Source organism: Acidovorax sp. GW823-FHT01C06 (genome assembly GCF_058798375.1).
In genome coordinates this window covers 458158-509634 of the sequence record NZ_JBXAKN010000003.1, presented here as the reverse complement: position 1 = coordinate 509634, position 51477 = coordinate 458158, and the positions used below count along the sequence as shown (strand labels likewise).

General features: G+C 65.4%; 49 protein-coding genes, 1 tRNA gene and 3 pseudogenes. 27 read left to right on the top strand and 26 right to left on the bottom strand.

What is annotated here, in order from left to right; all coding sequences use genetic code 11:
• Positions 1–75 precede the first annotated feature (75 nt).
• The 3 genes from AC1RCS_RS10500 (at position 76) to AC1RCS_RS10490 (ending at position 3002) form a co-directional block, all read left to right on the top strand.
• Positions 76–624, top strand: a complete 549-nt coding sequence (locus tag AC1RCS_RS10500; protein ID WP_492244996.1) for a tyrosine-type recombinase/integrase — start codon at positions 76–78, stop codon at positions 622–624.
• 84 nt (positions 625–708) lie between these two features.
• The gene (locus AC1RCS_RS10495) at positions 709–1059 is read left to right on the top strand and encodes an IS3 family transposase (protein WP_492244995.1); all 351 of its coding nucleotides are present in this window, start codon (positions 709–711) and stop codon (positions 1057–1059) included.
• 404 nt (positions 1060–1463) lie between these two features.
• Positions 1464–3002: a methyl-accepting chemotaxis protein gene (locus tag AC1RCS_RS10490; protein ID WP_492244994.1), complete on the top strand. Its 1539-nt coding sequence runs from the start codon at positions 1464–1466 to the stop codon at positions 3000–3002.
• A gap of 17 nt (positions 3003–3019) precedes the next feature.
• Here the strand turns inward: AC1RCS_RS10490 and AC1RCS_RS10485 are convergent.
• The 10 genes and pseudogenes from AC1RCS_RS10485 to AC1RCS_RS10440 form a co-directional block, all read right to left on the bottom strand.
• Positions 3020–3280: pseudogene (locus tag AC1RCS_RS10485) on the bottom strand (integrase core domain-containing protein); the annotation flags it as partial.
• Between the two features lie 98 nt (positions 3281–3378).
• Positions 3379–3716, bottom strand: a pseudogene (locus AC1RCS_RS10480) (DUF932 domain-containing protein); the annotation flags it as partial.
• A gap of 784 nt (positions 3717–4500) precedes the next feature.
• Positions 4501–5796 (bottom strand): cyclic di-GMP phosphodiesterase, encoded by a 1296-nt coding sequence (locus AC1RCS_RS10475; protein ID WP_492244993.1) that lies wholly within the window; start codon positions 5794–5796, stop codon positions 4501–4503.
• A 122-nt stretch (positions 5797–5918) separates the two neighbouring features.
• Positions 5919–6833 (bottom strand): diguanylate cyclase domain-containing protein, encoded by a 915-nt coding sequence (locus AC1RCS_RS10470; RefSeq protein WP_492244992.1) that lies wholly within the window; start codon positions 6831–6833, stop codon positions 5919–5921.
• Between the two features lie 237 nt (positions 6834–7070).
• Positions 7071–8810 carry a methyl-accepting chemotaxis protein gene (locus AC1RCS_RS10465; protein ID WP_492244991.1) on the bottom strand — a complete coding sequence of 580 codons (1740 nt, stop codon included), beginning with the start codon at positions 8808–8810 and terminating at the stop codon, positions 7071–7073.
• 11 nt (positions 8811–8821) lie between these two features.
• Positions 8822–9301: a chemotaxis protein CheW gene (locus AC1RCS_RS10460; protein WP_492255564.1), complete on the bottom strand. Its 480-nt coding sequence runs from the start codon at positions 9299–9301 to the stop codon at positions 8822–8824.
• A gap of 384 nt (positions 9302–9685) precedes the next feature.
• On the bottom strand, positions 9686–12226 hold the full coding sequence (locus AC1RCS_RS10455; RefSeq protein ID WP_492244989.1) for a sensor histidine kinase: 2541 nt from the start codon (positions 12224–12226) through the stop codon (positions 9686–9688).
• 1 nt (position 12227) lies between these two features.
• Complete coding sequence (locus tag AC1RCS_RS10450) at positions 12228–13022, bottom strand: ABC transporter substrate-binding protein (protein ID WP_492244988.1); 795 nt, start codon at positions 13020–13022, stop codon at positions 12228–12230.
• A 35-nt stretch (positions 13023–13057) separates the two neighbouring features.
• A complete protein-coding gene (locus AC1RCS_RS10445; protein WP_492244987.1) occupies positions 13058–13831 on the bottom strand; it encodes an HD-GYP domain-containing protein in 774 nt (257 codons plus the stop codon).
• On the bottom strand, positions 13828–14199 hold the full coding sequence (locus AC1RCS_RS10440; protein ID WP_492244986.1) for a response regulator transcription factor: 372 nt from the start codon (positions 14197–14199) through the stop codon (positions 13828–13830). The genes AC1RCS_RS10445 and AC1RCS_RS10440 overlap by 4 nt, the downstream gene beginning before the upstream one ends.
• A gap of 132 nt (positions 14200–14331) precedes the next feature.
• Between AC1RCS_RS10440 and AC1RCS_RS10435 the strand changes: the two genes are divergently transcribed.
• From AC1RCS_RS10435 to AC1RCS_RS10415, 5 genes are all read left to right on the top strand, one after another.
• Positions 14332–15030 carry a helix-turn-helix domain-containing protein gene (locus AC1RCS_RS10435; RefSeq protein ID WP_492244985.1) on the top strand — a complete coding sequence of 233 codons (699 nt, stop codon included), beginning with the start codon at positions 14332–14334 and terminating at the stop codon, positions 15028–15030.
• 16 nt (positions 15031–15046) lie between these two features.
• On the top strand, positions 15047–15793 hold the full coding sequence (locus tag AC1RCS_RS10430) for a response regulator (RefSeq protein WP_492244984.1): 747 nt from the start codon (positions 15047–15049) through the stop codon (positions 15791–15793).
• Between the two features lie 123 nt (positions 15794–15916).
• A complete protein-coding gene (locus AC1RCS_RS10425) occupies positions 15917–16258 on the top strand; it encodes a helix-turn-helix domain-containing protein (protein WP_492244983.1) in 342 nt (113 codons plus the stop codon).
• 137 nt (positions 16259–16395) lie between these two features.
• Positions 16396–16767: a hypothetical protein gene (locus AC1RCS_RS10420; RefSeq protein ID WP_492244982.1), complete on the top strand. Its 372-nt coding sequence runs from the start codon at positions 16396–16398 to the stop codon at positions 16765–16767.
• A gap of 383 nt (positions 16768–17150) precedes the next feature.
• Positions 17151–17915, top strand: a complete 765-nt coding sequence (locus AC1RCS_RS10415) for an SDR family oxidoreductase (RefSeq protein ID WP_369643894.1) — start codon at positions 17151–17153, stop codon at positions 17913–17915.
• A 116-nt stretch (positions 17916–18031) separates the two neighbouring features.
• On the opposite strand, the gene AC1RCS_RS10410 is transcribed toward AC1RCS_RS10415, so the two are convergent.
• Together AC1RCS_RS10410 and AC1RCS_RS10405 are read right to left on the bottom strand one after the other, a co-directional pair.
• Positions 18032–18721 (bottom strand): hydrolase, encoded by a 690-nt coding sequence (locus tag AC1RCS_RS10410; protein WP_492244981.1) that lies wholly within the window; start codon positions 18719–18721, stop codon positions 18032–18034.
• Positions 18722–18861: 140 nt separating this feature from the next.
• Complete coding sequence (locus AC1RCS_RS10405; RefSeq protein WP_492244980.1) at positions 18862–19728, bottom strand: pirin family protein; 867 nt, start codon at positions 19726–19728, stop codon at positions 18862–18864.
• Between the two features lie 130 nt (positions 19729–19858).
• Between AC1RCS_RS10405 and AC1RCS_RS10400 the strand changes: the two genes are divergently transcribed.
• Positions 19859–20761: a LysR family transcriptional regulator gene (locus tag AC1RCS_RS10400; protein WP_492244979.1), complete on the top strand. Its 903-nt coding sequence runs from the start codon at positions 19859–19861 to the stop codon at positions 20759–20761.
• A 174-nt stretch (positions 20762–20935) separates the two neighbouring features.
• On the opposite strand, the gene AC1RCS_RS10395 is transcribed toward AC1RCS_RS10400, so the two are convergent.
• The 7 genes from AC1RCS_RS10395 to AC1RCS_RS10365 all read right to left on the bottom strand — a co-directional run bounded on the left by AC1RCS_RS10395 (position 20936) and on the right by AC1RCS_RS10365 (position 26749).
• Positions 20936–21850, bottom strand: a complete 915-nt coding sequence (locus AC1RCS_RS10395) for a metal ABC transporter substrate-binding protein (protein ID WP_492244978.1) — start codon at positions 21848–21850, stop codon at positions 20936–20938.
• Between the two features lies 1 nt (position 21851).
• On the bottom strand, positions 21852–22724 hold the full coding sequence (locus AC1RCS_RS10390) for a metal ABC transporter permease (protein ID WP_492244977.1): 873 nt from the start codon (positions 22722–22724) through the stop codon (positions 21852–21854).
• Positions 22721–23467, bottom strand: a complete 747-nt coding sequence (gene aztA, locus AC1RCS_RS10385) for a zinc ABC transporter ATP-binding protein AztA (protein WP_492244976.1) — start codon at positions 23465–23467, stop codon at positions 22721–22723. Before aztA ends, AC1RCS_RS10390 begins: the two co-directional genes overlap by 4 nt.
• A 103-nt stretch (positions 23468–23570) precedes the next feature.
• On the bottom strand, positions 23571–23747 hold the full coding sequence (locus tag AC1RCS_RS10380) for a hypothetical protein (RefSeq protein ID WP_492244975.1): 177 nt from the start codon (positions 23745–23747) through the stop codon (positions 23571–23573).
• Between the two features lie 467 nt (positions 23748–24214).
• Complete coding sequence (locus tag AC1RCS_RS10375; protein ID WP_218297565.1) at positions 24215–24493, bottom strand: hypothetical protein; 279 nt, start codon at positions 24491–24493, stop codon at positions 24215–24217.
• Positions 24494–24583: 90 nt separating this feature from the next.
• Positions 24584–25999, bottom strand: coding sequence for a dihydrolipoyl dehydrogenase (locus AC1RCS_RS10370; protein WP_492244974.1), 1416 nt, complete (start codon positions 25997–25999; stop codon positions 24584–24586).
• A 156-nt stretch (positions 26000–26155) separates the two neighbouring features.
• Positions 26156–26749 (bottom strand): IMPACT family protein, encoded by a 594-nt coding sequence (locus tag AC1RCS_RS10365; protein WP_492244973.1) that lies wholly within the window; start codon positions 26747–26749, stop codon positions 26156–26158.
• 207 nt (positions 26750–26956) lie between these two features.
• Between AC1RCS_RS10365 and AC1RCS_RS10360 the strand changes: the two genes are divergently transcribed.
• From AC1RCS_RS10360 to AC1RCS_RS10345, 4 genes are all read left to right on the top strand, one after another.
• Positions 26957–27154 (top strand): hypothetical protein, encoded by a 198-nt coding sequence (locus AC1RCS_RS10360; RefSeq protein WP_218295132.1) that lies wholly within the window; start codon positions 26957–26959, stop codon positions 27152–27154.
• 186 nt (positions 27155–27340) lie between these two features.
• Positions 27341–27916: a TetR/AcrR family transcriptional regulator gene (locus AC1RCS_RS10355; RefSeq protein WP_218338666.1), complete on the top strand. Its 576-nt coding sequence runs from the start codon at positions 27341–27343 to the stop codon at positions 27914–27916.
• Complete coding sequence (locus AC1RCS_RS10350; protein ID WP_218295130.1) at positions 27913–28263, top strand: SMR family transporter; 351 nt, start codon at positions 27913–27915, stop codon at positions 28261–28263. Before AC1RCS_RS10355 ends, AC1RCS_RS10350 begins: the two co-directional genes overlap by 4 nt.
• 179 nt (positions 28264–28442) lie before the next feature.
• Positions 28443–29051, top strand: a complete 609-nt coding sequence (locus AC1RCS_RS10345) for a pentapeptide repeat-containing protein (protein WP_255590805.1) — start codon at positions 28443–28445, stop codon at positions 29049–29051.
• Positions 29052–29084: 33 nt separating this feature from the next.
• Here AC1RCS_RS10345 and AC1RCS_RS10340 read toward each other — a convergent pair whose 3' ends face one another.
• Positions 29085–30059, bottom strand: coding sequence for a bifunctional helix-turn-helix transcriptional regulator/GNAT family N-acetyltransferase (locus tag AC1RCS_RS10340; RefSeq protein WP_492244972.1), 975 nt, complete (start codon positions 30057–30059; stop codon positions 29085–29087).
• A gap of 191 nt (positions 30060–30250) precedes the next feature.
• On the opposite strand from AC1RCS_RS10340, the gene AC1RCS_RS10335 reads away from it, so the two are divergent.
• From AC1RCS_RS10335 to AC1RCS_RS10325, 3 genes are all read left to right on the top strand, one after another.
• Positions 30251–32665 carry a YgiQ family radical SAM protein gene (locus AC1RCS_RS10335; RefSeq protein WP_492244971.1) on the top strand — a complete coding sequence of 805 codons (2415 nt, stop codon included), beginning with the start codon at positions 30251–30253 and terminating at the stop codon, positions 32663–32665.
• A gap of 28 nt (positions 32666–32693) precedes the next feature.
• Positions 32694–33485, top strand: a complete 792-nt coding sequence (locus AC1RCS_RS10330; RefSeq protein WP_492244970.1) for a helix-turn-helix transcriptional regulator — start codon at positions 32694–32696, stop codon at positions 33483–33485.
• 86 nt (positions 33486–33571) lie between these two features.
• Positions 33572–34642, top strand: a complete 1071-nt coding sequence (locus tag AC1RCS_RS10325; RefSeq protein ID WP_492244969.1) for a DMT family transporter — start codon at positions 33572–33574, stop codon at positions 34640–34642.
• 16 nt (positions 34643–34658) lie between these two features.
• Here AC1RCS_RS10325 and AC1RCS_RS10320 read toward each other — a convergent pair.
• The 4 genes and pseudogenes from AC1RCS_RS10320 to AC1RCS_RS10305 all read right to left on the bottom strand — a co-directional run.
• Positions 34659–36383 (bottom strand): annotated as a pseudogene (locus AC1RCS_RS10320) (EAL domain-containing protein); the annotation flags it as partial.
• Between the two features lie 969 nt (positions 36384–37352).
• Positions 37353–37814, bottom strand: coding sequence for a hypothetical protein (locus AC1RCS_RS10315; protein WP_218295125.1), 462 nt, complete (start codon positions 37812–37814; stop codon positions 37353–37355).
• 191 nt (positions 37815–38005) lie between these two features.
• The gene (locus AC1RCS_RS10310; RefSeq protein WP_492244968.1) at positions 38006–38707 is read right to left on the bottom strand and encodes a DUF1294 domain-containing protein; all 702 of its coding nucleotides are present in this window, start codon (positions 38705–38707) and stop codon (positions 38006–38008) included.
• A gap of 16 nt (positions 38708–38723) precedes the next feature.
• Positions 38724–39614, bottom strand: a complete 891-nt coding sequence (locus tag AC1RCS_RS10305; protein WP_492244967.1) for a CoA transferase — start codon at positions 39612–39614, stop codon at positions 38724–38726.
• Between the two features lie 175 nt (positions 39615–39789).
• Between AC1RCS_RS10305 and ygiD the strand changes: the two genes are divergently transcribed.
• Complete coding sequence (gene ygiD / locus AC1RCS_RS10300) at positions 39790–40653, top strand: 4,5-DOPA-extradiol-dioxygenase (protein WP_492244966.1); 864 nt, start codon at positions 39790–39792, stop codon at positions 40651–40653.
• 104 nt (positions 40654–40757) lie between these two features.
• Here ygiD and AC1RCS_RS10295 read toward each other — a convergent pair whose 3' ends face one another.
• Entirely contained in the window at positions 40758–41369 is a 612-nt protein-coding gene (locus AC1RCS_RS10295) for a nucleotidyltransferase family protein (protein ID WP_492244965.1), read from the bottom strand.
• A complete protein-coding gene (locus AC1RCS_RS10290) occupies positions 41362–42558 on the bottom strand; it encodes an amino acid aminotransferase (RefSeq protein ID WP_492244964.1) in 1197 nt (398 codons plus the stop codon). The genes AC1RCS_RS10295 and AC1RCS_RS10290 overlap by 8 nt, the downstream gene beginning before the upstream one ends.
• Before the next feature lie 105 nt (positions 42559–42663).
• Here AC1RCS_RS10290 and uvrB point away from each other — a divergent pair, with 105 nt between their 5' ends.
• The 10 genes from uvrB to AC1RCS_RS10240 all read left to right on the top strand — a co-directional run bounded on the left by uvrB (position 42664) and on the right by AC1RCS_RS10240 (position 51475).
• Positions 42664–44754 carry an excinuclease ABC subunit UvrB gene (uvrB, locus tag AC1RCS_RS10285; RefSeq protein ID WP_255594660.1) on the top strand — a complete coding sequence of 697 codons (2091 nt, stop codon included), beginning with the start codon at positions 42664–42666 and terminating at the stop codon, positions 44752–44754.
• Positions 44755–44997: 243 nt separating this feature from the next.
• The gene (iscR, locus tag AC1RCS_RS10280; protein ID WP_015013980.1) at positions 44998–45534 is read left to right on the top strand and encodes a Fe-S cluster assembly transcriptional regulator IscR; all 537 of its coding nucleotides are present in this window, start codon (positions 44998–45000) and stop codon (positions 45532–45534) included.
• 113 nt (positions 45535–45647) lie between these two features.
• Positions 45648–46868 (top strand): IscS subfamily cysteine desulfurase, encoded by a 1221-nt coding sequence (locus tag AC1RCS_RS10275; protein ID WP_218295120.1) that lies wholly within the window; start codon positions 45648–45650, stop codon positions 46866–46868.
• 36 nt (positions 46869–46904) lie between these two features.
• Positions 46905–47306 (top strand): Fe-S cluster assembly scaffold IscU, encoded by a 402-nt coding sequence (gene iscU, locus AC1RCS_RS10270; protein ID WP_218295119.1) that lies wholly within the window; start codon positions 46905–46907, stop codon positions 47304–47306.
• A gap of 9 nt (positions 47307–47315) precedes the next feature.
• Complete coding sequence (gene iscA, locus AC1RCS_RS10265) at positions 47316–47639, top strand: iron-sulfur cluster assembly protein IscA (RefSeq protein ID WP_063459049.1); 324 nt, start codon at positions 47316–47318, stop codon at positions 47637–47639.
• Positions 47640–47725: 86 nt separating this feature from the next.
• A complete protein-coding gene (gene hscB / locus AC1RCS_RS10260; RefSeq protein ID WP_218295118.1) occupies positions 47726–48244 on the top strand; it encodes a Fe-S protein assembly co-chaperone HscB in 519 nt (172 codons plus the stop codon).
• Between the two features lie 72 nt (positions 48245–48316).
• Positions 48317–50188, top strand: a complete 1872-nt coding sequence (hscA, locus tag AC1RCS_RS10255; protein ID WP_492244963.1) for a Fe-S protein assembly chaperone HscA — start codon at positions 48317–48319, stop codon at positions 50186–50188.
• Between the two features lie 36 nt (positions 50189–50224).
• A complete protein-coding gene (fdx, locus tag AC1RCS_RS10250; protein ID WP_218295116.1) occupies positions 50225–50563 on the top strand; it encodes an ISC system 2Fe-2S type ferredoxin in 339 nt (112 codons plus the stop codon).
• Between the two features lie 86 nt (positions 50564–50649).
• Complete coding sequence (gene dnaQ / locus AC1RCS_RS10245; protein ID WP_218295115.1) at positions 50650–51363, top strand: DNA polymerase III subunit epsilon; 714 nt, start codon at positions 50650–50652, stop codon at positions 51361–51363.
• A 37-nt stretch (positions 51364–51400) separates the two neighbouring features.
• Positions 51401–51475, top strand: a tRNA-Val gene (locus AC1RCS_RS10240).
• Positions 51476–51477 lie beyond the last annotated feature (2 nt).

Sequence of the window (51477 nt, the reverse complement as noted above, 5' to 3'; positions counted from 1 at the left end):
AGATACTTCACCGGTAGAGTTCGAAAGACGCCATTTCCAACGGCTCAAAAGTGTCTAGGGAATCCGGGGCGATTCATGCTGACCGAAATCCAGGCCGAAGACTTGCGGATCTTGTGCAACAAGCTCAAGGAGCGAGGGGCGCGGGCCACCGCGGTGCAGATCCGGGACATCTTGAAGCAGGTCTACGTCTACGCGACAGGCGCTCGACATCTTCGTCACGCTGCACGCCTGCGCGCAGGTTCAAGGTTCGGCTTTCCTTCTCGCTACGATCCGGATCGGTGCATGTCCAATGCGACCTTGAATCGGATCACGCAGCTCATCGTGGAGGGCGCCAAGGTCAAAGGTCTACCGCTGCAGTCGTTCACCGTCCACGACCTGCGCCGCATCTGCTCAACGCTACTGAACGAGATCGGCTTCAAACTCGACTGGATCGAGAAATGCTTGGCGCACGAGGAGGGGCGTTCCTCGCGTTCGATCTACAACAAGACCGAATGCGCCGAGCAGCGGCGCCACATGCTGCAAGAGTGGGCGCATTTGGTCGATGCCTGGGGCGATGGACAGACCTACGTGCAGAAGCTGATACCGAAGAACGTGGTCGTGCCGGCGTTGAGCGCGATTGCGTAGGAGGGCCGCATCATGGCTTGCTTTGGATCGGTCTTTGCCGGGTCGCGTTAGGTTTATTTTCGAGAAAGGCGGCCAGTCTTCGAGATGGTTTCCAGCAAGCTTGAGGCCGCGCTCTCGCGGACCAATTGCGTCGCCGGCCTGATCGTGCATTCTGACCAAGGGTGGCACTACAAGATGCAGCCCTACCGAGCGATGCTCGTGCGACACGGAGTCGAGCAAAGCATGAGCCGCAAGGGCAACTGCTTCGACAACGCGGCGATTGAAAGACTCTTCGGCACCCTGAACGCCGAGTACTTGCATCTCGAACGGCCCGATAGCATTCATACGCTCGAAGCGGGCGTGCATGATTGCGTCCACTACTACAACCACGAGCGCATCAAGCTCCGGCTGCAGGGGCTCAGTCCGGTGGAATACCGCTTGAGAAGCACCGCCTGATCGGCGGAATCGCGACCATCCAACTTCTGGGGGATCAGTTCAAACCCCGGGGGCGATTCAGTTCAGCCGACACGGTGCTTTGCTGTCACTGGTGGGCAGCGCCTGCCATGGAACGAGCGGTTTTGAGCGCACCAATCTACTTATCTCGACCCGCCGTAGACCGTCACTGACCTCTGAAAGTCAATTCCGCGCTTTCGACTGTACTTCGCCAAAAGTGACCGAAATGGTGTTTTCGAAAAATTAAACAAAAAAATCATTTTTATCATTACAATTAGCCATCTATCCACATGACATCAACCCACGTCCATGAAATCACCGTCAATTTCGTCCTTTTTCCTGTCACGAGATAGGGCTGAGCAGCATTTCATCGGCATCACGGCATGCTCCGACTGGGGAGATGCCAAATGAGCAATCTGAAAATTTCTACCCGCTTAGCCGGTCTTCTGGCAGTGTTGTGTTGTCTGGTCTTGCTGGTTGGAGGCAGCGGCCTTATGGGTATGAGCCACTCGAATACCGGACTCAAGTCGGTTTACGACGACCGGGTGGTCCCTCTCAAGCAGCTCAAGATCGTGGCGGACATGTATGCCGTCAACGTGGTGGATGCCGCCCACAAGGTGCGGGATGGGGGCATGACACCTGCCCAGGGCCTGCAATCAGTGAGTGAGGCTCGCAAAGCGATCAATACAAACTGGAGTGCCTATCTGGCTACACAGCTGGCACCCGAAGAGGTCAAGCTCGTGGATCAGTTCAGGCCCTTACAGGCGAATGCAGACAAAGCGACAGAGGTGCTGCAAGGGCTGTTCCGAGCTAGCGACATTCCTGGCGTCACAGCTTTTGCTGCCAAGGATATGTATCCCGCGATGGATCCTTTGCAGGATGTGCTGAGCGGGCTCATACAAGTGCAACTCGACGAGGCCAAGAAAGAATACGACAGTGCTGCTGCAAGCTACCAGACCATCTGGGTGGTGACCACGAGTGCAGTAGTGCTTGGGTTACTGCTGGCGCTGCTGGTCGGCGGCTCGATGATTCGGCAGATTTCGCACGCCTTGCGTGATGCAGTGCAGATCACTGACGCAGTGGCTCATGGTGACCTGGCAGTGGCGATCCACGCGAGGGGCAAGGACGAAATAGCCCAGTTGCTCGGTGGCCTGACCACCATGCGCGACAACCTGGCCCATGTGGTATCGGGGGTACGCGGGAATGCGCAGGGTGTGGCGTCTGCCAGTGCCGAGATTGCGTCGGGCAACAACGACCTGTCCAGCCGCACCGAACAGCAGGCCAGCGCGCTGCAGGAGACGGCGGCGTCGATGGAGGAGCTCAGCTCCACCGTCAAGCAGAACGCGGACAACGCGCGTCAGGCCAACCAGCTGGCGATGAGCGCATCCACCGTGGCGGGGCAGGGCGGCGATGTGGTGTCGGAGGTGGTCGAGACCATGAAGGGCATCAACGACAGCAGCAAGAAGATCGCCGACATCATCAGCGTGATCGACGGCATTGCCTTCCAGACCAACATCCTGGCGCTCAACGCGGCGGTGGAGGCGGCGCGCGCGGGTGAGCAGGGGCGTGGCTTCGCCGTGGTGGCGGGCGAGGTGCGCAGCCTGGCCGGGCGCAGCGCCGAGGCTGCCAAGGAGATCAAGGCCCTGATCACCGCCAGCGTGGAGCGCGTGGAGCAGGGCTCGGTGCTCGTGGACAAGGCCGGCGTCACCATGACCGAGGTGGTGTCCTCCATCCGCCGCGTGACGGACATCATGGGCGAGATCAGCGCGGCCAGCAGCGAGCAGAGCCAGGGCGTGTCGCAGGTGGGCGAGGCGATCACGCAGATGGACCAGGTGACGCAGCAGAACGCGGCCCTGGTGGAGGAAATGGCCGCGGCCGCCAGCAGCCTGAGCCAGCAGGCCCAGGCTTTAGTGGATTCTGTGGCTGTGTTCAAGCTGGATGCATGAACGCTACCCAGCAGCTGGCTGTGAAGAGTTAACAGGTTGTTTCCCGTTGGATCGAGTCTGGCCATGGGCACCAAGCCACCAATGCCACCGTGCGGCCGGTGCCAGTTGTAGTGATGCTGCCAGCTTGCCAAGGCCACAGTTCGCTCAGCTGAGTTCTGGTAGCTCCCGCCATAGGCCCACGCGCGCAGCGCCGATTGAATGAATCGCTCTGCCTTGCCATTGGTCTGGGGTCGATAGGCCCGGGTGAACTTGTGCCGGATTCGCAGACAACTTCGTGCGCGTCGTGAGCCCGCACGCGAAAAATCACGCTGCGGTCGCTCAGGCGTTCTGCCCAGCCGTGCAGCCGCAGCGGCGAGCCCGGAGGGATCGGCCCCAGGTGGCTGCCGGTGCCGTCATGCGAGTTCAGCAGGATGATTTCGTTGGCCTCGCAGCCGTTGATCTGGCTGGCGTGTCGCAGCCGCAGCATGTGCTTGGTGAAGTCGCGCCGCCCTTCCTGCCGCACGCGGGTCTGGCACGCCATGAAAGGCTGGACGCTTCGCCGCGCAGCTTGTGCAGCACTGTCGCCGTAGGGATGTCGCTGTAGCGGTGCGAACTGCTGTCGTGTGGGGCCGCCGTGAAGATGGATGGGTCCACCGTCCTGATCTGGTCATCCGACAAGGGCTGTTCCAAGCGCAGCACCGGCGAATACGATGCGAAACGGGATGCGAGTTGCATGTCTTTCTCCAATGAGGTTGGCTGTTGAAGAACCCGCGCCGGATTTCTAGATTCAGAGCTCTCCCCGGGCTTCCGGTGGGGTCGGCGCAAAGAACCAGGTCGACCGTTGTCACCGTCTTTCCTGAGTTCATCGCCCGAGACGTCAGGAGCCCGTGGACAGGGGCCGTCAAGGAAACAAGCGCCGGGTTGGTGCGGCCCGCAGGCGCCAGTCGAGGACACGGCCCGGCGCGTCTTGACGGCACATGGCCGGGGGCTACAGTCGCGGACAAGGTGATGGACTCGAGAATGACGGCGAGTGCGGCAAGGGTCGATGTCGGCGCCGGCACCACGCAAGCGAAGCGCGCAGCGCCGCCAGGCGCGTAGGCCGATGAGGCGCAGCCTTTTTCGGCGGTCTTGAAGGGGCGCCAAGCGCAGCGCGGCGGGGATGGGACCGCATGGCCGATCCCCTGGAGGCAAGCGCAGCGCATAGGCCCGCAGGGCCGAAGTCCCCGGCATCGGATGTAGCAAAGAAAAGCGCCGCGCCCGCAGCGAGCGAGCGCGGCGCATGGGCTCCAGCTGCCAACCAACGACGGAGCCTGGACAAGGGCGAGCCTTGTAGTTTGGACGTGCTCTCAATCGACCCCAGGTGGACGATACCTTGCATGCCTACTTCGCGCAGGTCGGTGACTCCATACCGGCTTATCACAGGAACTCCGAAGAAATTCACGTGGATACCGATCATATGGGTGGTGGACAGCCGGCGTGGCGGGCTACCGCCTTCGCCCGGGGCTGCTGCATCTTGCGTTCAGCGGACCGGCAATGGGAGGCCTGACCACAGCTCGTTCAGGTCTGAAAACTTCCATTGGTCCGGGTCCTCCCGGGCCACGATCTTCTCCGTGCAATTGGGGTCGGCCAGATCGATGACGGCGGGCGGAATGCGCATGTCCGACTTGGTAGAGAAAAAGACCTTCACCTTGGGCGAGGTCAGTGATTTCTGCCCCTGCTCGACCACCACGCCAAGGCGACCGGAGCTCAGCCGCACGAGCGAGCCCACCGGGTAGATACCGATGCTCTTCACAAACGCCTGGAACAGGCGGGGATCGAAATGGCCTTTGGTCCACTCGGCCATGCGGCGCAGCGACTCCGCGGGGTCCCATCCGCGTTTGTAGGGGCGATCGGAGGTGATGGCGTCGTAGACGTCGCAGATAGCTGTCATGCGCGCGATCAAGCTGATCTCTTCTCCCTTGAGTTTGTCAGGGTAGCCCGATCCATCCACCTTCTCGTGGTGGTGACGGCATGCGTCCAGAACGGCGTCTTCCACGCTGCCTCCCTCCTTGAGCAGGAGGTAACCCTGCTCGGGATGGCTCTGGATCACGGTGAACTCTTCATTGGTGAGCTTGCCTGGCTTGTTGAGCACGGCCAGAGGAATAACCGCCTTGCCCAGGTCATGCAGAAGCCCCGCCATCCCGGCCACGCGCGTGTGCTCCTCGTTCAGGTTAATCTGCTTGGCCAGTGCCACCATCAGCGCGCACACCGCTACCGAATGCATGTAGGTGTAGTCGTCGGCCGTCTTCAGGCGAGCCAGGCTGATCAGGGCGCTTGGGTTGCGGGTGACCGAGTCCGAAATTTCTTCGACCAAGCTGCGGGCGTTCTCCGCGTTGACCGCCTTGCCCATGCGCGCCTCGCTGAACATCGAGACCATGGCCTGCCTGGCCTCGCCGCAGATCGAGGCCGCCGCTTGCAACTCGCTGTGCATGCTGGCGGCGGCCCGGCCACGCGCGCGCCGGGGTGCAGGGGGAGGCGAGGGCGGGGAAGGTGGGTCCACCTGCAGAGGCGGCAGCTTGTCGAGCATGCCGAAATCGGTCTCCACCTGGAAGTCGGCCTCCTCGCGCGAGACAGATCGCACACCGGCGGCCACGTCAAACCCTTTGGATGTGTCGATCCAGACCTCCTCGATCGAGGCTGCCTTGATGCGCGCCAGATCCTTGGACTCCTTAAGGACGAACTTGGCCCGCCAGAAGGGGTGGTCCATCCAGGAGCCACAGAAATCGTGCACGTACATGCCCAGGTCGAGGTGTCCAATGTGGATTCTTTTTAGCATGATGAGTTTCGGAACATGGGCTCGGCACTGCGTGCACCTTGCCTAAGGTTGGTGGTGGCACCGGTTGGACCGCTCTCTGGCTACACTGAGTGCGCATTGAAGCGACGTTTTGTATCGCCCGTTCAGGTACGTCTGGCTGCTGCGACCACATCAGACATGCCCGGTGAAAACACGATGCTGCGCCCGCGGCCCTGTGCTTTTGCGTGGTACATGGCGAGGTCAGCGCAGCGCAGTAGCTCTTCAGGCCCTTGTGCGTCTACGGGGTACATCGCTATGCCCATGCTGCAGCCGGTCTTGACCGGGAACCCATCGACTGTGCGAGGACGCGACAGCGCCGCTACGAGTTTGTCTGCAACTAGGACTGCATCGGAAAGTTTCTCGATGTCCCGCAGCAGAACGACAAACTCGTCTCCGCCAATGCGTGCAACGACGTCGCTGGCCCGGACTTTCGCCTTAAGAACTGCGGCTATTTCCGCCAGCAAATGATCCCCGATGGCATGCCCGAACGAGTCGTTGACCGACTTGAAGCCATCAAGATCCAGAAGCAGCAGTCCCACCTGTCGGCCAGAGAGCCTAGCGGCTGAAAGAGACTGATGGAGACATTCAGTGAGCAGCCAGCGATTGGCCAGTCCAGTCAGAGCGTCGTGCGTTGCCTGGTGCTGCATCTGCCGCTGGGACTGTTTGGTCTCGCTGGTGTCACGAACAAAAGCGATCGTACCGGTCTGACCTTGGTCATCAACGCGACTCAGCGCAACGTCTACGGGTACGTTGCGACCGTCTTTTCGCAGCAGGGTCAGATCGCCTGCGGCTCCCATGGCCCGCCGCTTGGGATCCTGGAGGTAGACCACTCTGCTTTCCACATGCAGTCTGCGAAGGTCGGCTGGCAAGAATAGCTCGATGGGCTGTCCAATCAGTTCGTAGGCCTGGTAGCCAGACAGGTGGCACAGGGCTTCATTCACGAGTGCGATTGCACCGCTGTTCGATACAAAAAGGATGCCATCAGGCGCTTGAGAAACAATAAGGTCGGAAAGATTCATACGGAGGCCAATGGATTCTTCGCGGTGTCTCGACCGCCTCGTTGCTTGCCTGTCAGGGAGCAAGGAGCTCGGCCGCGTTTACCGCGCCGTTCCATGTTCCAGGAGAGGCGCGACCCGCAGTCTGGCTTGCCGCACGCCGCCTGCTGACAGTGCTCATCGCTGGTGGGACAAGGATCGTCAGCTAGGCCCGTGGTGGCATTGATGTCCCGGCGGATTCAACGCGGCAACTGCTGCGGATCAGAAGTTTGCCCATTCTCCAGTGCCTTCGCTTGCACCGGAGGTGGCGGCTGCAGCCTTCACTGGGCGTGTACCCGAGATGCGTGCCACGCCGAGATTGCTGCTGCGGTCGGCTTTGCGGCGCTCAGCGGGGATGAGGCGTCGCGCCGCTGCGTGCGTCCCATCGAGCTCTGGTAGCTGGAATACGGCAACGGCTTGCACGAGTTGCTCGGCCTGCAGCTGCAGGCTCTGCGCGGCGGCGGCGCTTTCCTCGACGAGGGCTGCGTTCTGCTGCGTGACCTGATCCATCTGTGCCACCGATTGGCCCAGAGAGCTCACGCCGGTGCTTTGCTCACGGCTCGCGGCACTGATCTCGCCCATGATGTCGGTTACGCGACGGATGGAGTCCACGATTTCCTGCATGGTGTGGCCTGCTTGGTCCACCAGCGCTGAGCCTTGCTCCACCTGTGAGACGCTGTCGGTGATCAGGGTCTTGATCTCCTTGGCGGCTTGCGCGCTGCGCTGGGCGAGACTGCGCACTTCGCTCGCTACCACAGCAAAACCTCGCCCCTGTTCACCGGCGCGGGCTGCCTCCACTGCGGCATTGAGCGCCAGGATGTTGGTTTGGAAGGCGATGGAGTCGATCACACTGATGATGTCGACAATCTTTCTGCTGCTGTCGTTGATGCCCTTCATGGTATCCACGACCTGGTTAACAACTTGGCCGCCTTTCACTGCCACCTGGCTTGCACCCACGGCCAACTGGTTGGCCTGGTTGGCGTTGTCGGCGTTGTGCCGCACAGTGGTGCCAAGCTCTTCCATGGTGGATGCCGTCTGCTGTAGTGCGCTGGCCTGTTCTTCGGTGCGTTGGCTCAGGTCGATGTTGCCGGTGGCAATCTGTGTAGAACCGGTGGCAATCGAGTCCGACGCACCGCGAACCTGGCCCACGATTTCTGCGAGCTTGGCCTGCATCGACCCCAATGAAGCCAGCACGCTGCCGCCGTGGGCATTGCTGACACCGTTCACAGGACTCAAATCGCCATTGGCCACGCGCTGTGCCGCCTCCCCGAGTTCGGCCGGTTCGGCTCCCAGTGCGCGGGTCAGGCTGCGGGTGATGAGTGCGCCAGCAAGGGCGGCGGCCAAGAACGCCATCACACATGCTGCCAGCAGCAAATTGCGCTGCACCGCAAAGCGTGCGGCTGACTCCTCCGTCATTTCGTCTGCACGCTTGTTCGTCACGCTTGCATATTCGCTCGTCTTGTTGATGAGTGCGGCAAGCAAAGGTCGACATTCGTCATTCATCTTGGCGATGGCCTCGTCACGCTTGTTGTGCAGCGCCAGATCCACGATGGCGAGGGCAACGGGGCCATAGCGTGCCTCAATGGCGTCCATTTCGGCCACCAAGCCACGCGCTTTCTCGCTGGCGTCGTCCGCCGTGGCGATCATCCTCTTGAGCTTGCCCAGCCGCTCCTTCACGTCCTCCTGGGCTTTGAGCACTTCAGCCTTTTCTTCGGCCAGCTGGTCGGGCTTGGTTACCAGGACCAGGTTTCGCGCAGCCAGGGCGCGCCGGTCAACCGCGGTGCGAACGCTCTGGGCCATGTCGCCGCGGGCATTGATGCCCGTGACATAGTGCTCGAAGGCACCATTGGCATCTGACAGGGCCTTCCAGGACAGGCCCGAGATCAGCAGCACCAGGATGGCAAGCCCCCCGAAGGCCAGGGTCAGCTTCGCGCGCACTGTCATGTTGTGAAAGTTGTTCATGGAAAATTCTCTTAAATGGTTTCGGTAACACCGCTTTGGACGTGGTTCATCAATTGGGGAATGTCCAGAAGCAGCAGGGTGCGCTCCAGGCCCTCTTGCGTGATGCAAGCCAGCCCCTGGATGTAGTGGGCTTCTTCGTGCTCGCTCAGCGCGGGCATGGCGCGCAGTTGGTCTTCCTGCAAGGCAACTACGTCCGAGACTGAGTCGACAACCATTCCCACGGTTTGCTGTCCGTCCGGGGTGATCACCACGGTGACGGTGGCGGCATCAAAGTGGGCCTCTAGTCCAAGGCACACGCGCAAGTCGAGTACCGGTACGCTCACCCCGCGCAGGTCGAGAATGCCTCGCACGTAGGGTGGCGATCCAGCAATGCGTGTCGGTTGCTCATAGAAGCGGATTTCCTGGATCCCCAGAATGCTGACACCGTAGGTTTCTTGGCCTAGGCGAAATGCAAGGTACTCCCCGGCCGTCAGCACGGTGCTCGAACGCATGTGAGGGGCAAAATGAGTGCTATCTGAATTCATACCTGTCATCTCCATCGGGTGAAAGTAATTTTCAGTGATTGTAATGATGAAAATGATAAATACAAGTGTTTGTATCACTTTTTTTGTGGCGAGAGATCTTCGTTCATCGTTTTTGCCGAATTGAAGAGTGAATTCCGATGCTCTGGATTGCTGGAGTTGAGGCGGCCATGGCTTCGGGACGCGGGCGGCGAGGCGCTTCTTTCATGTCCCGAAAAGTGGGTGCTCGTGAGGCAGGTGCCAGCGCCGATGCGGCGGTGATATGCGGGTGGACAGGTGGTCTTCGAAATCCTGCAGGCGCAGGTTTCCTGTCGAAGCTGTTCGCTGCAACTCAGGAGCGAGCGTGGCTTGCTGTTACAGCTCGGCCGGCATGGTTACGCTGGCGCCGCGTGCGGGCAGGATGATGTGGAACACCGCGCCGCCTTGCCGCACGTTCTCTGCGTAGATCTGCCCGCCCAAGGCCTCTACGATCTTCTTGCAAATGGCCAGGCCCAGGCCCGTACCACCCGAGCCGTCCTTGGTCTTGCTTGACTGCTTGAAGGCCTCGAAGATGGCGCTGAGCTCTTCGTGCGGGATGCCCGGGCCGTGGTCGCGCACGGCCAGCCGGATCTGGCCCCTGCGGTCGATCCTGCCCAACAGGGTGATGGACGATGCCTCGGGAGAGAATTTGATGGCATTGGCAATTACATTGCGGATCACCTGCTGGAAACGCACCGGATCGACCTTGGCCGTGAGCGGCAGGTCGCCAAGCGCTACTTCCAGGTGCTGCTTGCGCTGGACCAGCAGTGGCTCCAGCTCGCGCAGCACGGGGAGGATGACGCCACGCAGATCCACCCGCTCCAGGTGGAAAGTGCCCACGGTACTCTCCAACTTGGCTACGTCCAATAGGTCGTTGACCAGCGAAAGCATGCGTTCGCCGGAGCGGTGTATGTCTTCGAACATGCCGGCTGTACGGGCATCCGCCTTGCCACGCAGCATGCCCAGTTCCGAAAACCCCATGATGGATTGCAGCGGTGTGCGTAGCTCATGACTCATGTTGGCCACGAACTCGGATTTGGAACGAGACGCCTCCTCTGCGGCCTCGTGCGCCTCGCGGGTCAGCCGCTCGGCTTCGCGGAAGTCGCTGATATCCATCAGCGTGCAGAGAATACCGGTGGCCCGTCCGCGGGGATCTATCACCACCGCTTTCGTCACGCGCGTATCGCGCCAGGATTTCCCACCGTAGAGCACGCGGGTCTCGAACATCACCTGGCCGCCCTGGTGCTGCAACTGCCTATCTGCAGCCTGGTGAACGGCGGCCTCTTCTGAGGGCAGGAAGTCCGCTAGGCGTAGCCCTATCACGTCTGCGCGCTGGCGCCCCTTGTATTCCTCCCAGGCGCGGTTCACCAGCACCAGGTGGCTCTGCATGTCGGTCATCGAGATCGGCAGGGGGTTCATCTCCAGCATCAGGCCGCGAAATTCCAGCTCGGCCTGGAGGCTCTGCTGTGCGACCCAGCGCTCTGTCACGTCCACCGCACTGCCCGCGAAGCCTATGACTGCGCCCTCGTCGAGCAGCGGCACCAGTGCCACGTCGAACAATAGTTGGCGTCCATTTTCGATATGCATCATGGCCTGGCAGTTGCGCACACCGCCCGCTTCGCCGTTGGCAAACAGACCTTCCACCGCAGGCCTGCTGCCGGGCTCCACCAGTTCCTGCAGCGGACGGCCTATGGCGGCAGATTCGCTGCCACCAATCAGCGATGCCAGGCGTGCGTTGACGAAGGTGATTCGTCCCGTGGTGTCGGTGCGAAAGATGACCTCCTGCACGCTGCGCATTAGCACCGCGAGCTCGCGTTCACTGTGTTCAATGCGGATCTGGGCCTGTCGGGAGGCGTGGCTGGCGGCCTCCCGTGAGCGAAGGCTGCGCCATGCCACGAGGGTAAGCAGCAGCACCACCATGGTCGCTGCGCAACTGAGCCAGATGTAGTCCTGTGATTCGGTCCACCATCGGGTGATCGCGGCATCCAGTGGCTCCTCAACGAGAACAACAAACGGCTGGGTCCTGGACAGGCGGAATGCGACGATCTGGTTGCCACCACCCAGTCCCTGGCCCACGTAGCTGCCATGCTCGCGCGAGGGGAGATCCCCGCGAAGTACGGGGATGTCGCTGGCCTGTCCGCTGCGGAGTGAAGTCTCCTGAGAGGTCGCGAGAATCTTTCCGTCATACGATGCGATCGCAGAGTTGAAGCCGACCTGGCCTACGGCCAACTGCTGCTGATTGGCCAGCGAGTCGGGGTTGATCAGCCCGATCAGCAACAGGTCCTGGCCATCGGGCGTGACGAATTTGCGCGTGAGCGGAATGAAGCCCAGGCCCGTCGGGGTGGCGCCTCGCGGTGCGTCGGCGCGCAGGCTACCCACCCCCCGGCCCGCGATCCAGGGACCAAAGGTGGTCTTGCCCTTCTGCGGGCTCGGCCCCAGTTTGCGAAGATCAATGGTCACCCCCGACTCCTGCGGCGAACTGCTGGCGATGACCAGCCCTGTGGCATCGGAAACCAGAATCGTGCGCAAGAAGGGGACACCTGCCAGCGCCTCTCGCAGGAATGCCTCGGTGCGCGGCAGATCGGCCCCGGGGGCGTGCAATGCATTGGCATCGCTCATTGTGGCGAGGATGAAGAGGCCGCTTTCCACCGTGCGGGTCGTCTGGTCTTCGAGCACGCGCGCCAGGAGCTCGGCCTTCTCAGTGTCCGAGGTGATGGCCTTGGTGCGGTCGTTCAGGGTTATCCAGGCCGTGGCCGCCAGGATGCCTGCCACGAGCAGCAGGCCGCAGAGGAGCGCGGTGTTGCTCCCTTTGCGGCTGAGCTTCACTAGGCCCTGAGCATGGCGCCACGGTGCACTGCGAGTGAAGGACTGTGCCATGTCAATGCACAACGATCTCGGTCAGCCCGTGCCTGGCTGCCGCAGCATCGAGCCGGCCGTCACGCTTGATGCGTGCCACGAAGTCATCCATGGTCTTGAGCCAGGCATCGCCGCCAGGTTTCACGGCATAGGCATAGGGCAGCACGAACACCGGCTTGGGCGGTGACACCAAGCGTGCCCAATCGGCATTGTCGAGCAAGCGCCGGCTGTAGGGGAAGTCGGTCATGAACACGTCCACCCGGCCACCTTCGAGCTCCCGTTCGCGCGTGGTGGGGGGAGATATCCTCACCAGCTTGGCATGCGTGAGGCGCTCGCCCATCACAGGTTCCATGAAGGTGCCTGCCTGGACTGCTACCAGCACGCCGGGCTGGTCGATGTCGGACCATTGCTTGATGACGGCATTGCTCTTGGTTGTGATGCCGTAGATGTCACTGCTCAGGTAGGGCTGGGTGAATCTGAGGTGGGCCATCCGCTGGGGCAGCATGCCGATGGCGAACATGCCCACATCACAACGGTCCGCCAGCAGGTCTTCGACCAGGGTGGCAAAGGACGACTCGACGTACTCTATTTTCGCTTTGAGGTCCTTGCCCAGCTCGGCCGACAGATCGATGTCGATCCCTGACAGTTGCTGGGTGCGCGGGTTTCGAAAGGTGATGCCGTAGTAATCTGGCCAGATGCAGACGCGCACGGCCTGCCGGGCCGATACCTTTTCCTGCGCCGGGCCGGCCAGAGCGGGTCCGCAGAACATCAGGCTGGCAAGTGCGCTTGTGAAGGCGATTCGAAGGATGAAAGGCATGGCGCTATCCTGGTGGTAGGACGATTCAGGGGGCGTCAGGGGGCGTCGATCAGATCGGCGAAGGTGGGGCGTTGCTCCGTGATCTTGCTCCGCAGAGTGTCCAGATGATCGAAGTGCTGGACGAAAGTGTCCACGATCACGGGGTCGAACGCCGTGCCGCGCTGTTCGATGAGCATGGACAAGGCCTTTTGCGGGCTGAATGCGGGTCGATAGACGCGGTCCATCGTCAATGCATCGTAGAAATCCACGACTGCCGTGATGCGGCCTGACAGCGGAATATCCAGGCCTGTCAGCCCGCGGGGATAACCCGTGCCGTCGTAGCGCTCGTGGTGGGTGAGGGCTGCCTCTGCTGCTAGGCGCAAGACAGGCACGCGGGAACTACCCAGAATCTGGGCCCCCGTGGCTGCATGGCGTTTCATGACTTCGCGTTCGTCGTCGGTGAGCGGTCCGGCTTTCTTGAGCACATGGTCCGGCGTGCCGATCTTGCCGATGTCGTGCATGGGCGCAGCACGCCGCAGCATGCTGGCAAAGCTCGGCGCCGATCCCAGCAGCAGCGCCAGCGCTTCGGCCAGGAAACCAATCCGGATGATGTGCACCGAGGTGTCGTCGTCGCGAAACTCGGCGGCTGTGCACAGGTGCAGCAAGGCCTCATGGTGAGCTCGGGTGACTTCGCGCAGTGCCTCGTTGCGCTCGCGGTACATGTGTCCGAAGTCTTCGATGAAGCGCTCCATCTGCGCGGCTGCTGCTTCATCAAAACACCTCATCGCGCCTGCTGGCAGTACTTGCGCGCGCTCCAGGGCGTGCGTCATACAGTTGCCTCCAGTCGGTAAACCATCTCCAGCACCTGCAAGGTGCTGAAAGGCTTGACGAGGTAGGCGTCTGCACCCGCTTTCATCCCGTCGCGCCGGTCTTCAGCCTGGCCGCGTGCCGTGAGCATGATGACTTTGGTGTGCTTGAGCGCGGGATTGCCTTTGATGCAGCGGCAGACTTCCAGACCCGACAGGGTGCCGGGCATCATGACGTCCAGCAGTACCACGTTGGGCGAGTGGGTGCGGGCCATTTCCAGCCCCATATCGCCGTTGGCAGCTTCATAGATCTCAAAATTCTCAAATTCCATGGTCATGCGCAGCAGCTTGCGGATGTCGGCGTGGTCTTCGACGATAAGTACTTTTTTCATGAGGTGCCCGTTGAAGTTGTTGGTCTATTGATGAAATATGCCAGAATTGCCCTGTTGTTGAATCATATAGATCATTTAAATCATTTACAATGCCGTTTAATAAAAATTATTTGCAAGTAAAATGGTGTAGCGATGAAAAATGAAAAATCTCTAGACGTTTCTCCCCCCGCTGACCAGCTCACCACCTTCGAGGCTGCGCGGATGCTCGGAATGGCCGTGCGTTCCGTGCAACTGATGGTGGATCGCAACGAACTCCAGGCATGGAAGACGCCGGGAGGGCACCGGCGTATTTCGCGCCGCTCTGTGGAGCAGTGGTTGCGCTCGCGCTCTGGCGGATCTGCGCCTGCGGCTGATGCGCAGTTTTCAGCTGCCGCAGCACATGAACCTTTCAGGCACCCAGTCATACCGATCCCGGAGCTTGCAGATGGGCGAGTGCAGGCGCCTGGCGATATGAAGGTGCTGCTGATCGAGGACTCCATCCACTTCCAGAACCTGGTGTCTTTGTTGGTGGAGCGGCACTTTCCAGCATGGCAGCTGCACATTGCCAATGACGGCATTACGGGGCTGGCGATGTATGGGCAGATTCAGCCCGATATCCTGATCGTGGACATTCTGCTGCCCGGAATCGATGGAGCGACCCTCATCACCACGCTGCGTTCGCACCCCCAGTTCGCCAGGAGCCGCCTCATCGTCGTGACCTCGCTGGATGAATCCCAGCGTGCCCCCTATGCGTTTGCGCTGCAGGGGGTGAACCTCATCCACAAGCCACGGCTAGTGGCCGAGCTGCCTCTGCTTCTTGCCCAGAGTGCGGAAGTCAGGGCAGCTTCCTGAGCACAGCGAGGGTTCTATGACCAACGCGTCTGTTGTGTCGGTTCGGCGCGTGTTGCTGGTGGAAGACGACGCCTCGATTGCACGCTTCATCGACATGGCGTTGGAAGACCAAGGGGTGGATTTGACCGTGTGCGGTGACGTGAAAACTGCCTTGGCCCAGCTGCAAAAGGGGCCGGTGGGGCTGGTCATCACGGATCTGATGCTGCCCGGTTTGTCTGGCTTCGATCTGGTGGACCGGCTGCATCACGAGCCTGCGCTTCGCGGGGGCGCCAAAGTGGTCATCTTCAGCGCTGGCATGAGCGTGGACAACCAGCATCGGCTTGAAGGCCGCAGCATATGGCGCATCCTGCGCAAGCCGGCGTCGGTTGCCCAATTGCAGGCGTGCGTTCTGGATGCTTTTGTGGGACATGACAGTGCCCCGCCACCCCTTTCAGGCGTACCGCCGGAGCATGCCGCCTCCAGCAGCGTGGAAAGCGACGCCATACATGCTTATTTTGGTGGCGACGCCGCGCTGTTTCGCACATATCGCGCCAAGTGCCTTGTGCAGTTTGCAGATGACCTGGTTGCGGGTGATTCCGCCTTGCAGTCGAGCGACTTCGTGGCGCTGCAGCGCCTGTCTCACAGTCTGGCCACCGTGTTCCGCACCTTGGGCTGGGCAGAGGACGGCCGGGTGGCAAAGCGACTGGAAGCGCTTGCGGCTGCCGGTGACGGACAAGCCTCAGCCACCACCTGGGCCCAACTGCGCCCACGACTGCTTGGCTGACGCGCCGACGCGGTGCACGGTCCTGGGTGTTCGACCATGCTCCCAGCTTTGAGCAAGCAGTGATCGGGAGGACGGGAAAGATGACTTCCTTCTTCAGCCCGCACAAGACGTCCATCGTCTGGGGTGGCCGAGATCGCAGCGCTCAAGCGCGAGGTCAAAGCGCTGGTGTCTAAGCACAAGGCTACCCGGCGGCAAAACCCCAAAGCGGCCGAGCCGGAGGCTGCGGCGGCAGAGCGTGCATCCGCGAAGCCGCACGGCGAATTCCAGCCCGATGTGCTCCGCCAGATGCGCACGGCGCTGGGCATCACGCAGGCGCAGCTGGCCATCTTGCTGGGCGTCTCTTCGCTGTCGGTCTACAAATGGGAGACGCGCGGCATCACCCCGCGTGCGGCGCAACTGGCCCGGATTGACGAAGTGCGCAAGATGGGCCCGCGCAAGGCGCTGGCTGCGCTCGCACTGGATTGAAGGCGCTCTGCGCCGTCTGGACGCGAACGATCAAAACCCATCATCCGCAGGCGCCCCGGGCAGAGGTTGAAAGCCTGGGCTTGCGTTGCTCTCTCTGGCTGCCGATCGGGAGGTTTTCCGCCCGGTGCTGCCGGGGAATGCCCAATGACCCTCCCGCCAACTGCCTGCGCGGCGCACCGGCCAGGCCGTCCGCATCTATCATCGGCACACTGCATGCCCCCTTTTTTTCGCAGAAGCTGTACCGGCACCCGGCCAACGGGCTGGCCGGTGCGTCCCTGAAGTCGATGTACAAATTCCTCTCCATGCAGCCCCAAAAGCAAACCTCCACCAACCGCTGCAGCTTTTGCGGCGCAACCAGCTACCGGCGCGTCGTCGCGCGGGATGCTGCCGGAGCAATGCGCTACGCGGAGAGGTTGGTGTGCACTGGCTGCACCCGCGAGTTCCCCAGCGTGAAGGTCTGGCGCGAAGGCCTTCCCGACGGCTCCACGGCCCCTGCGCCTGCCCCGTGAGGGGGCGCTTCCGTCTCCCAGCTCTTTGACGAGCAGCAGCAGTGCCGAACACCTTGGCGCGTGATGAGACCTGCGGCGTCCCTCGGCATCCCACCCAAACGTTGTGCAACCAGAGCGGACCCTCGACGACGATCTGTTGAACTTGTGGAAGGTGCCCCTGTCGCCCACGTTGACGTGGCGAAGAAGGCGTTGAAGGCAACCCTGCGGGAGCACGCACGGCAAAAGAATCCCGAGGGCGGTGCCGCAACTGCGTGAGAAGAGTCGCCAGCCAAGCCTGCGCAAGGAGATCCCGTTTCGACCCGACATCCTCGGCGCGGTGCCGCTAGACTTTCTGCATGGCGCGCTTGCCCGCCAGTCTTCCCGAAATTGAATGGACACCAAGAATGAACGCTGAAAAAGTTGCCGTGGTCACGGGCGCCGGTTCCGGTATTGGCAAGGCTGTTGCACTCGCCCTGGCGGGCAACGGCTATTGCGTCGTGCTGGCAGGGCGCCGCGCCGCACTCCTGGAAGAAGTGGCTGCGCAGGCCCAGGCAAGCTTTGGCGCGGGAGCGCGCATGCTGTGCGTGCCCACCGATGTGTGCGACCCCGCCGCCGTGGAAAGCCTCTTTGCACAGGCCGTCGCCCGCTTCGGGCGCGTGGACTTGCTGTTCAACAATGCGGGACGAGGCAATCCACCCGGCTCCTTCTTGGACTGGACACCGCAGCAGTGGCGCGACGTGGTGGATGTGAACCTGAACGGCATGTTTTATTGCCTGCAGCAGGCCTTTCGGACCATGCGCGATCAGACCCCGCAGGGCGGGCGCATCATCAACAATGGCTCGATTTCTGCACACGCGCCCCGGCCCAACTCGGCCGCCTACACCGCGACAAAACATGCCGTGATGGGTCTGACGAAAACTGCGGCACTTGACGGGCGCGCATACAACGTCGCGGTAGGCCAGATCGACATTGGCAATGCCATGACGGACTTGGCGTCGCGCATGGCCAAGGGGGTGCCGCAGGCCAATGGGGAAATCGCCATCGAACCCTTGATGGATGCCGACATCGTGGCGCAGTCGGTGCTGTACATGGCCAGCCTGCCTCTGGAGGCGAACGTGCTGTTTCACACGGTGATGGCCACCAGGATGCCGTTTGTCGGGCGAGGGTGAGATCCATTCAGGGCGATGCCTGCGGACGTGCAATGCATGGCTCTGGCGGGGGCAACCGTTGCTACACCTGCTGCTGAAGTGGAGCGTTCACCCCCACGGCGTGTTCCGCCCCTGATTCAGGAACGCTGCGAATCCAGTGGCTCGTGGCTCTTTGCCACTTCCTGCGCCATGGCATGGCTTTCAATCAGCAGCTGGTAGGGCGGGAACACAGCGCTGTAGGCCTCGGCCCATTGCAGCGCATCCTCGCGGTTCCAGGTCTTTTGCACTTCAGAACACACGGCGGCCGTGTCCATCGGCACCACCCCGGCCTGCACGATGCGCGCCAGCGTGATCTCCTGGGCCATCTTCGAGTAGGTGCCCGAGGCATCGATGACGGCGAACACCTGGTAGCCCTCATGCACCGCCGCGATGCTCGGAAAGGCCATGCACACGCTGGTGATGGTGCCGGCGATGATGAGCTGCCTGCGCCCCGTGGCCTTCACGGCGGCGACGAACTCGGGGTTGTCCCAGGCGTTGATCTCGCCCTTGCGCGCCACATACTGCGCGTGCGGTGCGTGTTTGTGGATCTCGGGGATCAGCGGGCCGTTCGGACCCTGTGGCACCGAGGCCGTGGTGATGACCGGCATCTTGGCCAGCGTCGCCACCTTGGCCAGCGTCGTCGCGTTGCTGCGTACCTCGGTGAAGGGCATGTCCTTGATGGTCTGGAACAGGCCGCTCTGGTGGTCGATCAGGAGCATCGCCGCGTTGTCAGGGTCGATGATCGGTCGTGCGCCGCTGAAGTTGGCGATGGTGTTGGGGGTGTTCATGGTCATCTCCTGGAGTTTGCAAATTGCCCGGGACGGGCGGATGGGACGCAGCCGTGCCCCTCCGGCCAGCAAGTCCGGAAAGCCAACACCGCGCCGAAGGGAAAAGAGGGGAGGCCTTCCTTCTGGAAAGCCTCGTGTGCTCAGGCCGTCATCAGGCCGAAGCGGCCGCTGCTGAAGTCGGCCATGGCCTGGCGGATCTCGGCCTCGCTGTTCATCACGAAGGGGCCGTAGCCCACCACAGGCTCGTCGATCGGTTCGCCCGACAGCCACAGCACGGTCGCATCGCTGTGGGCCTCGATCTCCACGCCGCTGCCGGCGCGCTCGAGGTGCACCAACTGGCCTTCGCGTGCGACCGCACTGCCGTTGACCAGCACCGTGCCGTGCAGCACGACCAGCGCCAGCGTATGGCCGTCCTTCGCGTCGAAGCGGCCCACGCTGCCCTGGCCGATACGGATGTCCCACACGTCCATCGCCGTGAAGGTGCGCGCCGGGCCGCGATGCCCGTCGAACTCGCCGGCAATCACCCGCACCCGGCCCGCGCCGTCGGGCAGGTCCACGGTTGGAATCTGCGCATCCACCAGGGTCTGGTAGCCCGGCGCGGCCATCTTGTCCTTCGCGGGCAGGTTGACCCAGAGCTGCACCATCTCGATGGTGCCCCCGCGTTCGGTGAAGGCGCGCGAGTGGAATTCCTCGTGCAGGATGCCGCCGCCGGCGGTCATCCACTGCACGTCACCAGGGCCGATCAGGCCGCCCGCACCGGTGGAGTCCTTGTGCTCCAGTTCACCCTGGTAGACGATGGTCACGGTCTCGAAGCCTCGGTGCGGATGCTGGCCGACGCCGCGAGGGCGCACGGCCGGCCCGAAGGGCGTCGGCGCCGCGTGATCGAGCAGCAGGAACGGGCTCAGGTGCTGGCCCAGGCCGTCATAGCCAAACAGCGAGCGGACAGGGAAACCATCGCCCACCCAGTGTGGACGGGGAGCGCTGTAGACACCGAGAACTTTCTTCATTTGCATCTCCTTGCGTCGCCAGACAAAGGTCTTGGCCGATGGATAGAGAATATGGTTTGAACGATGATCCTGGTAGTTGGCAATATTTGCCATCAGAGTTCTATTTAAGGAACAATAAGGCCTGTCCCTGATGAAAGACCTGAACGATCTTTACTACTACGTGCAGGTGGTGGACCACGGCGGCTTCGCGCCGGCCGGTCGCGCGCTGGGCATGCCCAAGTCCAAGCTGAGCCGGCGCATCGCGCTGCTGGAAGAGCGCCTGGGGACGCGCCTGATCCAGCGGTCCACCCGGCGTTTTGCCGTCACCGAGACCGGCCAGACCTACTATGGCCATTGCAAGGCGATGCTGGTGGAGGCCGAGGCCGCCGACGAAGCCATTGCGCTGGCGCATGCCGAACCACGGGGCATCGTGCGCATGACCTGCCCGGTGGCGCTGCTTGATGCGCGCATCGCCGACATGGTGGCGGCTTTCATGGTGGCGCATCCGCGCGTGGAGATCCATCTGGAGGAAACCAATCGGCGCGTGGACGTGGTGGGCGAGGGGATCGACGTGGCCATCCGCGTGCGTCCGCCGCCGATCGAGGACAGCGACCTGGTGATGCGCGTGCTTGCGGAGCGCGGGCAATGCCTGGTGGCATGTCCGCGCCTGCTGTCCAATCGCATACCAAAAACACCCGCCGACCTGGCGGGCCTGCCGAGCATGGACCTGGGCCTGCCGCAGCACGAGCATGTGTGGAACCTTGTCGGCCCCGAGGATGCCCGGGCGGCCATTCGCCACCGGCCGCGCCTGATCACACGCGGGATGCTGGCGCTGCGGGCCGCCGCCATCGCAGGCGTGGGCGTGGTGCAGCTGCCCTCCATGATGGTGCGCGAGCAGATCGAGCACGGCCAGCTGGTCCACGTAATCCCCGGCTGGGCGCCGCGCCGCGAGATCATCCACGCGGTGTTCGCCTCGCGGCGCGGGCTGCTGCCGGCGGTGCGGGCGCTGGTGGATTTCCTGGCGGACCGGTTTCAGGCGCTGGACGAGGACTGAGCTGCCAGGGGCAGTGCTGGAAGGGCAAGCCGCCGCATTGCCGCGCAGCCGGTCACCGTCAACGGGATGAAGAACTCATGCACCGCGCGTTCGCGGTACGCCCATGGGCAACGCCGGAGCAGACAGAGTCTGGTGCGCGCCCCGAGGCCGCGGGGTGGGCTGCCAATCCGTCGGTCACCGCGTCCCCGCCATGCCGGAAGCCAGCGCCTTGGCGTTGTGCGCGAAGAGCTTGAGATAGGTGTCGGCCTCGGTGCCTGGCGCCGAGAGCGCGTCGGAGTACAGCCTGCCGCCCAGCACCGCGCCGCCTTCCTTGGCGATGCGCTCCACCAGGCGCGGATCGGTGATGTTTTCGACGAACACCGCGCGCACGTCCTGCCGGCGGATCTGGTCGATCAGCTTCGCCACATCGGCGGCCGAAGCCTCGCCGTCGGTGCTCACGCCCTGCGGCGACAGGAAGTCGACGCCATAGGCCGCACCGAAGTAGCCGAAGGCATCGTGCGAGGTGATCACCCGGCGCTTGGAGCGCGGCACGGCCGCGAGCTGCGCACGCACCTCGCGGTCGAGCGCCCGGATCTGCTCGGTGTAGCGCGCCGTGCGCTGGATGAAGACGCCTGCTTGCGCAGGCCGCGCGCTGCTGAGCGCGTCGCGCACGTTCGCGGCGTAGCGTTCGGCGTTCGCGAGGTCCTGCCAGGCGTGCGGGTCGCTGCCGTGGCCCGGCTGGCCCCCATGGCCGTGCCCATCCTTGCGCAGCTTCACGCCCTGGCTCGCGGTGACCACCTTGCCGCGATAGCCCGAGGCCCGCACCAGGCGGTCGATCCAGCCTTCGAACCCCAGGCCGTTGACCACGACCAGGTCGGCGCGGGCCAGGTGGCGGGCGTCCGCCGGGCTGGGCTGGAACACGTGCGCATCGGCATCGGGGCCCACCAGGGCGACGACGTCGACGGCATCGCCGCCCACCTCGCGAACGATGTCTGCCAGGATGGAAAAGCTGGCAACGACCCGCAGCGGCCGTTCGGATTGCGCCAACGCGGGAGAGGCAGCCAGTGCCAGCAGCAGCGCCGCGACGGAAGATCGACGGGAGAGGGTCATGTCAGGCCTTGCGGTGTGGACGGCGCCGGTGGCGCCAGAGAAGGCCGTCGCGGGGGCCCGCGGCGACGGAGAGCAGATAGGCGATGCCCGCGACCAGCACGATGGCCGGGCCCGACGGCCACTGTGCGTGGTACGACAGCAGCAGGCCGATGAAGCCCGAGAGCGCCGCGATGACGGCAGCCACCAGCGCCAGGCTCCAGACTTCCGCCGCCCAGAAGCGCGCCGCCGTGGCGGGCAGCATCATCAGGCCGACGGCCATCAGGGTGCCCAGGGCCTGGAAGCCCGCCACGAGGTTCGCCACGGTCAGCACCAGGAAGACGGCGTGCACCAGCGTGCCGCGGCCGCCGACATTGCGAAGAAATCCGGGGTCCAGGCACTCCACCACCAGCGGCCGATAGATCACGGCCAGGACGGCCAGCGTCACGCTGGCGACGCTGGCGATGAGCAGCAGCGCCGCATCGTCCACGGCCAGGATGGTGCCGAACAGCAGGTGCATCAGGTCAACGCTGCTGCCGTGCGTCGAGACCATCAGCACGCCCAGCGCGAGCGCGATGAGGTAGAAGGCCGCGAAACTCGCGTCCTCGCGCTGCGACGTGGTCCGCGTCACGAAGCCGGCTGCGAGCGCGACCGCGAGCGCCGCGAAGAAACCGCCCAGGCTCATGGCCGGCAGCGAGAAGCCGGCGATCAGAAACCCCAGCGCGGCCCCCGGCAGCAGCGCGTGGCCCATGGCATCGCCCACCAGGCTCATGCGTCGCAGCACCAGCAGCGTGCCCATCGGCGCGCTGCCGAGGCTCAGGGCCAGCGTCGCGACCAGCGCGCGGCGCATGAAGCCGTATTCGGCGAAAGGCTGGAGGAGCAGCGATGCCAGCGTCATGCGGCTTCCTCGCACAGTGCGGCACCGTCGTCCCAGGCCTCGGCCATCTGCCGGGCGCGGAACAGGTGCTCGGCGTGCAGCACCTGCGCGGTCGGTCCCCAGGCCACGCAGCGCCGCGCCATCAACAGCGTGCGGTCGAAATGCCGGCGCACCTGTTCCAGATCGTGCAGCACCGCGATGACGGTGCGCGACTCGGCGTGCCAGCGGGCCACCACGGCGAGCAGGTCGGCGGTGGTGCGCGCATCGATGGCGTTGAAGGGCTCATCGAGCAGGATCACTGGCGCATCCTGCAGCAGCACGCGCGCGAACAGCACGCGCTGGAATTGGCCCGCGGACAGCTCGGCGATCCCGCGGCGTTCGAAGCCGGCCAAGCCAACCGCATCGAGCGCGTGGTGCACGGCGTCGCGCTGCGGCGCGTCGAGTCCGCGCAGACTTCCGACGCGCGACCAGTGGCCCAGCGCGACCAGATCGAACACGCGGATCGGAAAGCTGCGGTCGATGTCGGCCTGCTGCGGCAGCCAGGCGATGCGGCCGGCGGCGCGCTGCACCTCCCCTTCGACCGGCGAGACGCGGCCCATGATGGCCGCCAGCAAGGTGGTCTTGCCCGCGCCGTTGGGCCCGACGATGGCGGTGAGCGAACCCGGTGCGAAGTCACCCGACAGGTGGTGCAAGGCCGGGTGGCCGCGGTAAGCCACGGTCAGGTTGCGCAGGCGGATCGCCGCGTGTTGGGGGAGGGCTGTCATCAGGAGATGGCCCAGGCCACGGCGAGCCACAGCAGCGCGATCAGCGCCAGCGCACCCACGACCCGTTTCCAGGCGCCGGCCATCAGCAGGCTTGCGACACCCCTCATGCGCCCGCCGCTTCGGCCGCGCAGTCGGCGCTGCGCCCCTGCAAAACCATACCGTGGCGCTGCGCCACCAGGCCTTGCGTCACCATGCCGCCCATGGAGATCCGGCAGGCACGAATCGGGTGCATGCGCTTCCAGGCCTTGCGATGAAAGTAGGGATGGTGGCGGTGCTCCATGGGTTCATATTATTGCAAATGAATTATCAATTGCAATAAGAGGGTATGGAACGCTGGATACAGGGTGCTCGCCTGGGCGGGCGGGGCGTACTGGAATCACGGGCCGATCCAAGCCACGCAGGCGTTGTGTTGCGTGCTGCCGATGGAGGCGCCCGCGCGGGCGTCCAGCCCGCGCTACTGGCCGGGAATCTCCGGCTCGGGATACGCGGGTTTCACCTCGCCGGGCTTCTCTGGCACGGAGGCGGGGACGGGGCGGCTTTCCGGCTCGGACTCGCTCGGCACAGGATTCGGCCTCTCCGGAGTTTCGGGCTCGTGCGTCTGGGGTTTTGCGGGGATGGGATTGATCATGGCAGCCCCTTGGGTACGTTGAAAAATCATCCAGTGGGTCGCTTGGGCTGGCGCGCGGCAGTGCGGCGACGCGGCTGCACACCGGGTGGCCAGGGCAGAAGCTTCCTCGTAGCGGGATTTCACTGCCCGCCGGTCTTGCCTCCAGGATTTTGGGGGCCCGCGCCACGGTGGGACTTCGTCCAATCGTAGGGCGAGCCATCTGGCAGCCGCCGATCTGCCACCGTATTCACACCGGCATGCCCCACGCTCTCCGCCAGTTCGCTCGAGATGCACACATGGCGCTTTCCTTCCTTGCGTTTGATCTCGCACAGAGCCAGCGCGGCCTGGAGTTTTCCGGAGTCAAAAATCTCCATCCCAGGCACCCCGGGCTGTTCTTGCCAGTAGACGACGATACTCATGGTGGCTCGGCTTCCTATTTTTCTGTCCGGTGGTGCTCAGGCTATCTTCCCCGGGGAGGACTGGTTCGTGGTGTTGCTGCGCGCCCGCACTCACTCCAGCGCCGCCGCCCCAATGGCTCCGCACGCCGCCAGGTCGGACGCGCGAACCCCGGGCAACTGCCGTGCTGTGTCCCGAAGCGCCGTGCGCAAGCCTTCCTCCAGCGTGGGGTGGTAGAACGGCATGCCCAGCAGGTCATGCACCGTCAGTTTCTGCTGAATGGCCAATGCAAGCAGGTGGGCCATGTGTTCGCCCTGGGGCGCGCACATCTCGGCGCCCTGCAGACGGCCGGTGGCCCGGTCGGCGTGCAGGCAGATGCGCCCATGGTTGTGCTGGGCTGCCCGGGCCCGGCCCTGGTCGTCGAAGCTGGCCGTGCCCGTGATGGTGTGGACAGGGTCCATGTCGGCAAGGCGCTGGCCCACCATCGCGACGTTGGGATCGCAGAACACGATGGCCAGCGGGGTGCGGCGCTGAAAGCGCGCAGGTGTCTCCGCCAGGGCATTCATCCCGGCGATATGGCCTTCGTCGGCCGCCTCGTGCAGCAGCGGCACGTGGGCGTTCGCGTCCCCGGCCAGGAACACGGGCAGGCTGCCGATCTGCTGGGTCCGTGCATCCACCGTGGGCATGCCATGCTTGTCCAGCGGCACATCCAGGGTGTCCAGGCCCAGGTGCTCGATATTGGGTACGCGGCCCATGGCAGCGACGACCTGGTCCACCACCACGCGGTGGGAGCCGCTGCGCACTTCGATGCCGCCGGGCACTTCCCGCAGTTCGGCCGGGGCCCCGGCGTGCAGCACCATGTCCTTCTTGAGCAGCGCTGTCAGTTCGGCGTTGAGCGCCGGGTCGCTCAGGCCCGCCAGTGTGTCGCCGGTGGTGAAGGCGGCCACCTGCAGCCCGAGCCGGGCCAGCGCCTGGGAGATCTCCACGCCGATGGGCCCCATGCCAATCACGGCGATGCGGGGGCCGAGGCTGGGCTGCTCGAACAGGGTGTCGGTGGTGAGCATGCGGTCGCCAAACGCCAGCCATTCGTCCGGCACGCTCGGGCGCGAGCCGGTGGCGATGATGATGCTGCGCGTGGCATGGCGGGTGCCGTCGATGTCCACCGCGTGCGGGCCGGCCAGCGACGCGCGCCCGGATACCTGGGCGCTGCCCAGCCCGCTGGTGGCCTTCAGAACGCCCGCCACGAAATCATCGCGCAGGGCGCGCACGCGCCGCAGCACGGCCGGTATGTCGGCGGTCAGGGCCTGTGCGCCCCGCAGGCCGAATTCCTCGAATGCGTGGCGGCGGTGAAAGGCGTTGGCCGCCTCGATCAGTGCCTTGGAGGGCATGCAGCCTACCCGCGCGCAGGTGGTGCCCCAGGGCCCTTCGTTGACGATCAGGTAGCGGTCCGTGCGTTTGCGCACCTCGCGCAGGGCGGCCAGGCCGGCTGTGCCTGCGCCAATGATGATGGTGTCGAGCGGTTGGCTCATGGGTGGTTCCTTGGGAGCCCTGCAAACCCTGAGTGTCGCGGCCCGGCCGCGCGGCGCTTGTAGGCGCAAAGGCCTTTGTTGGTTCCCCCTGCCCGGGCAGCGCGGCGTGGCCGGCGAAGCCCTTGCCCTCGCGGCCGCCCCGAAAGGTGCCGTCGTTCAGGCCGCCGGCTCGGTCCAGCCCACGCGGCCCTGGCCGCAGTCGTTGATGCGCTGCACGAAGGCCGCGGCCCGCGCTTCGGGCAGGCGCAGCTGCACGGTGACCAGGCTGCCATGCCGCACCTCTGACAGTTCGGCCCCGGCCAGGTCGATTTCGCGGCGCAGCAGGCCTTCCAGGGCGTAGGGCACCAGGCACTGCAGGGTTGTCATGCGCTGCAGCGTGACCTTGGGGGCGGTGAGCAGTGCCTGGGCCACCGTGTCGGTGTAGGCGCGCACGAGGCCGCCCGCTCCCAGCTTCACGCCGCCAAAGTAGCGCACCACCGTGGCCAGCACCCCCTCCAGGTCCTGGTGGCGCAGCACGTCGAGCATGGGCCGCCCGGCCGTGCCCCCGGGTTCGCCGTCATCCACCGCCGCCGACTGGCCGCCCGCCAGCAGGGCCCAGCAGATGTGCGCGGCACCAGGGTGCTGCTTCCACAGCGCATCCACCGCGGCCTGCGCGCTGGCGCGGTCGGCCATGGGCTGCACGCAGCCGATGAACCGGCTTTTCTTGATGACAAGTTCGCTGCGCGCGGGCGCGGCCAGAGTGTGGGGCATGGGGCGCAGAGTGTAAGGGGGCGGCCCGTGTGTGAAAAAAGTCACAGCCCAGGGCCGTGGGAAGGGGTACGCCCGCGTGAAACGCCCGCGACCGTGTGTTCTGTCACACAGGAGTGCGGCGCGGATTCCTACACTGCGCATTGAAGCCCTGACTTACGCTGGCGCTCAGTTTTTTGCAGCGTCGAAGCCTTATAAAAAGGAACCGCCATGTTCGCCATCCCGTTCACCGCCCCGTCGCATGCCGCCTGGGGCCACCATCTGTTTGGCAGGTTCCTGTCGCGCTCGGCACCGCCCGCTGCTGGCGTGGCGGTTGCGCAGGCCATGCCTGCCGAGGCCGAAGCCGCGGTGGCGGAGGACGCGTTCCCGGATCTGGCGCAGCGGGTGCGTGAAGTCGGGGAATGGTAGCCAGGGCGACGGCGCTCGACCGGCGGCCCCGCCCTGTCCAGCACCTGGGCGCCTTCCTTCTTCTTGGATAGCGGCAATGCAGGGCCGTGCATGGCCACGGAAAGTCCCCACGGTTCCCTGCGGGCTTTCGTCGATATCGGCCTGGCTCCTCGGTACAATAAACAATCCATCTGGATGGTTTGTTGAATGACCGAAGCACATCGCCGCCAAAAACAGCCTGAACTGATCCGCAGCCAATTGCTGGCCGTGGTCCGGGAACTCCTGGTGCGGGAGGGCCCCCACGCCGTCACGCTCGATGCCGTGGCCCAGCGGGCCCACGTGACCAAGGGCGGGCTCCAGCACCACTACCGCAGCAAGCAGGCCCTGCTGGATGCGCTGTCGGACCAGCTCTTCGAGGAGTTTGAACAGTGTTTTGCGAAAGCGCTGGACCAGGAAGAGGACACGCCCGGGCGCCATGCGCGTGCCTACATCAGGACCTGCTTTGACAGCGGCTCGGACAGCCGCCAGGTGGAGACGCAGCGGGCGATCGGCCTGCTGGCCCTGACGTCCGCGCCGTGCCGCCAGCGGTGGCATGCCGCGATGGCGGCGGCACTGAAGGCCGACGGCGACGATCCCCACACGGCCAATGTGCTGCTGGCCTGCCGCCTGGCGGGAGACGGGTTCTGGTTCGCGCAGATGCTCGATGTCTACGCACTCGACCAGCCGCGCAAGGCCGCCATCCTGGACATCCTCCTGTCCCTGTGCCAAGGAGGCCGGCCATGACCTGGAGCACGTCCGCGGGCACCTATCTGATCCTGGGCGCCGCCATCTTGCTGGAGGTGCTGGGCACCACGGCACTGAAGGCCTCCGAGGGATTCACCCGGCTGGTGCCGAGCACGGTCACCGCGGTGGCCTACATGGCGTCGTTCTACCTGCTCTCGCTGGCGCTCAAGACGCTGCCGATGGGCATTGCCTATGCGGTCTGGTCCGGTGTGGGCATCGTGCTGATCTCCACCGTGGGCTGGGTGTACTACGGCCAGCGCCTGGATCTGCCGGCCGTGATCGGGCTGGGCCTGATCGTGGCGGGTGTCCTGGTGGTGAACCTGTTTTCCCACAGCGTGGGCCACTGAGCAGCCGCCAAGGCGGCCCGGCTTGCGGCCTCGCGGCATGTCCTATCCACCGATTCCCGTTTTTGTACCTGTTTCCCATGAACCTGCGACCTTCCCCGTCCGCCGGGCCTTTCTGCGTCACTGGCCAGACACCTTCGAGAGCGCAGCTGCAAGCGCTGCTGGCGGCAGGACATCCTGCCTTGCACTTTGAGCAATGCGACTTCGACGGGCTGGACCTGGCGGGCCTGCCGCTGCGCGGCGCCCAGTTCATTGGCTGTTCGTTCCTCGGGACCTCCCTGGACAAGGCGGATCTTGGCGGCACACGCTGGCTGGACTGCCGGGCAGGGCAGGCGCAGTTCCGCCTGGCGGACCTTACCGAGGCGCGCTTTCACCGCTGCGACCTGAACAACACCTCCTGGGACCGCGCCAACCTGGCCTCGGCACGGTTCGCCGAAGTCAAGCTCACCGGCGCGCATTTTCGCGAGGCCGGCACGCTGGGGCTGGGTTTTCACGATTCGCTGCTGGTGGGGGCCGACCTGCGCGGCGTCTCGTTTCGCAAGCAGACGGTGGAGCAGCTGGACCTGTCGGATGCCGATCTGGCCGGGTGCGATTTTCGGGATGCTGTGTTCGAAGGAGGAAGCCTGCGCGATGCGCACCTGAAGAACGCGCGCTTTGATGGCGCGGACCTGCGGTCGGTCGACCTGGGCGGGCTGCGCATCGCGCACCTGGCGCAGTCTTTCAAGGGCGCCATCATCTCGGCCGACCAGGCGGGGGTGCTGGTCAGCGAGCTGGGCATCCGGGTGGTGTGAAGCCGGCGAGGCGGCCGGATCGCCGGCGCTTTTCTACAGCCTGAGCTCCCAGGTTTCGCCCACGGCCTGCTGGCCGAAGCCCTCGTAGGGTTCCGACTTGACCAGCTTGAACCCGCGTTTGGCGTAGATGCCGCGCGCGGCCGTCAGGCAGCTATTGGTCCACAGCACCATTTTCCGGTAGCCCTTGGCCCGCGCGAACGCGATGCACTCGTCGGTCAGGCGGGCGCCCAGCCCCAGGCCGCGCGCCCGGGGCGACAGGATGAGCATCCGCAACTGGGCCGTGCTGGTGGACTTGCGCACCACGAACACGGCGCCCACGCGTTCGCCCTCCAGTTCGGCGATCCAGCACCGTTCCCAGCCCGGCTGGAACTTGCGCACGAACTGCGCGGCGATGTCCGCCACCAGTGCCTCGAAGCGGCTGTCCCAGCCGTACTCGCGCCAGTAGATTTCGCCATGCTGCTGCACCACCCAGCCGATGTCGCCGGGCACGGGGTCGCGCAGCACGGCCACCTTGGGCGCCGCCGCAGCGCCGCTGGCGGGCTCCAGCAAGGCCTCGATGCGTTGCATGGCGTCCACCAGTTCGTGCCGCCGGGCCGGCGGCAACGGGGCAAGCAGCGCGGCGGCTTCGTCGCGCGAGCGCTGCTGCAGCGGTTCGAACGCAGCGCGCCCGGCAGGGGTGAGCGTGAGCACGCTCTGGCGCGCATCACGGGCGCTGGCGCTGCGCAGGATCCAGCCCGCGCCTTCAAAACGCCGCAGGATCCGGCTCAGGTACCCGCCGTCCAGGCCCAGGTCCCGGGCCAGCTCGCTGGCGACCGGCGCGTCGCGGTGGGCCAGCTCGTACAGCACGCGCACGTCGGTCAGCGAGAGATCGCTGCCCAGGTACGGGTCCAGCACGCCCACGCGGCGGGTGAAGAAGCGATTGAACCTGCGCACGGCCTTCACGGCGTCGGCGGCGACGGGCGCGCTGCCTGTGGCTGCGCTGGCCTGGGAGGATGGATTCGTGCTCATATATGCCTTTGTCATGTAATTAATTGACAAAAGCAAGTATATGCCTGATCTCCATCAAACCTTGGGGAGTGAAGGGCAAGTGCGTTCGGGGCGACAAAACACGCCTGCCAACGTAAAATCACGGGTTATCCACCACAGCCGCGCCCCACGAGGCCCCATCCGCACATGGGCTGGCCGCGCTCCCCATCTGAATGAACGCCCCCGTCGACGTCTCCTTTTTTGCGCGTGCCGCAAAGCCATTGACCAGCTACCGCCCGTACTGGGCCAAGCGCTTTGGCACGGCCCCGTTCTTGCCGATGAGCCGCGCCGAGATGGACAAGCTGGGCTGGGACAGCTGCGACATCATCCTGGTGACGGGCGATGCGTATGTGGACCACCCGAGCTTCGGCATGGCCGTGATCGGCCGCACGCTGGAGGCCCAGGGCTTTCGCGTGGGCATCATCGCCCAGCCCGACTGGCAAAGCGCCGAGCCCTTCAAGGTGCTGGGCAAGCCCAACCTGTTCTGGGGCGTGACGGCGGGCAACATGGACTCGATGATCAACCGGTACACGGCCGACCGGAAGATCCGCAGCGACGACGCCTACACGCCCGGCGACATTGGCGGCAAGCGCCCCGACCGCGCGGCCATCGTTTACAGCCAGCGCTGCCGCGAGGCGTTCAAGGACGTGCCCATCATCCTGGGCGGCATCGAAGGCAGCCTGCGCCGCATCGCGCACTACGACTACTGGAGCGACAAGGTGCGCCGCTCCATCGTGGTGGACAGCAAGTGCGACCTGCTGCTGTACGGCAACGCCGAGCGCGCCCTGGTCGAGGTGGCGCACCGCATCGCCGCGCGCGAGCCGGTCGAGCAGATCACCGATGTGCGTGGCACGGCCTTCGTGCGCCGGCCCGACGACGAGAGCGGCAAGGGCTGGTTCGAGATCGATTCCACCAGCGTGGACGAGCCCGGGCGCGTGGAGGCCCACGTCAACCCCTACATGACGACCAGCGAGCAGGCGGCGGCGCAGGGCAGCACCTGCAGCAAGGAGAATGCTCCTGATTCTGTAGCTTTTGGCGCAGATCCATCAAGCGCTGGAGGCCAAAAAGACCTTCAAACGGCTGAACCCAACCCCGCCATCCAGCCCATGCTGTTCGTGGCCAACCCGGCGCTCAAGGCGAAGCTCAAGGTGCCGCCGCGCGACAGGAGCGTGATCCGCCTGCCCAGCTACGAGCAGGTCAAGAGCGACCCGGTGCTGTACGCCCATGCCAACCGCGTGCTGCACCTGGAGACCAACCCCGGAAACGCCCGCGCGCTGGTGCAGGCGCACGGCGAGGGTGCCACCGCCCGCGACGTATGGATCAACCCGCCGCCCATCCCGCTGACCACGGCCGAGATGGACCACGTGTTCGACCTGCACTACGCGCGCGGCCCGCACCCGAGCTATGCCGACGAGAACGGCAGCCACGACGGCGCGACCAAGATCCCCGCGTGGGAGATGATCCGGTTCTCGATCAACATCATGCGCGGCTGCTTTGGCGGCTGCACCTTCTGCTCGATCACCGAGCACGAGGGCCGCATCATCCAGAGCCGTTCCGAGGATTCGATCATCCAGGAGATCGAGGACATCCGCGACAAGGTCAAGGGCTTCACCGGCACCATCAGCGATCTGGGCGGCCCCACGGCCAACATGTACCGCCTGGGCTGCAAGAGCCCCGAAATCGAGGCCGCCTGCCGCAAGCCCAGCTGCGTGTACCCGGGCATCTGCTCCAACCTGGGCACCAACCACGACCCGCTGATCAAGATCTACCGCCGGGGCCGCGCGCTCAAGGGCATCAAGAAGATCCTCATCGGCTCGGGCCTGCGCTACGACCTGGCCGTGAAGAGCCCCGAGTACGTGAAGGAACTGGTGCAGCACCACGTGGGTGGGTATCTGAAGATCGCGCCCGAGCACACCGAGCAGGGCCCGCTCACCAAGATGATGAAGCCGGGCATCGGCAGCTATGACAAGTTCAAGCAGATGTTCGAGAAGTTCAGCGAAGAGGCGGGCAAGAAGCAGTTCCTGATCCCGTACTTCATCGCCGCGCACCCGGGCACCAGCGACGAGGACATGATGAACCTCGCCATCTGGCTCAAGAAGAACGGTTTTCGCGCCGACCAGGTGCAGACCTTCTACCCGAGCCCCATGGCCACGGCCACGGCCATGTACCACAGCAACAAGAACCCGCTGCGCAAGATCACGCGCGAGAGCGAGACCGTGGACATCGTGCGTGGCGAAAAGCGCCGCCGCCTGCACAAGGCCTTCCTGCGCTACCACGACCCGAACAACTGGCCCCTGCTGCGCGACGCGCTCAAGGCCATGGGCCGGGCTGACCTCATTGGCAACGGCAAGCACCACCTGATCCCGACCTTCCAGCCGCTGACCGATGGCGGCTACCAGAGCGCCCGGCGCAAGAATTCCACTCCCACCGGTGCCAAGGCTGCCGTGGTGCCCGCATCGCGCAGCGTGCAGCAGCCCACCAAGGGCCGCATCCTGACCCAGCACACCGGCCTGCCACCGCGCGTGACAGGGGGCGCCACCGCGCCCGGCGGCGGCAAGAGCGGCAAGGCATTCAAGAAGGCCCGCTAGGCGGGCCGCCACGCGCGCCACACCCGCCATGCCCCAGCAACGCACCCTGCTGCACGCCGGCGCCGCATGGAAGGTCGAGCGGGTTCTCAAGCATGCCGCGCCCGTGCGGTGGAGCGCGACCTACGAAGCAGCCTCCGGGCGCTGGGTGCTGCCCATGGACGGGCTGTCCGAGTTCCAGATGGCAGGGCAGGTGGTCCTGCTCGACGGCCTGACGGCCCTGGGTTTGCCGCAGGGGCTGCCCTACCAGATGCGGCCCCTGCAGCCCACGCCGCAGACCAGCATCGTGGTGAGCACGCAGGGGAATGGGCCGGTGGGCGCCCCGGGCAACCAGAACAACCTGTGGCCGCGCGTGCGCATGCTCACGCCGCGCCTGCTGTGGCGCCTGCGCATGCACTGGCGGGCGCTGGCCGATGGGCGCCCGCTGCCCGCCGGGGGCGCGGCGTTCGATGTGCTGCAGGGCACGCCGCCGCATTCGGCGCCGCGGACGGTAGGGCGCGCGCGGCGCTTCATGGCCCAACGGGTGGCCCTGGCCGATGGCGAGCGGTGGTCCCTGCAGGATGCGGCGGACGCGGCCGGCTGCTCGGCGTTTCACCTCGCCCACCTGTTTCGGCGGCATCTGGGCCTGGGCCTGCACGGCTACCGCCAGCGCCTGCGGATGGCGGCCGCGCTGCAGCGGCTGGAGGCGGGTGAATCGGACCTGGCCGCGCTGGCGCACGACCTGGGGTACTGCAGCCAGAGCCACCTGGGCGCTGTCTTTCGCGCCGAGGTGGGCGTGACGCTGGCGCAGGCGCGGTCCGCGCTGCAGGGGCGGGGCGGGTAGACCCCGCGAAAGCCTGCCAAGCCCGCGGCCGCGCGAAGCGCAGGATTCTGATATCCCGCCGGGGCCATGGGCGCGAGACTGGCGCCATGTCCTCTTCTGCGTTTTCCATTTCTCGCATTTTTCACGCGCGGCCTGCATCGCCGGCCCGGAACCTGGCCATCGGGGTGCTGGCCGCGCTGGCAGCGGCCCTTGTGGGCAGCGGCTGGCAGATCGTCACGCGCCACGGCGTCACCACGTCGCTCGGGCCGGTGGAGCTGGCCGTGCTGCGCTATGGCGTTCCCGCGCTGGTGCTGGCCCCGCTGTGGTGCCGGCGCACCGGATGGCCCGCCGCGATGTCCCTGGGACGGCTGGCCCTGCTGGTGCTGGGGGGCGGGCTGCCCTTTGGCCTGCTGGTGCTGGCGGGGGCACGCTGGGCGCCGGCGGCGCACATGGGCATCTTCATGGGCGGCTGCATGCCGCTGTTCGTGGCGCTGGGCGGGCGGCTGGTGCAGGGCGACAGGCTGGGGCGCCTGCGCGTGCTGGGCCTGGTGCTGATGGCGCTGGGCGTGGCGGCGCTGGGCCTGGGGGTGTGGCGCGATGGCCTGGCGTCCTGGCGCGGGGATCTGCTGTTTGTGCTGGCGGCCGTGCTGTGGGCCGCCTACACGCTGGCGTTTCGGGGCTGTGGACTGTCGCCCTGGCAGGGGGCCGCCCTGGTGAACCTGGGATCTGCGGTGCTGCTGGTGCCCGTGGTGATTGCCTGGGGCGCCCCGCGCCTGGTGACGGCACCCTGGACCGACGTGGCCTTCCAGGCGCTGGGGCAGGGTGTGATGGCCGGTGTGCTGGGGCTGGTGGCCTACACGGTGGCCATTGCACGGCTGGGTGCCGCCCGCGCGGCGCTGTCCGCCGCGCTGGTGCCCGTGCTCACGGCGCTGGGCGCGGCCTGGCTGCTGGGAGAGGTGCCGCAGCGCAGTGCCTGGGCGGCACTGGCGCTGGTGGTCCCCGGCGTGGTGCTGGCCAGCGGCGCCGTCGTGCCGGGGCGCCTGGCAGCGGACCTCAGGCGGCGTGCCGCGCGTCGGGGAGCGCGGCGCCACCCGCCGGCGGTACCGCCTGGCCCAGGCACTCGCCCAGCGGAAGGGGCCGCGCCACCGCGTAGCCCTGGGCATAGTCCACGCCGATGAGCCGCAGCGCGTCCACGATGGCGGCGCTCTCGGCGAACTCGGCGATGGTCTGCTTGCCCATCACATGGCCGATGCGGTGGATCATTTCCACCATGGCGCGGCTGGTGGGGTCCTGCAGCATGTCCTTCACGAAGGCGCCGTCGATCTTGAGGTAGTTGACCGGCAGGTGCTTGAGATAGGTGAAGGACGACATGCCCGCGCCGAAGTCGTCCAGCGCGAACCGGCAGCCCAGCTGCTGCAGCTCTTTCATCAGGCGCACGGCGTTGGGCAGGTGCGAGATGGCGCTGGTCTCGGTGATCTCGAAGCACAGCAGTGCGGGGTCCAGGCCGGATTCGGTGAGGGTGGTGCGGATGTACTTGAGCAGGCTGTCGTCGCCCAGGCTGGTGCCCGACAGGTTGATGGCGCAGGTGTGCAGCGGCAGGGCGCCCGGCGTGCGCTGGTGTAGCGCCAGCGCCTGCAGCGTGTGCCGGATCACCCAGCGGTCGATGGAGGGCATCATTCCGTAGTGCTCGGCGGCCGGGATGAAGGTGCCGGGCGCCACGAGCTGGCCGTCTTCCTCGCGCAGCCGCAGCAGCACCTCCATGTGCAAACCCTCTTCAGCGTGGACCTGCAGCGCGCCGATGGCCTGCGCGTGCAGCTGGAAGCGGTCGTGCTCCAGCGCCAGGCGCAGGCGCCGCACCCAGTCCATGTCGCCTTCGCGCCGGGTCATCTCGATGTCCTCGGGCTGGTAGATGAACACCCGGTTGCGGCCGCCCTCCTTGGCGCGGTAGCAGGCCATGTCGGCCACGCGCATCGCTTCCTGTATGGACGTGAGCGCGGGGATGAGCTGCACCATGCCGATGGAGAGGCCGGTCGTGAGGTGCTGGCCCTCCCATGCCAGCCGCAGGTCCTGGCCAGCCTGGCGCAGCTGCTCGGCGATGCGCGCCGAGGGCCCGGCGGGGCAGTCCTTGAGCAGGATGCCGAACTCGTCCCCGCCCAGCCGCGCCAGCGTGTCGCCCTCGCGCAGGTGGCTTTGCAGCATGCGGCAGACCTCGCGCAGCATCTCGTCGCCCGCCTGGTGGCCGCAGGTGTCGTTGATGAGCTTGAACTGGTCCATGTCCACGTAGAGCAAGGAGCCCTCGCGGCCCGGCTGGCGCGGGCGGCTGAGCAAGGCCTCGAGCCGGTGCTCGAACTCGCGCCGGTTGACCAGGCCCGTCAGCGCGTCGTGGCTGGCCTGCCAGGAGAGCTGTTCCACGTAGTGCTGTTCGCGCGTGACGTCGTGCAGTACCAGCACCGCGCCGGTCACGGTGCCCTGGTGCTGGATGGGCGAACCCACCAGTTTCACCGGCACGACGGTCTGGCCGGGGCGCACGATGGTGCGGTTGATGTCGTCCTGCGTTCCCTTGGCGCTCCTTGCGCCGCCCGCGTTCGCGGCGCCGTGGCTGCCCTGCCGCAGTATCTGCTCGATGAGCGTCCCGGCGGCCTGGGGCCGGGGGTCTTCGCCATCGAACTTCAGGGCCTCGTCCAGCGGTTTTCCCACGGCCTGCTGGGCGCTGCAGGCCAGCAGCTGCTCCGCCGCCGGGTTCATGTACATCACTTCGCCATGGATGTTGGTCGTCACCACCCCGTCGCCGATGGCGGTGAGCGTGGTGCGTGCCTGCTCGCGCTCCGCGCTGAGCGCCTGCTCCACGCGCCGGCGCTGCGCCAGCAGGGTGTGGGTGTGCCACAGGGTCAGCAGGATCAGGGTGGCCGCGATGCCCATGTTGGTCCACATCAGCAGCGCCACGATGCGGCGCGAGCTGTCTCCCAGGGCCTCGCTGAAGGCGCGGGCGGCGGGGGTGACTCCCGCATTGATGTCGCGGATGGCGGTTTGCCACTGCGCGCGGGTATCGTCGTCCACCGAACCCAGCTCGGTATCGTGGCGGATCTCGTGGGACAGGTCGCGCAGCGCATTGATGTATTCGTCTCCCACCAGCCAATGCTGGATCGGCTTTTGAACGATGTCGAAATGGTGGAGGTAGCGCAGCAGCCAGATGAGTCCGTCGATGTCCTGCGGATGGTTGCCCCCGCGCAGGAAACCCTCGCGTGCCAGATCGACCTGCACCTGCCCGGGTTGCAGGGCCAGGCGGGCCGCCCGGTCTCCCAGCGGAATATCGATGGCCTGCGTGAACAGCGCGAATGCCTGGGGCGAGCCATTGGCCGCGTACTGGCCCAGGTAATAGATGGCATCCTTTTGCCCCTTCGTCCACAGGCTTTCGCCGGCGACGAAACCGCGCACGGTGGACAGCACGTACAGGCTGGCGGTGGCGCAGGCGGCCAGCAGCAGCACCATCACGATGAAGGGCCAGGTGAGCCGCAATGTCAGCTGCACGGGTCTTCGCTCGTCTGGCTGCAACACAACATCCATGGACTGTTCTCCCGCCTGTTCGCCAAGTTGGTTGCCGGGCCGCTTCCTGGGGGCTGCGTCAGCGCCGGCGGCACAGGGCGGGGCATGCATCCCGGTGGCGCTGGCACAGGCTTCGGCAAGGCGTCGGACAGCCCGCCGGTGCGGTGCTTTGCACTATATAGCGATCAGGTCGCCCCTGCATGCAAAGCATGGCATTGCGGCGCGCAGCCCGGGCTGGCGGTGGGGGCTGCGAAGGCGCGTTCCCAAAAGACAGCGGCCCGGCGCGCTGGTCTGCGCGCCGGGCCGCTTCGCGGCGCCCGGGTCCCTGGAAAGGGCCGGGCCCTGTCAGGGGGCCGCGTGGGTGCCCACCAGTACCGATTGTGGGGCGTCGTCCTTGGCCGGGGGCGTGATGAGATCCTCGATGATGAACGTGCGGTAGTAGAAAGCCGCTACCGCGCCTTCCGGTGCGATGGCGCCCACCAGCCGCTCGGTGTTGTCCTTGTCGGCCATGTGCACCAGCATGCCGTGGTGTCCCGTGCCGGCCAGGTCGGCGATGCGGCGCACCATGTCGCCCTCGGCGCCCACCGACGGCAGGGGTGCGTCGGCCGTGCCCAGGGTGTGCACGATCTCCTGCAGGATGACCTCGGGGCTGGCGTAGGCGATCTCGCCCGCGTGGCCAGCGCCCTGCAGGGCCGTGGCGGCCTGGCGCACGCAGTCTTCGTCGGGGAAGAGGGCGAACACATGGCCCGTGGGGTAGAAAACGCCGCCCATGTTGGTCATGGTGGAATCAAGAACGAGGGGTTTCATGGGCATCTCCCGAGGTGTTTCAGACCTTTTCGATTGAAACCCCTCCCCCCGGGTGCGTGGTGTAGGCCAGCGGGCACTCTGCGCGTCAGCACCCTTTGGGAAGCAGCAGGAAATATGGGGAAAAATAGCCTCTCGCCCATATTCATCCAGCGCAAGCAGCTATCAAAATTGACGGTTCTTTGCAGCCCTGCCTAGCGCAGCCATCCGCCCAGCCAGGCCCCGAGCGCCGCGCAGTGGAGCACCACGGTGGCCCAGTAGACCGCGCGAAACTCCAGCTTGCGGGACTTGTGCCGCAGCCACTGCTGGGCGAACCATGCGCCCGGCCAGCCGCCCGCCAGGCCCAGCAGGTGCAGGTGGCTCTCTCTGGTGCGCCACTGGCCGTTTTGCGCGGCGCTCTTGTCGATGGCGTAGACCAGGAAGGTCAGGAGGTTGACGGCCATGGCAGCGCCCAGCACCCACCAGGGGAGCCGGCCGGCCCAGAAGCCCCAGGCCAGCAGGGCCGCCCAGCCCAGCATCAGCACCAAGGCCGGGCCCGCCGGGGTGGGCGGGCCGCTGGCATCCGCGGTGCGCCGATGGCGTCGAACCTGGGGCCGGGCGGCCCGCTGCGCCGGTGTGCGCCGTGCCGGGCGCGCAGCGGCTGTCGGCGGCGCCGTGACCGATGGGCGGGGCTGGGCGGTGGCACCCGGGTGCGCCGCAGGCTGCACGGCCATCGCCCTGGGCCCCTTGCCGCCCACATGGATTTCTTCATACACCACGGCCAGGCCCTCGCGGGGCGCGGCGCTGCCTTGGTAGTCCCGCACATGAAAGAACACATCGGCCGAGGTGTCCGGGCTGCGGATGAAACCGAAGGCGCGTGTGGCATCCCAGCGGATGACGGTGCCTTGCTTGTGCATCGGTGAAAACGGGTTCTCAGGCGAGGGTGTGCAGGGGAATGTCCTGGGCGGTGGCGAGCGCGTCCAGCTGCGCGCGGGTCTGGCCGCGCAGGAAGTTCCCCACGGCCTGGTGCGTGGCGGGCGCGCGCAGCTGGCCCGGGTCGCCAGAGGCTGGCAGCCCCGCAGCGGCGCACAGGCGCGCGGCGAAGTGGGGTTCCAGCGCGGCCACCGCCACGCGGCCGTCGGCGCAGGGGTAGATGCGGTAGCCCGCGTGGTTGCCGCCCACGTCGCCCTCGGGCGTGGTCAGGCCCCAGTCGCGCGGCTGGGCCAGCCAGGCGGCGGCATCGGCCAGCGCCACTTCGATGCACATGCCGCTGCCGGTGTGGGCGCGCTCCAGCAGGGCCTGCAGCACGGCCTCGCTGGCCATCAGGGCGCCGCCCATGTCGGCGTACAGCGTGGGCGGCATCTCGGTGCCGGTCACCAGCCCGGCGTCGGCCAGGTAGGTGAGGTCGTGGCCGGGCTCCTCGGCCCGCTCGGCCGCCGCGCCCACGATGCGCACCAGCGACAGGCGCGGGTATTTCGACTGCAGCGCCTCCCAGCCCAGGCCCAGCTTGGCCAGGGCCGAGGGGCGGAAGGAGGTGATCAGCACATCGGTACGGGCCAGTTCCGCATGCAGCGTCGCCTGGCCTTCGGCGGTCTTGAGGTGGGCATGCACCACGCGCACGCCGCCGTGCAGCGTGGCATAGGCCGCCGGGCTGTAGATGCCCATGGGGTCCGCACTGGGATGGCCGGGGGCGGGAGGGGGTTCGAGCTTGGTGCATTCGGCCCCCATGCGCGCGCAGCGCATCAGGGCGGCGGGGCCGGGCAGGTTGAGCGCGAGGCTCAGGACGCGGACGTTGCGCAGGGGCTGGGGCAGGGCGGTTGTCATGGGTTGGGGGTTGTCTCGGTGTCGTGGTCTTGAACGGAAGGCGCGGCGGCGGAACTTCAGGGCGCGCGCGGGCTCACTCCCTGCGTTATACATAATTTGTTACGCTCCCTGACCCATGCAACGCAGAACCTCTTTGGCTGCCCTCACGGGCCTGGCCGCCTTTCCGGGAGCATTCATGACCACGTCCCTGAGCAGCGCCGCCACCGCGCCGGCGCTGCAGGTGCTCAAGCCCTCGCCCCGCATGCCGGTGCTGTTCGTGGGCCACGGCAGCCCCATGAACGCCATCGAGGACAACGCCTGGCGCCGCAGCTGGCAGGCCATGGGCACGGAGTTGACGGCGCGCGCCGTGCAGCCGCAGCTCATCCTGTGTGTGTCGGCCCATTGGCTCACGCGCGACGGCTGGCAGCTGACTGGCATGGCCCATCCCAAGACCATCCACGACTTCGGCGGTTTTCCCCAGGCGCTGTTCGACCAGCAATACCCCGCGCCCGGTGCGCCGCAGGTGGCGCGCAGCCTGGCGGGGGAGCTCAAATCGCCCGCCACCGGAGGCGCTCTGGGCGTGGATGAGGGCGAATGGGGCCTGGACCACGGCACCTGGTCGGTGCTCAAGCCCATGTTTCCCAAGGCGCAGATCCCCGTGCTGCAGCTGAGCATGGACTACAGCCGCGCCCCGGCCGAGCATTACGCGCTGGGCCAGCAATTGAAGGCGCTGCGCGAGCGGGGCGTGTTGATCGTGGGCAGCGGCAATGTGGTGCACAACCTGCGTCTCACGCGCCGTGGCACGGCCGCCAACGAGGCATACGACTGGGCCACCGAGTTCGACACCGTGGTGCAGGAGCAGATCAAGAAGGGCCAGCTGGGCGCCCTGCAGGACTTCCAGAAACTGGGTGCCGTGGCCAAACAGGCGCACCCCACACACGAGCACTATCTGCCGCTGCTGTATGCGGCGGGGGCCGTGTTGCCCAGCGAGATGCCCCGTTTCTTCAACACGGGCTACCAGTCGGCGTCGATCTCGATGCGGTCGGTGCTGTGGGGGTGATGGGCGCCCCGCCTGTGGTGGTCTGCTTCTATTTTTATAGCTGGTAGCGCTTATGGATCAAGCGCCAGAGGCCAAAATGACTTGAAAACGCTGTGCGGCGCCGATCAGCTCGGCAGGTCATCCGCCCGGACTGTCAGCCACGGCCAGCGTTCGCGGTAGCTTTCGGCCTTGGCCTGGAACAGCGGCAAGTGCGGGCACGCCGGGTTGGGGCGCATCAGTCCGGCATACAGCTCTTCAAGCCCATAGGGCGCGTACAGCGTGGGCTCCTCCATGCCAGGGCCGGATGCAGGCTGCAAGCCCACGCAGGTGCAGGGCACTAGAAAGCGCTCGATCCCGTTGCACGCCGATTGCAGCGGCGCATACGGGTAGCCGAACCAGCGTTCGTACCAGAGGTGCACCCGGGCCTGGTTCTTGGCTTCCACGGTGATCGGCAGGTCGGCGAAGAGGGCGGTGACGCGGGCCTGCACGGCCTGTTCGGCGGCCTCGGACAGGTCCAGCGCATCGAAATAGAACAGGTCGTAGTCCTTGATGCGCGCCGTGGGCTCCAGGCCGGAGCGCAGGTTCCACACCGTCTGGAACAGGCAGCCCGCCACCAGCCAGGCATCCGGCAGGCCCAGAAGCGGCAAACGCTCCAGAAGGACCGCGTTGTACGGGTTCTGGAGCGCTTCGCTCACAAAGCGGCGCGCGAGCGCCACTTCCTCATCGTGCTCAGACAACCTTTGCAATGGCCTGGCAGACGTAGTCGATGTTCTTGCTGTTCAGGGCTGCGACGCACATGCGGCCGGTGTCGGTGCCGTACACGCCGAACTCATTGCGCAGGCGCACCATCTGGTCCTTGGTCAGGCCCGAGTAGCTGAACATGCCGATCTGGGTGGTGATGAAGCTCATGTCCTGCTTCACACCGGCGGCCTTGAGGCCATCGACCAGCTTCTGGCGCATGGCCTTGATGCGCACGCGCATTTCGGCCAGTTCCTTTTCCCACATCGCGCGCAGCTCGGGGTTGTTCAGCACCGCGGCCACCACCGCGCCACCGTGGATGGGTGGGTTGGAGTAGTTGGTGCGGATGACGATCTTGAGCTGGCTCAGCACGCGGGAGGCTTCTTCCTTGTCGGTGCACAGCACGGACAGGCCACCCACGCGCTCGCCGTACAGGCTGAAGCTCTTGGAGAACGAGGTGGAAACGAAGAAGGTCAGGCCGGCGGCCACGAACTTGCCGATCACGGCGCCGTCTTCGGCGATGCCGTGGCCAAAGCCCTGGTAGGCCATGTCGAGGAAAGGCGTCAGGCCCCTGGCCTTGACGGCGGCGATCACCTGGTCCCACTGGGCGGCCGTGATGTCGTAGCCGGTGGGGTTGTGGCAGCAGGCGTGCAGCACGACGATGGTGCCGGGTGCGGCTGCGTTCAGGCTGGCGAGGAAACCTTCGAAGTTCACGCCGCGCTTGGCAGCGTCGTAGTAGGCGTAGGTATCGACTTCGAAGCCGGCGTTGGTGAACAGGGCGCGGTGGTTTTCCCAGCTGGGGTCCGAGATCAGCACCTTGGCATTGGGGCTGACCTTCTTCAGGAAGTCGGCGCCGATCTTGAGGCCACCGGTGCCGCCGATGGCCTGCACGGTGGCCACGCGGCCGGAGGTCACGGGTTCGCTGTCGGCACCGAACACCAGGCTCTTGACGGCGTTGTCATAGGCCACGATGCCGTCGATGGGCAGGTAGCCACGGGCCGTAGGGGTGGACATCATGGTCTTTTCCGCGGCCTGCACGCACTGCAGCAGGGGCAGCTTGCCGTTGTCGTCGAAGTACACGCCCACGCCCAGGTTGACCTTGTTGGGGTTGGTGTCGGCGTTGAATTGCTCGTTGAGGCCCAGGATGGGGTCGCGGGGGGCCATTTCGACGGCGGTGAAAAGAGACATGAAAATCCTTGAAAGGTTGTCAGTAGCGAAGAATCCGGGCGTGGTGTACTGTGCCGGGTTCCGCCGATTTTAACGGCCTGCCCCTCCCACTCGTTGACTGCACCCATGCCGGATATCACACAGGTCATAACGGAAAAGCAAGACGGCGAATTCGTCCGTTTTCCCGATTCCCCCTTTGAATTGTTCCAGCCCTATCCGCCGGCGGGAGACCAGCCGGAGGCCATCAACAAGCTGGTGGAAGGACTGCGCGATGGCGAGGCCTTCCAGACCCTGCTCGGGGTGACGGGCTCGGGCAAGACCTTCACCATGGCCAACGTCATCGCCCGAATGGGGCGCCCGGCCATCGTGTTCGCGCCCAACAAGACCCTGGCCGCGCAGCTGTACAGCGAGTTCCGCGAGTTCTTCCCCAAGAACGCCGTGGAGTACTTCGTGAGCTACTACGACTACTACCAGCCCGAGGCCTATGTGCCCCAGCGCGACCTGTTCATCGAGAAGGACAGCGCCATCAACGAGCACATCGAGCAGATGCGGCTGTCGTGCACCAAGAGCCTGATGGAGCGAACCGACGTGGTCATCGTGGCCACGGTGTCGGCCATCTATGGCATCGGCGAACCCGAGAGCTACCACCGCATGGTGATGACGCTGCGCACCGGCGACAAGCTGGGCCAGCGCGACGTGATCGCCCAGCTGATCCGCATGCAGTACCAGCGCAACGAGGCGGACTTTTCACGCGGCAAGTTCCGCGTGCGGGGCGACACCATCGACGTGTTCCCAGCCGAGCATTCGGAGCTGGCCATCCGCATCGAGCTGTTCGATGACGAAGTGGAGAGCCTGCAGCTGTTCGATCCGCTCACCGGCCGCGTCAAGCAGAAGATCCCGCGCTTCACGGTCTACCCGAGCAGCCACTACGTGACGCCACGCGACAAGGTGCTGGCCGCCGTGGAGACCATCAAGCTCGAACTGGCCGAGCGCCTCAAGCAGTTGCTGGCCGATGGCAAGCTGGTGGAGGCGCAGCGCCTGGAGCAGCGCACGCGCTTCGACCTGGAGATGCTCAGCGAAGTAGGGCACTGCAAGGGCATCGAGAACTACACGCGCCACCTGTCGGGCGCCGCGCCGGGCGATCCACCCAGCACGCTGACCGACTACATGCCCAAGGACGCGCTGATGTTCCTGGACGAGAGCCACCAGATGATCGGCCAGCTCAATGCCATGTACAGCGGCGACCGCTCGCGCAAGACCACGCTGGTCGAATACGGCTTTCGCCTGCCGTCGGCGCTGGACAACCGCCCGCTCAAGTTCGAGGAGTTCGAGCAGCGCATGCGGCAGGTGATCTTTGTCACCGCCACGCCGGCAGACTACGAGCGCACCCATTCCGGCCAGATCGTCGACCAGGTGGTGCGGCCCACCGGCCTGGTGGACCCCGAAGTGGAGGTGCGGCCTGCCACCCATCAGGTGGATGATGTGCTTCAGGAAATACGCATTCGCGTGGAAAAGCGCGAACGTGTACTCATTACCACGTTGACCAAACGCATGGCGGAGCAGCTCACCGACTACCTGACGGACAACGGTGTGAAGGTCCGCTACCTGCACAGCGACGTGGACACGGTCGAGCGCGTGGAGATCATCCGCGACCTGCGCCTGGGCGCGTTTGACGTGCTGGTGGGGATCAACCTGCTGCGCGAGGGGCTCGACATTCCCGAGGTGTCCCTCGTGGCCATCCTGGATGCCGACAAGGAGGGCTTTCTGCGGGCCGAGCGCAGCCTCATCCAGACCATTGGCCGCGCGGCGCGGAATCTGAACGGGCGGGCCATCCTCTATGCCGACCGCATCACCGATTCCATGAAAAAAGCCATGGGCGAGACGGAACGCCGCCGCATCAAACAGATCGCACACAACGAGGCCCACGGAATCACTCCGCGCAGCATTGTCAAGCGGGTAAGAGACCTGATTGACGGCGTCTACAGCGAGAAAGCCGGCAAGGACGCCGAGCGGCTGGAGCAGGAAGCCATGCAGCGCGCCAAGGTGGAGGACATGTCCGAAAAGGATGTGGCGCGCGAAATCAAGCGGCTCGAAAAGCTCATGCTCGAGCATGCGCGCAACCTGGAATTCGAGCAGGCTGCCCGGGTGCGCGACCAGCTCACGCGTCTCAAGGACCAGGCATTTGGCGCGCATGGCAGCGATTCGGTGGCCTTGTGAGGGCATGTCGAAGGCCGGGTGAATACACCACAGGTCAAATGACGACCGATTGGTTTTTTAACCCGACAAATTCGATAGGGATTTGTGTTATACTTGCACAAAATACTCAAGAAAAAAGCCCAGCGATGAAGGGCTCCGTGCCAGGCAACTGTGCGGAGTAAGGGGCGGAGACGGTGCCTTGCTGGCCATCAGCCAGCGAAGGCGGTTTCTACAACGAACAAGCCTTAGCACAAGGAGCTTGCGATGCGTCTCACAACCAAAGGCCGGTTTGCGGTCACCGCCATGATTGACCTGGCCCTGCGCCAGAACAATGGTCCCGTCACGCTGGCCGCGATCAGCCAGCGCCAGCAGATTTCGCTGTCGTACCTGGAGCAGCTTTTTGGCAAGCTGCGCCGCCACGAACTGGTCGAGTCTACCCGTGGTCCTGGCGGCGGCTACACGTTGGCCCGCAAGGCAGGTGATATCACGGTGGCGGACATTATCGTTTCGGTGGACGAACCCATTGATGCCACGCAATGCGGCGGCAAGGAAAACTGCCTGGGCGAAGCGGGCCGCTGCATGACGCACGAGCTGTGGGCATCGCTCAACCAGCGCATGGTGGAGTTCCTCGATTCCGTCACGCTGCAAAAGCTGGTGGATGAACAGCTGGCCAAGGGCGTGCAGATCGAAGACAAGCCGGTGGTGCGCCGGGCGATTTCGACGACCCCGGTGGTCAAGCCCATCCGCGTCAACGCGCCCAATTCGGTGTTCGCACTGGGCAACGTCTTCGCGAAATCCTGATACCCGGGGCTCCGCTGCCGGCCCTGGGGTCGGCAGCGCCCTGAACGAGTTTTCAAGCATCGTTTCGTTTCTTATTTTCAGCTTGCCAGCCAGCAACTATCACTGAGCCAGCCATGGACATGACCCCGCACTTCCCCATCTATCTCGACTATGGCGCCACGACCCCGGTGGACCCCCGCGTGGTGGACGCCATGATTCCCTGGTTGCGCGAGCACTTCGGCAACCCGGCATCGCGCAGCCACGCCTGGGGCTGGGAGGCGGAGGAAGCTGTCGAGAAGGCGCGCGTGCAGGTGGCGGATCTGATTGGTGCGGATCCGCGTGAAATCGTCTGGACCAGCGGCGCCACGGAGTCCATCAACCTGGCCTTGAAGGGCGCCGCGCAGTTCTACAAGGGCAAGGGCAAGCACCTCATCACGCTCAAGACCGAGCACAAGGCCGTGCTGGACACCATGCGCGAGCTGGAGCGCCAGGGCTTCGAGGCCACCTACCTGGACGTCCAGGAAGACGGCCTGGTCAATATGGACGCCCTGAAGGCCGCCATCCGCCCCGACACCGTGCTGATCAGCATCCTGTTCGTGAACAACGAGATCGGGGTGATCCAGGACATTCCCGCCATTGGCGCGCTGTGCCGGGAAAAGGGCATCCTGCTGCACGTGGATGCCGCGCAGGCCACGGGCCGCGTCGAGATCGACATGAACACCCTGCCCATCGACCTGATGAGCATGACCGCGCACAAGACCTACGGCCCCAAGGGCGTGGGCGCGCTGTATGTGCGCCGCAAGCCCCGCGTTCGGCTGGAAGCACAGATGCACGGCGGCGGCCACGAGCGCGGCATGCGCTCGGGCACCTTGCCCACGCACCAGATCGTGGGCATGGGCGAGGCCTTCCGCATCGCCAAGGAAGAAATGGCCGAGTCCAACGCCAAGGCGCACGCGCTGCAGCAGCGCCTGCTCGATGGCCTGAAGGACATCGAGCAGGTGTTCATCAACGGCAGCATGGAGCGCCGCGTGCCGCAGAACCTGAACATGAGCTTCAACTTCGTGGAAGGTGAATCGCTCATCATGGGCATCAAAGGCCTGGCCGTGTCGTCGGGTTCGGCCTGCACGTCCGCCAGCCTGGAGCCCAGCTATGTGCTGCGCGCCCTGGGCCGCAGCGACGAACTGGCGCACAGCAGCCTGCGCATGACCATTGGCCGCTTCACGACCGAGGAAGAGATCGATTACGCGATCTCCACCATCCGCGAGAACGTGGCCCGCCTGCGTGAGCTGAGCCCGCTGTGGGAGATGTACAAGGACGGCATCGACATCAGCACCATCCAGTGGGCTGCGCACTGAATCCCGGAATTTCGAAGAATTGAAGAGGTACACATCATGGCTTACTCAGACAAAGTGGTTGACCATTACGAAAACCCCCGCAACGTGGGTTCGTTCGACAAGGGCGACGATTCGGTGGGCACCGGCATGGTGGGTGCGCCTGCCTGCGGCGACGTGATGAAGCTGCAGATCAAGGTGAACCCCGAAACCGGCGTGATCGAAGATGCGCGTTTCAAGACCTACGGTTGCGGCTCCGCCATTGCCTCCTCGTCGCTGGTGACCGAATGGGTCAAGGGCAAGACGCTGGATGAAGCAGCGGCGCTGAAAAACAGCGAGATCGCCGAGGAGCTGGCCCTGCCGCCCGTCAAGATCCACTGCTCCATCCTGGCGGAAGACGCCATCAAGGCCGCCGTGCTCGACTACAAGACCAAGCACGCGGCAGCCGCCACCGCTGCTTGAGTGAGAGATATGGCCATTACGCTGACAGAAGCCGCTGCCCGGCACGTCAACCGCTATCTTGCCCGGCGCGGCAAGGGGCTGGGGGTGCGCCTGGGTGTCAAGACGACCGGCTGTTCGGGGCTTGCCTACAAGCTGGAGTATGTGGACGATTCCGAGCCCGAAGACATCGTGTTTGAAAACCACGGCGTCAAGGTGCTGATCGATCCCAAGAGCCTGGCCTATATCGACGGTACCGAACTCGACTTCGTGCGCGAAGGCCTCAATGAAGGCTTCAAGTTCAACAACCCCAACGAGCGGGACCGCTGCGGTTGCGGAGAGAGCTTCCGCGTTTGAGCGCCTGCCGACGCTTTTTTCGTGAAACCGCCAACGCGCTCTCCGTGCTGGCGGTTTTTTGTTGACCCGCGCCTCGCGACCTGTGCATGAACCTGCAATCCGACGACTTTGAACTGTTTGGCCTCGAGCGCCGTTTCGCGCAGGACCGTGGCGCCATCGATGCGCGCTGGAAAGAGCTGCAGCGCGAAGCACATCCCGACAAGTTCGCGGCGCAGGGCGCGGCCGCGCAGCGCGTGGCCATGCAATGGTCGGTGCGTATCAACGAGGCCTACCAGCGCCTGAAGGATCCCCAGCGCCGCGCCGCCTACCTGTGCGAGCTGCACGGGGCCCCGATCCGCGCCGAGGACAACACGGCCATGCCGGCGGCGTTCCTCATGCAGCAGATGGAGTGGCGCGAGGCGCTGGAAGATGCCCGCGCCGAGAGCGAACTCGATGCGCTCGAGGATGGCGTCGCCCAGGCCCGCCGTGCCGCGCTGGCGCAGTGCGAGCAACTCATCGACCAGCAGCAGGACTACGCGGGTGCCGCCCGGCAGGTCAGAGCCCTCATGTTCATTGCGCGATTTGCGGACGACATTGAACGCCGCCGAGAGCAACTGGGACAATAGAGCGGTTTTGCTTTCCCCCTGGGGCCCCGTTCTTATGACGGCGGACTCCACCACGTTGAGACCCGAAATTTCATGGCGCTTCTGCAGATTTCCGAACCCGGCCAATCCCCCGATCCGCACCAGCGGCGCATTGCCGTCGGCATTGACCTGGGCACCACCCACTCCCTGGTCGCCGCCGTGCGCAATGGCGTGTCCGAATGCCTGCCCGATGCGCAGGGCAGGGTGCTGTTGCCCTCGGTCGTGCGGTACCTGGAAAAGGGTGGACGCCAGATCGGATACGACGCCGTGGCCGCGCAGGCCCAGGATGCGCGCAACACCATCGCCTCGGCCAAGCGCTTCATGGGGCGGGGCCTGAAAGACGTGGCGCAGGCGGGCAAGCTGCCCTACGACTTTGTTCCCGCCAGCGAGGCGGGGGAGCAGGGCATGGTCAGCCTCGCGACGGTGGACGGCAACAAGTCGCCCGTCGAGGTCAGTGCCGAAATCCTGGCGACGCTGCGCTACCGGGCGGAGGACACCTTCAATGACGACCTCTACGGTGCTGTCATCACCGTGCCCGCCTACTTCGACGACGCCCAGCGGCAGGCCACCAAGGACGCGGCCAAGCTGGCGGGCATCCACCTGCTGCGCCTCATCAACGAGCCGACGGCCGCAGCCATTGCCTACGGCCTGGACAATGCGAGCGAGGGGGTCTACGCGGTGTACGACCTGGGCGGCGGCACCTTCGACATCTCCATCCTGCGCCTGACGCAGGGCGTGTTCGAGGTCATCGCCACGGGCGGCGATTCCGCGCTGGGCGGCGACGACTACGATGCGGCCCTGGCGGACTGGGTGCTGCAGCAACTGGGCCTTCAGGCCGTCACCCCGGCGGACAAGTCGGCGGTGCGCATGGCGGCACGCGCCTGCAAGGAAGCCTTGACTGCTATAGATTCAGCAGCGTTCAGCGCACATCTGTCAAGCGGTGGCGTGCATTTCGATGTCAAGAAATCGGACTTCGAGGCCATCACGGCCGAACTGACCGCGCGCTCCATGGCGGCGGTGCGCCGCGCGCTGCGGGACGCCCATCTGGGGCGTGACGAGGTGAAGGGCGTGGTGATGGTGGGCGGCTCCACCCGCATGCCGCAGGTGCGGCAGGCGGTGGCCGCCTTCTTTGGCAAGGAGCCGCTGACCAACCTCAACCCCGACGAAGTCGTTGCGCTGGGTGCCGCCATCCAGGCCAACCAGCTGGCGGGCAACAACACGGCGGGCGACCTGCTGCTGCTGGACGTGATTCCGCTGTCGCTGGGCATCGAAACCATGGGAGGCCTCGTGGAGCGCATCGTCGCGCGCAACGAGACCATTCCCACCGCCAAGGCGCAGGACTTCACCACCTACAAGGACGGCCAGACAGCGCTGGCGGTGCATGTGGTGCAGGGCGAGCGCGACCTGGTGCAGGACTGCCGCAGCCTCGCGCGCTTCGAGCTGCGCGGCATTCCGCCCATGGCCGCGGGCGCGGCGCGCATCCGCGTGACCTTCACCGTCGATGCCGACGGCCTGCTGAGCGTGAGCGCCAGGGAGCAGGGCAGTGGCGTGGAGGCACGCATCGACGTGAAGCCCTCCTATGGCCTGTCGGACGACCAGATTGCGCGCATGCTGCAGGACGGCTTTGCCACGGCTGCCCAGGACATGAAGGCCCGCGCGGTGGTCGAGGCCCGCGTGGACGCGGACCGCATGCTGATCGCCACCCAGAGTGCCCTCGATGCCGACGGCGATGTCCTCTCCACCCGGGAGCGCGCCGAGATCGATGCGCTGATGGTGGCATTGCGCCACCAGCGGGATGCGCAGGATGCCGCCGTCATCGAAGCCGCCACCGATGCACTGGCCAAGGGCACGGAAGCCTTCGCCGCGCAGCGCATGAACCGTGGCATCCAGCAGGCGCTGGCTGGCAAGAACGTGCAGACCTTGTAAGCCCCGGACAAGAAGCAATAAGAGCCCACACACCCCATGCCCGTCATCAAGATCCTTCCCCATCCCGAATACTGTCCCCAGGGGGCCGAAATCACCGCGCCCGCCGGCACGTCGATCTGCGAAGCCCTGCTCGACAACCACATCAACATCGAGCACGCCTGCGACATGAGCTGTGCCTGCACCACCTGCCACGTCATCGTGCGCCAGGGGCTGAACTCGCTCAACGAGGCCGAGGAAGAGGAAGAAGACCTGCTCGACCGCGCCTGGGGCCTGGAGCCACAATCGCGCCTGTCGTGCCAGGCCATCCTGGCGCAAACCGATCTGACCGTGGAAATTCCCAAGTACACGATCAACCATGCCAAGGAGAACCACTAGATGAGCGCAGCGCCGGGCCGCCCCAGGCAAGCTGGCGCCCCCTTGGGGGGCAGCGAGGACACGAAGTGCCGAGCGTGGGGGCGCGTATGACCCGCCAGATCGTTCTCGACACCGAAACCACCGGCCTTTCGGCCGACAGCGGGGACCGCATCATTGAACTGGGCTGCGTGGAGCTGCTCAACCGCAAGCTCACCGGCAACAACCTGCACCTGTACTTCAATCCGGGCCGCGACAGCCATGAAGATGCGCTGAAGGTGCACGGCATCAGCAACGAGTTCCTGAAGGACAAGCCCAGGTTCGCCGAGGTGGCGGACGAGATCCTGCAGTACCTGCAGGGGGCCGAGATCATCATCCACAACGCGGCGTTCGACGTGGGCTTCCTGAACAAGGAGCTGGAACTGACGGGACGCCCGGGCTTTCGCACGTACGTGGAGAGCGTGACCGACACGCTCGCCATGGCCAAGGAGATGTACCCGGGCAAGCGCAATTCGCTCGATGCCCTGTGCGACCGGCTGGGCGTGGACAACTCCGGCCGCACCCTGCACGGGGCGCTGCTGGACGCCGAGCTGCTGGCCGATGTCTACATCAACCTGACCCGTGGCCAGGATGCCCTGCTCATCGCCGATGATGCGCAGGAAGGCAGCGACGGCCTGAAGGTGGCCGCCATCGACCTGCGGCTGCTGAGCCTGCCCGTGCTGCGCGCCAGCGAGCAGGAGCAGACGGCCCATGCCGAAGTGCTGGCGCAGATCGACAAGGCCAGCGGAGGCAAAACAATTTGGAGAACTGTCCAGGCAGCTTGAAAAGCTGTGCCATAATAGAAGGCTGTCACAGCGACACGGGTGATTAGCTCAGCGGTAGAGCACTGCCTTCACACGGCAGGGGTCACATGTTCGATCCATGTATCACCCACCACG

Coding starts and splice junctions, on each gene's coding strand:
- AC1RCS_RS10500 (WP_492244996.1), top strand. CDS start 76: ATGCTGACCGAAATCCAGGCCGAAGACTTGCGGATCTTGTGCAACAAG.
- AC1RCS_RS10495 (WP_492244995.1), top strand. CDS start 709: ATGGTTTCCAGCAAGCTTGAGGCCGCGCTCTCGCGGACCAATTGCGTC.
- AC1RCS_RS10490 (WP_492244994.1), top strand. CDS start 1,464: ATGAGCAATCTGAAAATTTCTACCCGCTTAGCCGGTCTTCTGGCAGTG.
- AC1RCS_RS10475 (WP_492244993.1), bottom strand. CDS start 5,796: ATGCTAAAAAGAATCCACATTGGACACCTCGACCTGGGCATGTACGTG.
- AC1RCS_RS10470 (WP_492244992.1), bottom strand. CDS start 6,833: ATGAATCTTTCCGACCTTATTGTTTCTCAAGCGCCTGATGGCATCCTT.
- AC1RCS_RS10465 (WP_492244991.1), bottom strand. CDS start 8,810: ATGAACAACTTTCACAACATGACAGTGCGCGCGAAGCTGACCCTGGCC.
- AC1RCS_RS10460 (WP_492255564.1), bottom strand. CDS start 9,301: ATGCGTTCGAGCACCGTGCTGACGGCCGGGGAGTACCTTGCATTTCGC.
- AC1RCS_RS10455 (WP_492244989.1), bottom strand. CDS start 12,226: ATGGCACAGTCCTTCACTCGCAGTGCACCGTGGCGCCATGCTCAGGGC.
- AC1RCS_RS10450 (WP_492244988.1), bottom strand. CDS start 13,022: ATGCCTTTCATCCTTCGAATCGCCTTCACAAGCGCACTTGCCAGCCTG.
- AC1RCS_RS10445 (WP_492244987.1), bottom strand. CDS start 13,831: ATGACGCACGCCCTGGAGCGCGCGCAAGTACTGCCAGCAGGCGCGATG.
- AC1RCS_RS10440 (WP_492244986.1), bottom strand. CDS start 14,199: ATGAAAAAAGTACTTATCGTCGAAGACCACGCCGACATCCGCAAGCTG.
- AC1RCS_RS10435 (WP_492244985.1), top strand. CDS start 14,332: ATGAAAAATGAAAAATCTCTAGACGTTTCTCCCCCCGCTGACCAGCTC.
- AC1RCS_RS10430 (WP_492244984.1), top strand. CDS start 15,047: ATGACCAACGCGTCTGTTGTGTCGGTTCGGCGCGTGTTGCTGGTGGAA.
- AC1RCS_RS10420 (WP_492244982.1), top strand. CDS start 16,396: ATGCCCAATGACCCTCCCGCCAACTGCCTGCGCGGCGCACCGGCCAGG.
- AC1RCS_RS10415 (WP_369643894.1), top strand. CDS start 17,151: ATGAACGCTGAAAAAGTTGCCGTGGTCACGGGCGCCGGTTCCGGTATT.
- AC1RCS_RS10410 (WP_492244981.1), bottom strand. CDS start 18,721: ATGAACACCCCCAACACCATCGCCAACTTCAGCGGCGCACGACCGATC.
- AC1RCS_RS10405 (WP_492244980.1), bottom strand. CDS start 19,728: ATGAAGAAAGTTCTCGGTGTCTACAGCGCTCCCCGTCCACACTGGGTG.
- AC1RCS_RS10400 (WP_492244979.1), top strand. CDS start 19,859: ATGAAAGACCTGAACGATCTTTACTACTACGTGCAGGTGGTGGACCAC.
- AC1RCS_RS10395 (WP_492244978.1), bottom strand. CDS start 21,850: ATGACCCTCTCCCGTCGATCTTCCGTCGCGGCGCTGCTGCTGGCACTG.
- AC1RCS_RS10390 (WP_492244977.1), bottom strand. CDS start 22,724: ATGACGCTGGCATCGCTGCTCCTCCAGCCTTTCGCCGAATACGGCTTC.
- aztA (WP_492244976.1), bottom strand. CDS start 23,467: ATGACAGCCCTCCCCCAACACGCGGCGATCCGCCTGCGCAACCTGACC.
- AC1RCS_RS10380 (WP_492244975.1), bottom strand. CDS start 23,747: ATGGAGCACCGCCACCATCCCTACTTTCATCGCAAGGCCTGGAAGCGC.
- AC1RCS_RS10375 (WP_218297565.1), bottom strand. CDS start 24,493: ATGAGTATCGTCGTCTACTGGCAAGAACAGCCCGGGGTGCCTGGGATG.
- AC1RCS_RS10370 (WP_492244974.1), bottom strand. CDS start 25,999: ATGAGCCAACCGCTCGACACCATCATCATTGGCGCAGGCACAGCCGGC.
- AC1RCS_RS10365 (WP_492244973.1), bottom strand. CDS start 26,749: ATGCCCCACACTCTGGCCGCGCCCGCGCGCAGCGAACTTGTCATCAAG.
- AC1RCS_RS10360 (WP_218295132.1), top strand. CDS start 26,957: ATGTTCGCCATCCCGTTCACCGCCCCGTCGCATGCCGCCTGGGGCCAC.
- AC1RCS_RS10355 (WP_218338666.1), top strand. CDS start 27,341: ATGACCGAAGCACATCGCCGCCAAAAACAGCCTGAACTGATCCGCAGC.
- AC1RCS_RS10350 (WP_218295130.1), top strand. CDS start 27,913: ATGACCTGGAGCACGTCCGCGGGCACCTATCTGATCCTGGGCGCCGCC.
- AC1RCS_RS10340 (WP_492244972.1), bottom strand. CDS start 30,059: ATGAGCACGAATCCATCCTCCCAGGCCAGCGCAGCCACAGGCAGCGCG.
- AC1RCS_RS10335 (WP_492244971.1), top strand. CDS start 30,251: ATGAACGCCCCCGTCGACGTCTCCTTTTTTGCGCGTGCCGCAAAGCCA.
- AC1RCS_RS10330 (WP_492244970.1), top strand. CDS start 32,694: ATGCCCCAGCAACGCACCCTGCTGCACGCCGGCGCCGCATGGAAGGTC.
- AC1RCS_RS10325 (WP_492244969.1), top strand. CDS start 33,572: ATGTCCTCTTCTGCGTTTTCCATTTCTCGCATTTTTCACGCGCGGCCT.
- AC1RCS_RS10315 (WP_218295125.1), bottom strand. CDS start 37,814: ATGAAACCCCTCGTTCTTGATTCCACCATGACCAACATGGGCGGCGTT.
- AC1RCS_RS10310 (WP_492244968.1), bottom strand. CDS start 38,707: ATGCACAAGCAAGGCACCGTCATCCGCTGGGATGCCACACGCGCCTTC.
- AC1RCS_RS10305 (WP_492244967.1), bottom strand. CDS start 39,614: ATGACAACCGCCCTGCCCCAGCCCCTGCGCAACGTCCGCGTCCTGAGC.
- ygiD (WP_492244966.1), top strand. CDS start 39,790: ATGACCACGTCCCTGAGCAGCGCCGCCACCGCGCCGGCGCTGCAGGTG.
- AC1RCS_RS10290 (WP_492244964.1), bottom strand. CDS start 42,558: ATGTCTCTTTTCACCGCCGTCGAAATGGCCCCCCGCGACCCCATCCTG.
- uvrB (WP_255594660.1), top strand. CDS start 42,664: ATGCCGGATATCACACAGGTCATAACGGAAAAGCAAGACGGCGAATTC.
- iscR (WP_015013980.1), top strand. CDS start 44,998: ATGCGTCTCACAACCAAAGGCCGGTTTGCGGTCACCGCCATGATTGAC.
- AC1RCS_RS10275 (WP_218295120.1), top strand. CDS start 45,648: ATGGACATGACCCCGCACTTCCCCATCTATCTCGACTATGGCGCCACG.
- iscU (WP_218295119.1), top strand. CDS start 46,905: ATGGCTTACTCAGACAAAGTGGTTGACCATTACGAAAACCCCCGCAAC.
- iscA (WP_063459049.1), top strand. CDS start 47,316: ATGGCCATTACGCTGACAGAAGCCGCTGCCCGGCACGTCAACCGCTAT.
- hscB (WP_218295118.1), top strand. CDS start 47,726: ATGAACCTGCAATCCGACGACTTTGAACTGTTTGGCCTCGAGCGCCGT.
- hscA (WP_492244963.1), top strand. CDS start 48,317: ATGGCGCTTCTGCAGATTTCCGAACCCGGCCAATCCCCCGATCCGCAC.
- fdx (WP_218295116.1), top strand. CDS start 50,225: ATGCCCGTCATCAAGATCCTTCCCCATCCCGAATACTGTCCCCAGGGG.
- dnaQ (WP_218295115.1), top strand. CDS start 50,650: ATGACCCGCCAGATCGTTCTCGACACCGAAACCACCGGCCTTTCGGCC.